Raw genomic sequence first — 41,909 nt, forward strand, 5'->3', positions numbered from 1 at the left:
TTGGCCCTAGTGCAAAGTAGTGGCGACCCTGGCTAGCCCGCGATTTTCTCAATCCAGGGGGGATCGGTCTACCACTACTCTTAAGATACAAGGGGGGATCGGATTGTCTAGGCAATCAGGCCATCTTGTTTCGCCATGTGCAGAATTAAATCCACCACGCGATTGGAATAGCCCCACTCGTTGTCATACCAGGCCACGACTTTAAAGAAATGGTCGTTCAATTGCATCCCCGCCCCCGCATCAAAAATGCTGGAATGGGAATCCCCTTGGAAATCGGTGGAAACCACTTCCTCATCGGTGTAGCCGAGAATTCCAGTCAAACCGTTTTGAGAAGCGGCTTCCATGGCATCACAAATTTCCCCATAGGTCGTTGCCTTTTCCGTTTTAAACGTGAGATCAACCACCGATACATCGGGTGTGGGTACCCGGAAGGCCATTCCGGTTAACTTACCCTTCAACTCCGGCAACACCAAGGCTACAGCTTTAGCCGCTCCGGTGGAAGCGGGAATGATATTTTGGGCGGCTCCCCGGCCTCCGCGCCAGTCTTTTTTACTGGGGCCATCGACTGTGGGTTGGGTGGCGGTCATGGCGTGCACGGTGGTCATCAAGCCTTCCGCAATGCCAAACTTATCGTTCAGAACCTTCGCGATCGGGGCTAGGCAATTGGTGGTGCAACTGGCATTGGAGACGATCGTGTCTGCCTTGGGATCGAAACTGTCGTGGTTGACGCCCATGAGCAGCGTTTTCACCCGTTCGGGATCCTTCGTCGGAGCAGAAATCACCACGCGCTTGGCTCCGGCTTGTAGGTGTTTAGACGCGCCCTCGTGGTCAGTAAACAGTCCCGTGCATTCCACGACGTAATCCACGCCTAGCTTGTCCCAGGGCAGTTCTGCGGGATTGCGAATGGCGGTACAAGTCACTAATTGACCATTGACGACAATTCCTTCCGGCGTTGATTCGATCGACTGGTGCAGCGTACCGTGGGTGGAATCGTATTTCAATAAATAAGCCAAATTATCGGGGGGGACGAGGTCGTTAATCCCGACAAATTCAATGTCTGGATGGCCAAAGCCTGCCCGCAAAACCAAACGTCCGATGCGTCCAAATCCATTGATACCAACTTTAACAGCCATGGGATCTCTCCTGAATGTCAGAACGTGCGAGTGACAAAATTTTCAAAAGCTGGGCGGTGAAAGCCACAGCGACCAAAACAGACCTACATAGAATTCATTCGTCGATTGCGAAGGGGCTGATCCCCCCTAGCCCCCCTTCATAAGGGGGGAACCAGAAATGAGGGTTTGTTCAAAGTCCCCCTTATTAAGGGGGATTTAGGGGGATCGAAACCGCTGCGATCGACGGAGACTATAGATTGATGGGAAATGTTGAACAAATAGTTAAACCAATAACGATCGAAATCACCGAGAAATTTTGCAAAACAACGATCGAGGCTACGAACGGGACAAAAGGTGGGTTGGGACTCATCCAGCATTCACGATACCGCTTCTCCGGTAAGGGATCGGAATTCATAATCTTTTTGTTAATTTGTTGCCGGATGCCGGGTCATGGGAGAAAAAGGGTAAGGGTACGGGATCACGGCTTATTATGGTTTGGGTAATCGCTTTAGATCGAACCGAATCCTATGGCAACGAAACCCTATCAACCCCTTCTGCTCCGTTTGCTGCATGGCGTCAATAGTCTTCTAGTAATCCTGGCGCTGATCAGTGGCTATTGGGTCTACAACCAATTTGATGGGCGTTGGGGCAAACTGGCGATCCCCCGCATCAACGCAATGATTGACATTCACGGCACGATCGGACTGACCTTTTTTCTCTTCCTGCCGCTGTTTGCTATCTACAGCCTGACCGCAGGCCAACGGCGCTTGGCGGGATACAAGGCTTTGGGCAAGCTCAATCAGGTCAATAAACCCATTTGGTGGGTCACGCTGCATCGGTTGACGAATACGGCGATCCTGTTGGCGGCAGTGCTGGCCTGGGTTTCGGGCAAGCTGATGGACGAAACCTGGCTACCCACGGGACAACTGGATCATGCTGCATACTTCGCCCATCTTGCAGGCTGGTTAGTGCTGGTCATCTGTTTAGCCCTACACCTGTTGATGGGGATCAAAGTGGGGGGAACTCCGCTGTTGCTGTCCATGGCATCGGTTAAATATCGTCCAGAGGATAGTCCCAGTCGCTGGCCTACCCAAGCCAAGCAGTGGCTGGCCGATCGCGGCTGGTTGAAATAAGCAGCGTTCACGATCGCGCTACATAATGCATCCGTTGATCTGATGGGAACTCCATAGAACCCCGATCGGGGATCATGGGATCGCCTTCTCCTACGGGTTTAGTAGTCTGGGGCAAAAGGATATGTCAAAGTAAAGATGTAGTTTTTGTAAGGTTGCGGACGAAGGCTTTGCTCAGCAAACCTCGATCGTAATAATGGGAAAAAACTTTCCTAGCGTTTTTTCTAACCCTTTCAATCACTCTTGCAAACCGCAGTCGCGTGGAACTTGCCCTATGAACAGCCGATTTCTTGAGCGTCTTCACAGCCCCGAGCGTCCCGTCCTTGTCTTTGATGGCGCAATGGGAACCAATATCCAGTCGCAAAATCTCACCGCAGAGGATTTTGGCGGGGCGGAGTATGAGGGCTGTAATGAATATCTGGTGGAGACGAAACCCGAAGCGATCGCCAAGGTTCACCGGGATTTCCTCGCGGCGGGCGCAGATGTGATCGAAACCGATAGCTTTGGGTCCAGTCCGCTAGTGCTGGCGGAGTATGATCTGGCCGATCGAGCCTACGAGTTGAGCAAAAAATCCGCAGAACTGGCTCGCCGTTGTGCCGATGAGTTTTCTACCCCCGAAAAACCCCGCTTTGTCGCGGGATCGATCGGTCCCGGCACCAAACTCCCCACCCTCGGCCACATCACCTACGACGAACTCAAAGCCAGCTTCACGATTCAGGCGGAGGGTTTGTACGACGGGGGGGTGGATCTGTTCATCGTCGAAACCTGCCAGGACGTCTTGCAGATTAAGGCGGCACTGAACGCGATCGAAGCGGTCTTTGCCAAGAAGGGATCGCGGCTGCCATTGATGGTGTCCGTGACGATGGAAGTCCAGGGCACGATGCTGGTGGGGACAGATATTTCCGGCGTGTTGACGATTTTGGAACCCTACCCGATCGATGTTTTGGGTCTGAACTGTGCCACCGGCCCCGATCGCATGGCGGATCATATTAAATATCTGACGGAAAATGCGCCGTTTGTCGTCTCCTGTATCCCCAACGCGGGACTGCCGGAAAATATCGGGGGCCACGCCCACTACAAACTGACGCCGTTGGAAATGCGGATGGCGTTGCATAAATTTATTGAAGACTGGGGCGTGCAGGTGATCGGGGGCTGCTGTGGAACCCGACCCAGCCACATCCAAGCCCTAGCGGAACTGGCTGCGGAAATGACCCCCAAGCCCCGATCGGTGCGCATTTCAGAAACAACAAAAACGCGGGAGCCCTTGAAATACACGCCCTCAGCGGCTTCGATCTATTCCGCCCAACCCTACGAGCAGGATAACTCGTTCCTCATCGTGGGCGAACGCTTGAATGCCAGCGGTTCTAAGAAGGTGCGGGAACTGCTCAATGAAGACGATTGGGATGGTTTGTTGGCGATCGCGAAATCGCAAGTCAAAGAAGGCGCACACGTTTTGGATGTCAACGTAGACTACGTTGGGCGCAACGGCGAGCGAGACATGCAGGAATTGGTTTCGCGATTGGTGACGAATACGACGTTGCCCTTGATGCTCGACTCTACGGAATGGACAAAGATGGAAGCGGGCCTCAAGGTTGCGGGCGGGAAATGCATCCTGAACTCGACCAACTACGAAGACGGCGATGAGCGCTTCTTCAAGGTGCTGGAACTGGCCAAGGAATATGGGGCCGGGGTCGTCATCGGTTGCATTGACGAGGAGGGCATGGCGCGAACCGCCGAGAAGAAATTCCAAATCGCGCAACGGGCCTACCGGGATGCGGTGGAGTTTGGGATTCCGCCCCATGAGATTTTCTACGACACGTTGGCCTTGCCCATTTCCACGGGGATTGAGGAAGACCGAGAAAATGCGAAAGCGACGATCGAATCCATTCGCATGATTCGGGAAAACCTGCCCGGTGTGCATTTCATGCTTGGGGTTTCTAACGTGTCCTTCGGGTTAAGCCCAGCGGCACGGATTACGTTGAATTCCATGTTCCTCCACGAAGCGATGCAGGTGGGCATGGATGGCGCGATCGTTTCCGCTGCCAAGATTTTGCCCCTGTCGAAAATCAGCGAGGAGCACCAGAAAGTTTGTCGGGATTTGATCTATGACAATCGCGAATTTGAGGGCGATATCTGCACCTACGATCCGTTAACGAAGCTGACGGAAGTGTTTGCAGGGGTCAGTACCAAGGATGCTCGAGCCAGCAGTTCCCTGGCCGATTTACCGATCGACCAACGCCTGAAGCAACACATTATCGACGGTGAGCGGATTGGTCTAGATGACGCTTTGAAGATTGCTTTGGAAGAAGGTCACAAAGCACTAGATATTATCAACACCTTTTTGCTGGATGGCATGAAAGTGGTGGGGGAATTGTTTGGCTCGGGTCAAATGCAACTGCCCTTTGTGTTGCAGTCTGCGGAAACTATGAAGTCGGCGGTGGCGTTCCTAGAACCGTTCATGGAGAAGCTGGAAGGGGAAGCGGACGATCGGGGTAAGGGTAAATTCCTGATTGCCACCGTTAAAGGGGATGTCCACGACATTGGTAAAAACCTGGTGGATATTATCTTGACGAACAACGGTTACAAAGTGGTTAACTTGGGGATTAAACAAACCGTTGATGCGATCGTGGATGCCTACGAACAACACAAACCCGATTGCATTGCCATGAGTGGCTTGCTCGTGAAGTCCACAGCATTTATGAAAGAAAATTTGGAGGTCTTCAATGAGCGGGGCATCACGGTTCCAGTGATTTTAGGGGGGGCAGCACTGACTCCTAAGTTCGTCTATGGTGATTGCCAAGAGGCTTACAACGGCCAAGTAATTTACGGGAAGGATGCCTTTGCCGATTTGACCTTTATGGATCGGCTCATGCCTGCGAAACAGCAACAGGCTTGGACGGATACGGAAGGATTCACCGGGGAATTTGCCCAGTTTAACCAGAAGGGTAAAAAGGCGATCGAACAGGCGGAACGGGAACTGAACGGGGAGGTTGCACCGAAGTCCGACGAGCCGGAGGTGATTGATACGGCGCGATCGGAGGCGGTGGAGATTGAAATTCCGCGACCCTTGCCGCCGTTCTGGGGCACGAAGATCCTCAAGTCGGATGCGTTGGATTTGGAAGAACTTTTCTGGCATATGGATTTGCAAGCGTTGATTGCAGGGCAATGGCAGTTCCGCAAACCGAAGGATCAGTCCCGTGAGGAATACGATGCGTTCCTGGCGGAGAAGGTGTATCCGGTGTTGGAGGAATGGAAGAATAAGTTACGCCATGAGAAATGGTTGGAACCGACGTTGGTCTACGGCTATTTCCCCTGTGCGGCGGAAGGTAATTCGCTGCATGTTTACGATCCGGCGGTGATTGAGCAGGGATTAACGCCGCAAACTGCCACTCCGTTTGTGACTTGGCAATTCCCGCGTCAGAAGTCGTTGCGTCGTCTTTGCATTGCTGATTTCATTCGTCCGGTTGAACAAAACACGTTTGATGTGTTGCCGATGCAGGCGGTGACGATGGGTGAAATTGCCACGGAAAAGGCGCAGGAACTTTACAAGGGCAATAGCTACACCGATTATCTCTATTTCCATGGGATGGCGGTGCAGTTAGCAGAAGCGCTGGCGGAGTGGAGTCACGCGCGGATTCGGCGGGAGTTGGGTTACGGCGATTTGGAACCGGATAATATTCGCGATATGCTGGCGCAACGCTATCAGGGGTCGCGCTATAGCTTTGGCTATCCGGCTTGTCCGAATGTGATGGATCAAGTGCCGCAGTTGCAGTTGTTGGGCTGCGATCGGATTGGCATGCACATTGATGAGAGTGAGCAGTTGTATCCGGAGCAATCAACAACGGCGTTTGTGATTTATCATCCCGTCGCGAAGTATTTTAGTGCGTAGGAACTAGTTCCCGTGATGGATTTCCCTGGGGTTGAGCAGGAATGCTGCGCTCCAGGGATAATTTTTTGTGCCAGAATGAGATTGACTGAAATTGCCAAGATGAACATGAAACGTCAATTAACGAGTAGTGTGTGGCAGGAAGGTGAGTGGTTTGTCGCTCAATGCCTTGAGGTGGATGTGGCCAGTCAAGGGAAAACACCTGAAGAAGCATTATCGAATCTCAAAGAGGCGCTGGAGCTACATTTCGAGCCACCTTGTGCAACAGTTTTTCCTGTGGTTCAAACTGTAGAAGTGGAAGTTGCAGCATGAAGCCTCTACCCTATCGTGAGGTCAAGCGAAAGCTTGAGCAGGCAGGGTTTGTGGAAATCAGCCAAAAGGGAAGCCATGTTAAGTTTGCTAAAGAATTGGCAGATGAAACCTGGACAGTAATTGTTCCTTATCATCGAGAGGTTAGCCCTGGAACATTGCGCAGTATTCTTCGCCAAGCAGGTTTATCTGTCGATGAGTTTGAGGAGCTTTAGCTATGGATAAACTAGAGCACTATTGTCAATGCCTTCGGAAATTCCTGGCAAATTATATCGATTATGGTGCGCAGCGTGAGGGTTTAGAAACACAAGTAATTATTGATACTACCAATGACCACTATCTTTTATTGAGAATAGGTTGGGATAAGAATAAACGCATTCACACTTGCATTTTTCATTTTGATATTAAAGATGGCAAGATTTGGGTTCAGGAAAATAATACGGATATTGAAATCGATCGCGATTTAGAGGAAATGGGAATTTCCAAGCAAGAGTTGGTGATAGGGTTCCATCATCCTTCGATGCGGGAATTTTCAGATTACGCGATCGCGTGATGATGCTAATAGAAGCCCGTGCGATCGGATTGGCATGCACATTGATGAGAGTGAGCAGTTGTATCCGGAGCAATCAACAATGGTTGTGTGATCTATCACCCCGTCGCAAAGTACTTTAGTGCGTAGGAACTAGTTCCTGTGATTTATCTCCCTGAAGCTGAACAAAAATGCTACGCTCCAGGGATAATTATTTTCAGAAACTTTAGGTTGAAAGCATTGATGTGATGGCAAAGGATTTATTTCATGAAGCAGTCATGGCAGCTTTGCTGAAGGAGCAGTGGCAGATTACGGCTGATCCGTTGCGGATTAAAATTGATGGGGTTAAGTTGGAGATCGATTTAGCGGCGGATAAGGTGGTGGCTGCAGAAAAAGCAGGACGAAAAATTGCGATCGAGATCAAGAGTTTTCTGAACAACTCTACCATTACTGATTTCCATGCAGCTTTAGGCCAGTTTTTGAACTATCGACTGGGGTTAGAAATGACTGAACCAGATCGGATTCTCTATCTGGCTGTACCGCAGGATACCTATGAATCATTTTTCTAGGAGCGGTTTGTGCAAGCAGCGATCGAGGTACATCAACTCCGACTTTTGATCTATGATCCTGCTAAGGAGGCGATCGTGTCATGGAAAGAGTAGATTTTTACCAACAGTGCATTCGGCAATTACTGAAAAACCATGCAGACGAGAATAGCGCTGATAGCAGTATTGAGAGTCAGTTAGTGATTGATACGGAAAATCATCACTATCAAATCCTCGATGTTGGTTGGGACGGAATGAAGCGGGTTTATCACTGCTTTGTGCATTTGGATATCAAAGATGGCAAGATTTGGATTCAGCGGAATATGACCGAGGCGGATTTGGCACAGGAACTGGTCGAGATGGGTGTGCCAAAAGAAGATATTGTGCTAGGTTTGCATCCGCCTTATAAGCGACCTCATACAGGGTATGGTGTGGCTTAGAACGATGACGCATTGGCCTGCCCCTTAATGGGACTGAGTATCCATATCCGGAGCCATCCACGACGGTTATCGATCTAGCACCCCCTCGCGAAGTATTTTAGGAGAGTAATTTTAGCGCGTCGGTAGCTTTAGTGGGTAGGATGGTTGACGGACACTTGTATGGTTGAATGCTATGGCTGACAACTCTTTAGCTGACAACTCTTTGGACGCAATCAGGACAGAAGCCCTCGAATACATCGCCACTGGAGACTACGATCGCGCCATCACCCTCCTGTCAGAGACGATCGCCACACAGCCCCCCCATAGCCCCCTTTACCTCACCCGTGGCTCTGCCTACTGCGATCTAGGCCGCTACGACGACGCGATCGCTGACTTCACCCAAGTGCTGCAAATAGGGGACGAAATTGCCTTTGCCCAGCGAGGTCTGGGCATCGCCTACTACAAGTTAGGTCGTTTCCAAGACGCGATCGCGGCCCAAACCCAAGCCCTACAGCACAAACCCGACTACGCCGACGCCTATAGCGATCGGGGACTGGTTCATACCGATTTGGGTGAATTCGATACCGCGATCGTTGACCTCAGCCAAGCAATTACCTGCGATCCCAACTTCGATATTGCCTATGTTAATAGAGGTCGAGCTTACGCCAGCTTAGGAGACTTACAACGGGCGTTACTAGACTTTAATCAAGCTATTCTCCTTAACGGTCAATTTGCTGTTGCTTATTACAATCGCGGTCGTGTTTACCGAGATATGGGGGAATTCAGCAAAGCCCTGTCCGACTTTGACCAAGCCCTTACCCTACAGAATAACCTTGCTCCAGCTTATTTGGAACGAGGTAAACTCTATGAACAGCGCCGGGATACTGCCAAAGCCTTCCAAAACTACACTGCCGCTGTGCAACTCAGTCCGAACTTTGCTGAAGCCTATCTCTTTCGGGGGAATCTTTACGCCAAAGCGGGAGATCTGAGTACCGCGATCGCTGACTACACCCAAGGACTCATCCATCAACCGCAATCGGCAGCGCTGTATTTTAATCGAGGCTTGGCTTACCATTGTCTCCAGAAATGGTCTGAAGCTATTCAAGATTATAATCAAGCGATTACCATTGACGCCGATAATGCAACGTTATATTTAAACCTAGGAATTACCCAAGGGGCTCAAGGCGATCACACGGCTGCGATTGCTTCGTTTAATCAAGCCATTCAACTCGATCCCAAACTCCCCGAAGCCTATTACTGCCGAGGACTGGCCCACGGCCAACTCCAGAACCTGCAAGCAGAAATCGACGACTATACGCAAACGTTGCAACTTGAACCCACCTATGTTCCCGCTTGGATGAATCGTGGGAACGCCTATTTTAAACAAGCGCGCTACGAAGTGGCGTTAAGCGATTATCAACAAGCCAGCCGCCTTGCGCCGAACGATGCCCTTACCTATGCCAATCAAGGTCGTGCACTACAGCAATTGGGCGATCGATCGATGGCTAAAGATCAATTTCAGTTGGCAGCACAGTTAGCCTTTAAACAGAATAATCTTTTACTCCATCGTCAAATTCTTCAGGAACTTCAAAAGCTATCCTAGACCGTATGCCGTTGAGGTTGTACGCTCCGTTTGGGGTTTTATTGCTAAGAAGGGAGAGGCGATCGTGAAAGCTGGAAAATTCAGGCTAAAGCTGTGGCAGCGGCGAGAAATTTGGTGCCCGACGTGGCGAGGCTGGATTGTATTAGGCGCGCTGATTGTGGGGTTGGGTTGGGCAATGGTGCCGCAGATTCATCCCTTTTTTGCGGTTACTGCGCCGATTCCAGCGGAAGCGTTAGTTGTGGAGGGCTGGATGGATGATGTAGCGGTGGTGCAGGCGATCGCGGAATTCAAATTCCGTCCCTACAAAATGCTGATTACGACGGGTTCTCCGCTGCCGAAGGGCTTTTATCTAGCGGAATATCAGGACTTTGCGACGCTATCGCGGGCGACGTTAATTCAACGGGGGTTTCCTGCCGATCGAATTGTTGCGGTACCTGCGCCGTTTGTGATTAAAAATCGAACCTATACAGCAGCTTTGTCCGTCAGGCGCTGGTTAGAAGAGACCCATTCTTCAATGCGTGCAATGAATATTTTTACAACAGGTGCCCATGCGCGTCGCAGTTGGATTCTCTACCGTAGGGCGTTGGAGCCTCAGTTTCAGGTGGGAGTGATTGCAACGCCGCCGCAAACCTATGAGGTCGATCGCTGGTGGGCCAGCAGTGAAGGGGTGAAGATGGTGGTTTTTGAGGCGTTGGGTTGGTTCTATGTGCAAGTGTTTAATTTGTTAGATTAGTACCCAATCAATTTGTAATTGCACCATCAGTTTGTGATTGCAATACGTGATGATCCGCCTAAATCCCCCTTAAAAAGGGGGGGTTGAGTAAAAATAATTTAGAAGTACAGATTTCACACTCTTTCCTCCCATTTTTTCGTATTTTCTCTTGTCTCCCCCTTTTTAAGGGGGGCTCGGGGGGATCGAATCTATAGCGTTGATCAATCAATTTGGTCTCTTGTTGCGAAGTTTCACAGAATTGCAAACTATCGCAATACGGTTGACATCGCCCTAGTTTACCTCTAGGCTTGTTTCTCATAGCTGAATACAACCGTGTTTTGAAGTCGTTTTGAAGTCCCGATTGGATCAGCTTGTCTCCCGAAAATTAAGGCGCTACCCAGCGTTGATTGGACCCAACAAAGGGTAGCTAAACCCCGAAGCTGACTGCGGCAGCTAGGCGGTCTGACACGGATTGTAACATTCGATCGGGCCACCCTACTTGTCCTGTGCAAAAGGGTGGTCTTAATTTTTGGGGTTTCTTCCCAATCTCTTCGTTAGGAGAAATCCCATGTTTATTAGTTTTGGTGATTCCGATCGTGTAACCGATACGGAGCGTAGACCGTTTCGATTTTATTTATTTGGCACTCGCGAAGAAGTGCAATCAGCAATTAACCAATTGCATGTCTTGCGATTTTCCGACAGAGTGCGTTGGAGTCCACCGATGCCTGTGCCGGGTTCAGATTGGCAATACGTCAGCCTAATGGAACGCGATCGGGCTTTGGAGTAGGTGCTTTAAAAACCGGGATTTTCTGAAAATCCCGGTTTGTGGGTAGGTCGGCCCTAAAATTTAGGCTAACAGGGGATCGAGTTGACCTTGCCGATCGAGGGCATGGATATCATCGCAGCCACCCACATGTTGGTCATTAATGAACACCTGAGGCACCGATCGACGGCCATTGGCTCGTTCTGCCATCTTGGCCCGCCCCGGCTCATCCCCATCCAGACAATATTCCGTATACTGCACCCCTTTACTGTCTAACAACCGCTTCGCCCGAATGCAAAACGGGCAAGTGCTCCAGGTATAAATTTCAACATTGGCAGCCATAATTGCGCGTGGTTCCCTTTCGTTCAGAGTGTCTCGTCCTATTCTAGACGCTCGATCGAACTTCTCACTGTGCTTTTCTCACGGTGCGTTCTTAGGAGTTGGCTAAGAAATACCATCCACCTACCCACCTACCCACCTACCTGTGATTTGACTTGCACGCCGTTCCATCACTGCACCATCGCATACCGTACCAACTGACAGAGCCGCTGCCGCAACGTCTCCAACCCCAACCGCTCCTGGGCAGAAATAAACAACGCCTGGGGATATTCCTCCTTCGCTTCCATTAAGCGATCGCCATCCACCTGATCCACTTTGTTAAACACAATCACCGCTGGCCCCGGCGCGATCGGCATCTGCGACAAAATCGCCATCACATCCCGCACCTGGCTCAACCAAGCCGGATGGGATAAATCCACCAAATGCAGCAATGCATCCGCCTCCGTCACTTCCTCCAACGTCGCTCGGAATGAATCAAACAACGGTGGTGGCAATTCATGGATAAATCCTACGGTATCCGTTAACAAAATCCCTAACGACTCCTCCGTTTCCGCATCCTGAATCACTAACCGCCGCGTCGTGGGATCGAGGGTAGCGAACAATTGATCCGCCGCGTAGATTTCCGAATGGGTCAACACGTTCAATAGTGTCGATTTCCCCGCATTGGTATAACCGACGATCGCGATCGTCGGCACCTCCTCATGCTGACGTTTTTGCCGCATCCGAGCGCGATGGGCTTGCAACTGATTCACTTCCTGTTGCAAACGGCTAATCCGTTTCTGAATGGCTCGCCGCTCCGTTTCCAATTTCGTTTCCCCGGGGCCTCGGGTGCCAATCCCCCCGCCCAACCGCGACATCGCCTGCCCCCGGCCCACTAAGCGCGGCAGCATATATTCCAACTGGGCCAACTCCACTTGTAGCTTCCCCGCCCCCGACTGCGCCCGCTGGGCAAAAATATCTAGAATCACCTGGGTCCGATCGACCACCCGAAGTCCCAACTGCGCTTCTAAATTGCGTCCCTGCACGGGCGATAAATCCCGATCGAAGACCACCAGATTCGCACCGATCGACTGGGCTACTAAGGCAATTTCCTGCACCTTCCCTTCGCCGACGACCGTTTGGGGATGGGGTCTGGGTCGCTTTTGCCGCAGGGTTTCCAGGACTTCTCCCCCTGCCGTTTCCACCAACCGACCCAACTCATCCAACGTATCTTGGAAGCGTTGCTTAGACAGATTATTGGTTTGCAGACCGACGATGAGCACCCGATCGTGATCGCGATCGACCTCCTGGGCCACAAACTGCCGCTGGAAATCCGCCTCCAACTCCTCCACAAAATCAATGAAGTGCTGCTCCAGCAAATCATCTACAGACATGGGATGGGAAATCTGCCAAGCCGTTTCCGGATGGGGCAACAGATGGCAGAGATAGGCTTCTTTGATGTATCCCGTGGCTCCCCCGCCCCGCCGCTGAAAACCACTCCCGGTCAAGGTCAGCATCACCAATGCATCCAACCGTTGCATCGCCATAGCCGTCAGTGCCACTTCTCCGGGCGGGTCTTGCTTCAGTTGCGTCGCCAAACAGCGAATCCCACTCAGCCGTTCTGCCCCGTAGCGCGGCAGTTCCAAGGGCGGAATTTGGGTTTGGCGGGGCGTGCCGACCCCCACCCGGATCACCTGTCCCCGGCGGTTGACGTAGGCACAGACCGGCTGCCCGATTTCGGTACTCACCGCCGCCAGCCGCTGGGCAAACTCTGGGGTGGTGATGCTATCGATCGGCAGGCGCTGGTGATATAACCGCTGAAGTTGCTTGAGTTGATTGGTTTTGAGTCCTTGCAGGTGACCGTGAATCGTTTCGATAGGGGAACTGAGCCAAACGCGACAAGTTCTATTGTGCTAAACAATCCCACCCCGGATCAACTCTATTCCCTATTTTCCGGCGGTTGTCTAGCGGATAAGCCAGTCACCCCAAGGCATTAACGCAATTTGGTTGAAAATCTAAAGAAACCAAAAGTGCCTGCGGGGAGTTGGTTGTTCGGGGCTGCAAGATTATCGTTCACCACGTTGGTCACCACTGCCCCATCGACACCCGTGATGGGTTGGCCTTGGTCGTCCACCGTTGGACAAAGCAAGCGATGCCCCGTCCCCACAGGAAACTGGCTCGGCAGCATGGCCCCCGCTGGGAAAAATTCACCCCGATCCTTCAAGTCAGGACGGGCTGGATCGATCGAATAGTCAGGAATATCCGTTAATGCGCTAGTTGTATTGCCGATCGTTAGGCTCATGGAATTCGGCACATAGGTTGTATTGTTCGGAATCCAATCGCAGAGATTCACATTGGTCGCAGGCAATCCTCCGGTTGAGAGGAAATAAATGGTGTATTGAAGCGTTGAACCACTCTTTGTTATCCCTGCATCGATCGCGCCCTTGAGATAGTTACTAGGCCAACTGGAATGGTTATCGTCCGTAGTATTAGCATCATCTTGTACTGCCGTCAGATCGACGATCGTGCCATTGGCTAACCGACTGGTGGTGCTGTTATCAATTGTAGTAATGCGTTTAACTAACAGCAGCTTCGATTGGCTTCCTAAGGGATTGAGATCAAAGCCAAAATTCTGTCCAGTAATATCGCTCGTAGACAGCGTGACTGCCAAATTATTCGGTGTTCCCAAAACCAATCCCGCTGGAATATCGGAATCGCTCGTATCTACTTGGATTTTGTAATTTCCGTTGACTACCCCTGCAAAGGTATAAATTCCGTTGGTGTCTGTGGTAGTGGTTTGCAGAACGTTATTATTTGTATCTAATAATTTAACTGTAATGTTTGCAGGTAGTTTAGGCTCTGAGCCACCAAGCTGATCATTGCCATCACTATCTCGGTATAACGTTCCTGTAATCTTAGCAGTGATATTTAGCGTTGTCAGTTCTGTGGAGCTGGGAAAGAAAGTCCAAGTGTCTAGCCCCTTTGTATCGCCAAAGGAACCATTACACTTGACGTTGGCATTTCCCCCATTAGCGGCCCCAAATTTTCGGAATAATAGTGCACTACTATCGGTACCCACAATGGGATCGCTAAAGGCTGGATTGGGCGCACCGCCACCACAGAGAACCGATCCAATGGTACCCACGGTCGTACCATTGGCAGTGACATAGCCCCGATCGTCGAAGTAGGCGATCGTATTTGATCCTAAAGGATGCACCCCATTCAGTAATTCAAACGTGGGTCCCCCGTAGAAGTTATTTTCCGCATCCAATAATGGAAAGTGATATTCCCCCGAGTGCACCTTGGCACGGACAGGGTAGTTCGCACCGATCGGGAACGGCGTGCCACTGTTGTCTTTGCCGTTCCAAGTCACCGCTTGTGCCCCTGCGGAAAACATCACTCCCCGTAATACCCGGTTCTGCGGATGGGTGGGGTCAAAGTTGACGCCATCTCGACTGATGACAATTTCGTAATTGCCCGCGATCGAACTATTGAAGGTAAACGTTCCCCCAGTATTGACTTGGCTGGTATTCCCCGACAGACTGCCCGTGAACTGCAGGCTATCCATACTGGGTGGAATGGGTATGGTGGGAATGCCCGTTCCCACAACCAATCCATTGGGATCATACCGATCGATATAACTCAAGGATTGAGCATCCAACGGACTGACAAACAACGGATACTGAGGTGGTGCTAACTTAGTACCACCATCGGGATTGGTAATGTTGCCATCACTGCCAACCATATCGTGGTACAGCGGCGTCGTGCCATCACTATCCCAAAAGCCTACTTGGTTTCCGTAGAGTAGAAATCCGAGGGGATCTAACCCCCGCAACGTAATACGGTATTGATACCCATCCGTAGTGACGGGGTAAATTGGAAAATTCAACGGACGGCCATTGCCTCCAGTAAAGAGCGCAAAGTAATAGGTAAAGGCTCGGCCATTTAGATCAAAAATCGAAGTGGTATCACTGCTGCGAACGGTGATATCCCAAGCGGCTACGCTGCCGTTCTGTTGTGCGGAAAAATTATTGGCATTGGCTAAGGCAATATCACCGGGGGCAGATGCATCTCGGGCACTGTTGACGCCATCCGGGCCATAGAACGCAACACTATAAACTCCGGTTTGGGGGGCTTTGTAGTAGCAGGGGACATAACCTGTTGCATTGCCGCCCCCCGTGATCGCTTGTGGCCCTGCAAGTTCCTGGGTGCGGTTGGTGATTTGCCCCATTGTGGTAGAACTCAGGGCCGATCGCTGGGCCAAACAGGAAAAGCTAGGGCTAGCGGGCAACGTTTCATTGCCCACATTGCCGGTCACCAGCCCAGGGTCATACAGCACAATGTCCCCGGCTCCCACCCCCACCGCTGTGGAACCCAGCAGAATGTATTCATCCTTTTGGGCAAAGACCTTCATCAAGCTGCGCCGTCTAATCAACCCACCCACAAATTCCGTGCGCCATTCCAAATTGGCCCGTCGAGCTGCGGCTGGAGCGGTTGCGGGATAGAGTGTACGGCTACCCTCTGCTACAACGGGTGCAGCAGCAAGCCCACTGAGTAATAGTAAACTACCCACGATCGCGCTGGCTTGACCCCACCCGGTTTTACCCAGTCTTGCTTTACCCAACTTCGAGATCTTGAAATGACGCATCACGGAATTGAATCCTACTCGATCGAACTAAAGAGTGTTTTAGAAAGTCTTAAGTGCTGCAAACAAGTACTGCAAACAAGTACTGCAACTGTCTAGGAGGCGGTTATTTCACCCGGACTTGATAGGCTACATTGATTTCCCCCTGGGGCGCGATCGGATTTTGCCATTTCCAACGCACGTGGGTGTAGGACTCTAGGGGGGCAGGGCGCACTTCAACCTTGCCACTGAGGGTTTTCACCTCCACCATAGGCGCAGCCGAGTAGTTTTTGCCCCCATCAATGCTGAACAAAATTTCCACCCCCGCTTGCTTGGTGGCTGAATCCTTGGCATAAATTGTATTTTTGGGAATGGGCTGGGTTAGGACTAGGTTTTTCGCGCTGCCTTTGCCTTCATTTTTGCCCTTGAGGGAGTAACGAAGTACGTCGCCGGGTTGGGCGGTCACCTGCTGGCCCACTTTGTCCCAGGTAATGCGCTCTTTGCCCTGGGCATCTTTGCTGACAATGCGCTTTTCACCCGTTAGCGTTAGATTAATTTTCGGTTTTTCCGCTGTTTGAGCGATCGCGGGTCGGGTGTCCCAGCCAGCTACGATCGTCACTGCCGGAGCCACAACCATTAGCCCGATCGTGCTCAATCCTGCAATCCAAAAACGTTTCATCATCATTTACCTAATGATTTACTCAAGAGTTGACTCAATTCCAAACTAGCAATCTCTAGACAGTCCAAGTCGAGGTCTTATGCGTTGATTCCTTATTTGGCTGCATCTCTTTAATCTATCCTTGGGAGCCATCTTGGGTTGCTGTTCTGCGATCGATTGAAGGTCGATCGGCTCATCTCTTTAGTTGATTTTGCGGCGGAAGGTGAACTGACCACGGGCTTGGGGCTGAATCACGACGCCGGGTTGGTGCACATAGCGGCTGACATCTGTGGCCTTTGTTGTGCCTGTCTGTTCCCCACTGGGCCAGTAGGCGGTGGTGCCGTAGGTGCTGGTCACCGAGGCCAAAACGTGACTGGTTTGAATTAGGCCATTGGCTTCCTTGGCCCAGGTGTTGTTTCCGTTGTCGCCATCCTCTGTCAGGGTGATATTGTTAGCGTTGAGCGTGACGTTGCCCACCCCCACAGGCGAGATCGAAATATTTTCATAGGCTACGGCATACTCCAGTAATTGTCCGCGTTTGGCGTTGGTTTGATCCGCTGCAACGGTTCCATTGGCCTCCAAGAGCGTGACGGTTTTAGCGAGTTTGAGGAACCCGGTGTACACCCGATCGATCGTGCGATTTTGCATGGGCTCTACGGCGATCGGATCGGGGCGGGAGTCGCCATCTTGATCCACAAAGGCATAGAGCGGAACGGCAAAACCTTTCCCGGTATCGGTAGACAGAGGCGTCCCTGCCGGGAGATCTACTGCAACGCTGTAGTTCACCTGTTGCCCCGGTGCCAAACTGGGAATCTGGATGGGAGCACCCGACTGAAAAATGAAGTTCCCCGCTGTGGCATCAAAGACGTAGACCGCTGTTTGGCCCCCATAGGTCAGGGTCACTTGAGTCTGGTTGGGCGGCAGTTGTTCCCCGGTTGTGGGCGTGAAATTGGCGGCATCGGGTACCAGCAATAATCCCGTCAAGCTGGCTATAGGACTGGGATTGCTCACAGTGTTCTGGAACGTGACAGCAGCCGGGTCGATCGTGCTCCCCGGCAGGGCATTGGCGGGCAGAGCCGCGCTCCGGTTGGTGAAATCGTCGTTGTTATCCACCTGCCCCACGGCTCCCGGCATTCCGATCGGCCCGTTCAACACCGTCCCCGGCAGCGCGATCGTGTAGACGTTATCTTCTCCCCCAGGGCCTTGGCCGGAGTTGTTGTTGGCGCTATCTACGCCGTGGCTCGTGGGGTTGGCTTGGCCGTCGGGAATGGTGGCGGAACTGGGCGTCAGGCTGGCGGTGGCTCCTGGGGTGCCATTGTCGTTGAAGTTGGAGGGCTGGGCGTCACCGGATTCGTCGTAAACCAGTGGTGCGGTGTTGCCCGTCAGTCCTTCGGTTTGGCCGAACACCTGCGCAAGGTTGACAATGTTGCTGGAACTGCCGGATGCGCCCGTGGTGCGTACCTTAAAGGTTAACCCCGTGATCCGATAGCCCATGGGAAGGGCATTGGTGGCCGCATTGTAGACAAAGCCCACTCGGGTGATGGGTTGTCCAGAGGGGGGCGCGGCAGTGTACCAGGTGGCAGATGGGGCCGGAGTCGAGAGGGGCGTATCGGTAAAAACGGGCGTCCAGTTGGGATCCGGTGAGATTGCCGAACCTGCCAGATAGTCGGTACCAGCGGGTACAGCATCGGAAATGAGCACCCGGTTTGGCCCGATGCCCAGGACGTTCATCCCGACTAGATTACCGGGGGTGATACCGGGACTGGAGATCGGGGCGGTGCCTTCCACCCGCAGCCCCAACTCATAGGTCAATTCATCGTCCGTTAGGACTGCGACATTTTTGGGGTCATAGCTTTTCATTGTCTTGAGTACCGTGGCTAGGGCTTGGGCCTGCGCTCCCACCTTGAGGGACTGTACGGCGCTGGCTTCCCGTTCTTCCGTGGCGGGGAGGACGGCAGCGGTGGCTCCGGTTTCGCCGCTGTAGTCTAAGGTGCGGACTTCTGTGGCTAAGGCGGTATCGGGGGAGTCGGGCTGGTTTTGGCTACCCAGGGAATTGTCGTTGGCTCCCGTATCCCCCAGACGGACCGTGATATCAGCCCCTGAAGCGGCTTGGGGTTGAATCGTCACCGGAATTGTCACGACGTAGGCATAGCCCGCTGGTAATACCCCCGCTGGCGTTGCCCCGATCGCCGGGAGGCCGGGAATCGTGCTAGTGCGGGCATTGGCTGGGTTGGGATAGGTGACTAGGACTGGGCTCGCAAAATTGACCCGATTGCCTTGGGTGTCGAGATAGCCCGCAATGAAGACCTGGGTTCCTGTGCCGGGGCCAGCAACGATCGGAGCTCGGGGAATAAAGAGTTCGGTGGTGTCGTTGCCGACGTTGGTGACCTTGAACTCAAAATCCACGCCATCGTTGGGTAAAATGCTGCCGCCATTGCGATCGATCGTCGCGAGGGGCACCACTAAAACCCCTGCAACTTCCGCCACCGCCACTTGAACAGTATTAGATTTTGCGTCGTATTGCGCCCCATTGGGATCCTCATAGGCTGCCGTCGCCGTATTGCGAATGGCGGTTCCCGCAGGAACAACCTCAGCAACGGCAGGGTTAACACCAGCCAAAATACTTCCGGGCAAAATACTTCCGGCAATCAACAGGGACGCTAATAGCCGAGAAGACGCAAAAGAGCGCTTCTTCATTGTGGGTGTGTCGAAAGATCAGAAGGACAAAAACAAAAGGACGAAAAAAGCAAACTCGAAATGTTCCAGCAGGACTGATCGGTTTCAGTCAGGGTTTCCCCTACTTTTCCCCGATTTGTTTATCTATCGATCGCAGCAAATTTTGATGAAGGAAAATCCAGCGAAATCACTGAAGTTGATAGGCCACGTAGCCTGTATAGGCCATTGATTTACTAGGTTTCACAGAGGTCATACCAGCCGTTGCCGACGGTGTCACAGTGTCATAATGAAAAGCGATCGATCGCTGTGTGAATGGCGGTTATGTTGATCACTGTGGTGATAGCGGTGTGGATCGCAGATCCCTTGTCAACGGAGTCAGGAATTTTAAGAGGTAACCTGTGCAAAATTTAGGGTCAGTTTTTGTGCCAGGATTTCCGAACGATCGCAACGGAAAAGGGCACCGATCGGGCTGGACGATCGCCGCTCGAACTCTGGGGGTGCTGGTGCTGGTGGGTGGGTCGATTGGTTTCGCCCCATCGGCCCGCGCGATTCCTGGCGAACCGCTCCTCGATCGGGCCTCCAACGGCATGGTCACTTCAGCCCACCCCCTAGCTAGCCAAATTGGCCGGGATGTCTTAAAAAAGGGCGGCAATGCGGTGGATGCGGCGGTGGCGACGACCCTCGCGATTTCCGTGGTGGAACCTTTTTCGGCGGGGCTGGGGGGTGGGGGATTTCTGCTGTTCCACGATGGCAAAACTGGCAAGACTGTGGCTTTGGATTTCCGGGAGCGGGCACCCCTGCAAGCCACCCGTAATCTCTATCTGGATGCCCAGGGCAAAGTCCGTCCTAAGGCCAGCACAGAAGGTGCTTTGGCGGTGGCGGTTCCGGGGACGATCGCGGGACTGGCAGAAGTACACCAACGCTACGGCAAGTTGCCCTGGAAAACCCTGGTGGAACCCGCGATCGAACTGGCGGATCAAGGCTTTTCCGTCAGTTGGCAATACACCCGCGCCAGCCAATGGTCGCAATCGGTGCTCAAACAGCCGGAGGCCCAGCGGATCTTCACGCGCCAAGGCCAGCCCCTGCAACCCGGCGATCGCTTGATTCAAACGGATTTAGCCAGAACCTTGCGATCGATCGCGATTTCTCCCCAGAACTTCTATCGGGGCACCGTGGCCCAGGCGATCGTCCAGGATGTGCAAACCCAGGGCGGAATTTTGTCGATCGAAGACTTGCAAACCTATCACCCCATCTGGCGGCAGCCCCTCTGTGGCCCCTTTCGGCAGTACCAGGTGTGCTCCATGCCGCCGCCGTCCTCCGGGGGGGTGCACCTGCTACAAATGCTGAATCTGCTGGATACACCCACGCTGTATTCCGGCGGTTGGCACCATCCCGATACGGTGCAGCGAATGGCCGAAGCGATGCGGATAGCCTACCGCGATCGGGCGCAGTATCTGGGCGATCCGGATTTTGTGGCGATTCCCATGCAGGGGCTGATCAGTCCGGCCTATGCCCAACGGCGACGCGGAGAAATTAACCTCAACCGAGCGACCCCCTCCGGTCAGGTGCCGCTGGTCGATCCCTGGCCCTTTCAAGCGGAGAAACCCAAGGTTCCTGGAGCGAATCCCGCCGGGTCGAAGCAGTTGAAACCGTTCCAGCCCCAGGAATCCGACGATACGAGCCATCTCACTGTTGTCGATCGCGATCGCAATGCCGTTAGCCTCACCTTTACAATTAACCTCGGCTTTGGGTCGGGAGTCGTGCCGAAGGGGACGGGAGTGCTGTTGAATAACGAAATGGATGACTTTGCCGTAGCGCCCAATACGCCCAACGCCTTCGGTCTGGTGGGGGACAATGCCAACGCGATCGCCCCCCGCAAAACGCCTCTGTCCAGCATGACGCCCACGATCGTGACGGAAAAGGGCAAGTTTCGTATGGCCGTTGGCTCCCCTGGCGGCAGTACGATTATTACGACCGTGCTGCAAAGCTTGCTGAACCATCTGATCTATGGCATGGATATCCGCCGATCGCTCGCCGCGCCACGCATCCATCACCAGTGGCTCCCGGATGAACTGCGGGTGGAGCAATGGGGCTTGGATCCCTTAACGCGGCAAGCGCTGGAACATCGGGGCCAGCAACTGCGCGATCGGGACAGTTGGGGCAATGCAAACGGCATTGTGGCACTTCCCGACGGTAGCTTGGAAGGGGCAGCGGATCCCCGTGGGGAAGGGACAGCGGCGGGATGGTAAGGGGGCTGAGGGCATTGCCGATCGCCTAACACCTGAATTAGAAGGATGTCGCAATTGATGCCTCAGTGCTATTCCTGATCGGGGGGTTTTGCGGCAAACTGTTGATTTACCCATGATGCTGTCCATACTGAGGGGGGATATCGGTCGGTTGATGGATTTTCCAGGAATCCCAGGGGCCGAATGCAGGTCACCCAATCGATCGCACGCAGTTTAGATGGCACCACCATGGCACCTAAAGTTTCCATCATCGTCAACTGTTTTAACCAAAGCCAGTACCTTGCCCGATCGGTGCAAAGTGTCTTGGCACAAACTTGGACGGATCTGGAATGTCTGATTGTGGACGATGGTTCTACGGATGCCACGCCTCAGGTGGCAGCGGAATTGGTGCAGTCCGATCCCCGTGTGCAATATTTCCGTAAAGAGAATGGTGGGTTGCCTGCGGCCCGTAATTTTGGTGTGGCCCAAGCCCAGGGCGACTGGATTCAGTGTTTGGATGCCGATGATTGGATTCATGCTGATAAAATTCGGGCACAACTGGCGCAGGTGGAAAATCGGGTTCCCCAGGGCTTGGTGATTTACTGCGATTATGAACGGGTGTTATTAGATGCCGCTGATCAAATTGTCGATCGACAGCCCCATGCCATTGGTCAACTTTCTTCGGAAGCGTTGATTCAGCGGCTGTTGCTGCCAGATTTCCTGGTGAATACGCCCCACCCGGCCTTGCAGCAATGTATGTTGATGCATCGCAGTGTTTTGGTATTGGCGAAATTTCCGGAGCAGTTCAAGGCGCTGGGCGATCGGTATTTTGCGATCGAAATTTTGCAGCAGGGCGCAGAGTTTGTCCATACCCCCATGGTCGGTGCGTTTTACACGAAACATCAAACCAATCGCACCAATAATTGGGCTTACATGTGCAGTTACTACATTCTGTTTTATGAAACCTTGGCGCAGCAGTATCCTCAACGGTTATCCCAATGCCAAGCCGCGATCGATTTATTAATCAATGAAGCGATTCAGGAGAAACAAACGGAAAATTTTCAACGCATTGTCAAGATGTTAACGATTCCAGTGCATTTAAAGCTGTGGAATCAAGTGTTTACGGTGCGCCAACGCTGGCTGCTACGAGTGCTGTATCAATTGCGCTGCCAAACGCCTAACTTTATTCTGTACGAAAAATACCGAGGGCCGCGTTCCCAGCGCGTTTTAAAATCCCTACGGTTGCTGAAAGCCAATTCATAGATTGGCTGTTCTGCTGTTCGATCGCTCAACTTTATATTGCTCGATCTCCTCTTGCCCGATCTCCTCTTGCCCGATCGTTTGCCCAGGCTCCCATGACTTCACCTAATCCCCTTCTAATCAAATATATTCGACGGTATCCTGGATGGATTGGTCTGACAATTCTTCTAGGATTTTCCAGCGCATTATTTAACGGGGTGAGTACAGCCCTGATTGCTCCGATTCTCCTGAATTTCCTAGGCCAAGCTGAGAGTCTGCAAGGGTTACCCCCCGTGATTGAAAAAACACTGCGGCTGATCGGATTAGATCACAATCCCTCGGCGATCGTGTTGTTTGGGGTAATTCTGGTGGCGATCGTGCTAAAAAATGCAGCGAGTTATGCCAGCACCTTGAGTTCCAGCCACCTGATTCGGCTACTCACCAATGGGATGCGGCGGGATGCATTGAAATTGTTATTGCAAGTTGACCTAGACTTCTTTACCAAGAGTAAGGTGGGGGATCTCGTCAATCGTATTGGTTCTGAAGTGGGGCAGTCTGCCAATGCGTTAAAGGCGACGATCGGAATTTGTATTAACGTGATTACGATTTTCGTCTTTCTGACGCTGTTACTGATTATTTCTTGGAAACTGACGATTATTTCTACGGCGTTATTGTCGATCGTCGCGATCGCGAATCAATACTTTGTTCGTCGGGCAAAACGCTTTGGTTATGAGCTATCGAATAACTCTCGCCTCTATTCGGTGAAGCTGCTAGAAATCCTGAATGGAATTCGATTGATTAAGGCTACGAGTAACGAAACAGCGGAATATGACAAAATCGAGCGACTAATTTCCGATCGCGAAAAAGCTGACTTTCAATCCCAAGCCAATTTTGCGATCGTCGGCCCGGTCAATGAAGTGGCGGGCATTATGACCATTTTGCTGATTGTAATCTTAGGTCGATCGCTGTTTGCGGATCAAATTGCGGCAACTTCGGCATTGTTGTTAAGTTATTTATTACTGCTCTTTCGGATGTTGCCCGTCATTGGTCAACTCAACAGTGCGCGGAATACCTTGGCCAATGCGACGCCCAGTTTAGCGATCGTGGAAGATCTGCTGCGGTTCGACAATAAGCCCCTCATGCCCCAGCGCAATCTCTATGGCTACCAAGGGCTACAGACCGCAATTCGCTTTGATCAGGTCAGTTTTGCCTATCCCGGCCAAGAAAATCCTGTTTTGCGCCAGATTTCTTTGACAATTCCCAAGGGAAAAACCGTGGCCTTAGTCGGTGCATCGGGGGCAGGAAAATCCACGATCGCCGATTTGCTGACCCGCTTTTACGATCCCACCGAGGGCTGTATTACCTTGGATGGTCAGGACTTGCGGGATTTCGACCTACGATCGTTGCGGCGGGCCATGGGCGTGGTCAGTCAGGATACGTTCCTGTTTAACGATACGATTCGCAATAACATTGCCTACGCCTGTCCCGAAGTAACGGAAGCTGAAATTATTGCGGCTGCCCAGCGGGCCAATGCCTATGAATTTATTCAAAAATTGCCCCAAGGGTTAGACACGCTGATTGGCGATCGGGGGGTGTTACTTTCCGGTGGCCAGCGGCAACGGCTCGCGATCGCCCGTGCCCTCCTGCGCGATCCGGAAATTTTGATTTTGGACGAAGCGACGAGTGCGCTGGACACGGTGTCTGAGCGCTTGGTGCAACAGGCGATCGATGATTTGAGCCGCGATCGCACAACCCTGGTGATTGCCCACCGCCTTTCGACCATTCAAAAAGCCCACCAAGTGGTTGCCCTCGATCGGGGGCGAGTGATGGAACAGGGGACTCATACAGAACTGCTCCAACAGGGCGGTTACTACGCTAAACTTTGTGCCATGCAGTTTGGTGATTCTCAAAGTGATTCTCACAGTGAATCCAACAGTGATGTTGGGGATGATGCAAATCAGGATACCCACGGCGATTATGTCGTTAATTTGACGGGAAATTCTGCCAGTTCCCAGGAGGTGGTGCGATGAGTTCAACCGTGATTGGGATGATGAGCAGTTATGTGGGGCTGAATCCCTGCTCGATCGATTGGCTCTGGAATCAAGCGAAGCAACCCTTTGGTCAATGGGATCGCATTCAAATGTTAGCCAATGCGGATCAGCCGGATTTCATGCTGATGTATAACTTCCATGACTTTCCTCAACTACCGCAAAAGCATTGGAATCCCATCAAAAATCAACGCCGCCAAAAGCAGTATTTAGATTTACAAGCGGCCCTAGAGACCAAATGCCGAGGGGTACCACCGGAGCGCACAATTTTTCTCTGGCGTGAGCCGCCGTTGACCGAAATTGCCCATAAAAATATTGCCACCTATAACCAGGCAAAGCCTTACTGTTACTACATTTCCGGGCCGGATGACCACGCTCCCCAGCCAGACTACATGCCCGCGATTTGGTACGTCAATAATACCTTTACTGAACTGGAGCAAATGCCGCCGCCCCCCAAGGTTAAGCCCTGTAGTTGGATTACCTCGGGCATCGATCGCACAGCTAATCACCGGACTCGCCTAGCGTTTCTGCAACTGATTTACCAGAGTAATCTGGACTGTGACTTTTATGGTCGGGGTTTGCCAGCTTGGGCTAAGGCCAGTGCGATTAATAACAAGTGGTACGGCATGGCTCCCTATCACTACAATTTAGCGATCGAAAACTATGCCGATAATGACTGGTATGTGAGTGAAAAACTGTGGGATTCGCTGCTGTGCTGGTGTTTGCCGATCTACTACGGTGGCTCTGCGGCGGATAAACTCCTGCCACCGGGGAGCTTCCTGAGATTGCCGAGTCTGGATGAAAAAGGCTTGCAGTACATTCGGGAAGTGACGGCCACGCCGGATGCTTGGTATGCAGCGAAGGACGCGATCGCCGAAGCCCGTCAAATCATCTTGCACAAGTTGAATTTGATGAACTGGCTCGCGGAGTATGTGGCCAAGTTTTAAATGTTGTTGGACTGTTAGTTACTGGACTGTTAGTTACTGGACTGTTATTGGAAGCGTCGTTGAGGAGAGAACGGGTTAAATCATGGATGGTATTTGTACCCTGGCCAACGATCGGGTTTTGGATCAGACGATCGCCCTTCTCAACAGCATTGAAGCAACGATGGGGCCGGAGTTTCCCGTTTGCATTTTTCCCTACGACGATCGCTACGATCGACTAGCGGAGGCGATTCAATCGCGACCTCAGGTACAAGTCTTTTGCGATCTCGCTGTATTGGACTATTGGGATGGTTGGGCGCGGGCCATGTGGGATGCCTGCCCCTCCGCAAAGCAGCGCTGGCAGGAAATTACCCCCGATCCCTACTATCGATTTGGCACCCATCGGCGCTTGGCTGCGTTTTCTGGGCCGTTCGATCGATTTCTCTATATGGATGCGGATACGTTGTTGCTCCAGGATGTGCGTCCGCTATTGCAGCGATTGGATGCCCATGGCTGGATCGTCTACGACTTTCAACATCGTGATCTTTCCCATGTGTATAATCATCGATCGCCAAAACTCTCACAGGTATTTTCGAGCGATCGCTTAGAGCAAGAAATTTTCTGTTCAGGTTTCTATGGGGCGAAGCGAGACACTTTTTCAGCAGAACAGTTGCAACAATTACTGACCCATTTACAAGCGGGAGAGTCGGAGATTCTCTACTGCATGGCTCCTGACCAAACGTTGTTGAATTATTGGGTGATGCGATCGAATTTGTTGGTCTATAACCTAGCGCTGGAACTGCCGCAGGACGCTCGCACGGGCTGCTGTGTGACCTCGGATCACTTTGTCTATCGCGATCGGCAGCTTTACGATAATGGGGTACCGCTGACCTATTTACATTACATTGGCTTATCATCCAGTTTGTTTCAACGGCTCTGTGCGGGGGAAAATCTAGCCTTGCCCTACCGAGATATTTTTCTGCAATACCGCTACTGGCATGATCCCAGCCAGAAGCCCCACTTTACGGGTAAACCTCGTGCGGGCGATCGCTCACCCTTGGCCGATCGCATTTTGAAAAAACTATGCCGTACCCCGATCGGGCACTAACAGATATCTTGCTAGTCAGCAAAGCGATCGGGCTGTTATCTTGGGCGGGAATCCACTACCATGGTAAGCACCCTGATCGCGGGAGGTTATCCATGACCTACACGCCCCAAAAAACGCTAACCTTCGATGAATTCATTGCCCAGTATGGGGATGAGCCGCGCTATGAACTGATTGACGGAGAATTGCGGGATATGGACCCAACAGGTCCCCATGAAGCGGTGGCTGGCAAGGTAGGAGGATGGTTGTTTGCGGAGATTCTGCGGGCGCGTTTGAATTGGTTTATTCCCAAAGGTTGTCTAATCAAGCCTCCCGCCACGGAGGCCACGGCTTTACGCCCTGATGTCATTGTCCTGGACGAAGAACTGATTCAACAGGAACCCCTTTGGCAGCGGGAACCCATCATTACCCGTGGCAGCACGATTAAATTAGTGGTTGAAGTGGTCAGCACCAACTGGCAGGATGATTATGCGCGGAAGGTAGAAGAGTACGCGCTACTAGGCATTCCAGAATACTGGATTGTGGACTATCGGGGACTCGGCGGCCTTGCGTTTATTGGTAAACCGAAGCGACCCACATTGACGGTTTACTATCTGGACGGTGACGACTATCGGGCAACGCAATATCATTTGGGAGAACCGATCGCCTCTCCGCTGTTCCCCAATCTGCAACTGCGGTTAGACGATCTTTTGCCGCGATAATCACAAGTTGTGATCATCACAAGCTGCCGAGGTAACGGGTTTTCCAGCCATCGAAGCGCGATCGATCTCGCTAGAAATTTGCGTAGGAATGGGCGGAAGGGATTTATTTTTACCTACGAATCGGGCACTCTAAGGCAGTATCCTGCGTTGAACGCACCTTTGAAGGAGTTCGCCATGAGTCGTGGCATTTACATCACAGCGAATGATAAAGTGACCGATCATGCGATCGCGCTCCTAAATAGCATTCGTTTATATGACACCGAAACCCCGATCGTCTTAATCCCCTACGACGATAACTACCACAACATTGCTGCACTGCTCAATCAACGTTTTGGTGTTACGGTCTACGAAGATTTGGAATTGATCGATCGGCTGTCTCGGCAATTACACGAAACCTTTGGCGGCAACTTCTTTGCTCGGCCTAACCAGTTTCGTAAACAAGCCTGTTGGTTTGGCCCCTTCGATGAATTTCTCTACATCGACACCGATATCGTTGTCTTTGAAAAAATTGTTGATAACCTCAATTACCTTCAGGACTACGATTTCCTCTGCTGCGACTATCAACATCGCGGGGGCATCAAAAACGTTTTTTCCGAAACCGTGTTAACCGAAGGCATTTTCACTGAGCAGGATCTGCAAGATCTGTTTAATGGTGGCTGGTGGGCCTCCAAAAAAGGGGTGATTCAGGAAAAAGACTTACTGGAAACCTTTGCTGAATGCGCTAAGCATCCGGAATTCTTTGACTTTTCCCAAAAGACCTCCGACCAGCCCATCATCAACTACATGATTCTCAAGCGGGTGGCCAAACGCTTCAATGTTGTGCGACGGGAAGGCGGTGCCCCCGGTAGCTGGGCGGGGAGCCCCCAGTTTATGGTGAAAAACGATCGACCCTTCGATCCCACCTGTAACCAGCCCTTGCAGTATCTCCACTGGGCGGGCATTCGGATTCAGCCCGGTTGTCCCTACTGGGATCTGTGGGCCAAGCATCGCTATCTCGGCGAAACCATGCCGACCTTTGAAACCCGGATCCCCCCAGCCCAATCTCCAAAAGCCAGCTTTTTAAAGCGATTAGTGAATAAAGTCAGAGGCTAAGATCGAGGATTTCTGGGGTGCCACCCGCCGATCCGCAGGACTAGGATTGAACCCAGAGAGCACTCAGCAAATTTCTGTTGGGGGATGAAATCGCGGATGGCGAAGGACAAGCTTTCAATTTACAGTATTATCCTGACCCAATAGGATGCCGTATGGGAATAAATGTTGTAACAGGTGTGGCTGGATTCATCGGTTCTCATGTCGCCGAAACCTTGTTGAAGCAAGGCGATCGAGTGATTGGGATCGATCACTTTAACGATTACTATGATCCGAAATTGAAGCGACGCAACCTGCAAAGCTTTGCCGATCATCCAAATTTTCAACTGATTGAGGGCGATATTCAATTCCTAGACTGGAATTTATTGCTTCAGGATGTGGAGGTTGTCTATCACCAGGCCGCGCAGGCAGGGGTGCGAGCTAGCTGGGGGACGAGTTTCCGGGCTTATACTGAGCGGAATATTAACGCGACCCAGGTGATACTAGAAGCGGCTAAGGACGCAAAACAACTGCAGCGGTTTATCTACGCTTCCACCTCGTCTATCTACGGTAATGCGGAAACCCTGCCCACCTATGAAACCATTCCGCCCCAACCTGTTTCGCCCTACGGCATTACCAAATTGGCCGCAGAACGGTTGTGTGGGTTGTATTACGACAACTTTGGTGTCCCGTTTGTGTCCCTGCGCTACTTTACGGTTTATGGGCCTCGCCAACGGCCAGACATGGGCTTCCACAAGTTCTTTAAGGCGGCCATGGCCGATCGCCCGATCGATATTTTTGGCGATGGGCAACAAACCCGCGATTTTACGTTTATCAGTGATGCTGTGGCTGCCAACTTAGCCGCAGCAAAGGCTCCCGGTGCAGTGGGGGAAATTTTCAACATTGGTGGTGGGAGTCGAGTCGTGCTGGCGGATGTGCTGAACCTGATGGAAGAGATTATCGGTAAACCCATCCAGCGTAATCACATTGAAAAGGCGCGGGGCGATGCAAGGCACACGGCGGCAGATGTGACCAAGGCGCGGGAAATCCTAGGCTACAATCCGCAGGTCACCCTACGGCAAGGTCTGGAACAGGAATGGGTTTGGATTCAAGCGTTATATGCTGAAGCGGCTTCGGCTGGTTCGTCTATGGGCTAAGCTGACGTCGGCTCAGCTTACGCGGGCTCAGCTTTCTATAGGCTAAGTGATAGTCCTGAATTCAAACTGTAACCGTAAGTGATTTCTCAAATTTGGTATCCCTAGGAGTCTGTGACAGATTGAACCTGTTACAGACTTTTTTATCGGTTCTCGCGGAATACCCCGCTCGTCTACCCGGCGGGGATGGATAGCGAGGGTGCGGTAGCACCAATCTCTCAGCATCGTAGCAGAAAGACTTTTAACACATCTTATGATGAATGTACTATCACAAGATTATCGTGGGGGGTAGTCCTATTTCTTAAAGGATGAAGAATAATCAGACTTCGTCGAAAGCTTTGTAGCAAAGACCTTTCAGCTTAAGGTTATTTTCTCTATCCTTTACGTCAGGGCACTACCCTAGCTCGTTTAAGATTTCTGTTTTTCAAGATTACGGCTGACTTGGGACATGCTGAAACAGACTACCCAGTAAACTAAACCAATAAATAGATACACCTCCGTTTGCCGATCGCTGAAGTCTGGTTGGGAAAGAATCGTACGAGAAATGCCCGTCAGTTCAAACATAGAAAACAATCCCAACAGTGATGTATCTTTAAACATAGAAATAAATTGGCCTACAATTGCAGGAGTTGAAATACGCAATGCCTGTGGCAATACAATTAATGCCATGGTTTGTAGCGTATTTAACCCCAAAGCTTTAGCCGCTTCGGATTGTCCCTTGGGAATGGCTTGCAACCCCGATCGCACATTTTCCGCCAGATATGCCGCATTAAACAGCATTAGCCCCGCGATTGCCCGTATGACCCGATCGAGTCGAATTTCATCGGGCAGCAGTAATGGCAACATCACCTGCGCCATAAATAAAATCCCGATTAACGGTAAGCCCCGCACCAGTTCAATGTAGCCCGTGCAGACCCACCGGACGATCGGCAAGGCCGATTGTCGGCCTAGGGCCAGCAAAATACTGAACGGAAACGCCAGCAAAATACTGACTGCGGCAGTGAATAGCGTCAGAAATAACCCACCCCATAGGCTCGTTCGGACAAACTTCAACCCCAAACCGCCATTGGCAAAGTAGGCGATCGCGCAAAAGGAGATCGGGAGCAAGGCATAGAATCCCAATTGGAGACGCTTGTTTAACCGCTGGCTCTTTAAGATGAACTGTCCCGCCCAGAGTGCGGTCATCCCGACCACCACACCCAAGACAGCCCACATCCGCCACACCTGATTCACCGGATAGCGACCCACCAGGAACAGACGCAGATTCGTCGTAATGACAGCCCACTGCGCTTGCGCCAGCCACCCCCAAAGCCCATAGCCTACCCACCCCAAAAAAGCGAGGCAGAGCAGCGTTAATAAACTATTTAACTTCGTGTTGAAAAGATTTCGCTGTAACCATTGGTAGATCTGTATTTTTTGGGAATGGGGGGGGTGGGAATTCTGCATCATCGTGACCCTAATCAATAATTACAAGCGATCGATTGAAGGAAGGCGTTCCATCGGTGATTCTGCTCAGTTACCGTTCCACAAGCTGCACACGACGATTGAATTGATTTAAAACCCAGGCGATCGCTAAACTCAGCGACAGGTAGGTTAGGGAAATCAGAATCATCACTTCCACAGCACGTCCCGTTTGGTTAAATGTAGTCGATGAAACGGCATACAAATCGGGATAACCCACGGCGATCGCCAAACTGGAGTTTTTTGCCAAGTTCAAATATTGATTGGCCAAGGACGGAATCATCGATCGCAGTGCCTGGGGCAGAATGATCAGCCGTAGGGTTTGCCCAGGGAAGAAACCGAGCGATCGGGCCGCTTCCCATTGGCCCTTGGGAACGGATTGAATGCCCCCCCGCACAATTTCAGCGATAAACGTTCCCGTGTACAGCGTCAATCCTGTCAACAGTGCCGAAAATTCCGGCGAAAGCTGCAACCCCAACAGAGTAATGCCCCCCTTGCTGAACTGGAGCAGTCCCCAGGAAATGCCCTGATCCGACTTAGTCACACTGGTGAAGACAAAGTACCAAAACAGCAATTGCAGCAGCAGTGGCATGTTGCGCAGGGTTTCCACATAGACCTTGGCAATTTGTCGCAGGAGCCAGTTATTGGACAACCGAGCCACCCCCGCCACAAACCCCACTAAGGACGCGATCGCAATTCCACTCAGAATCACGCGCAGGGAATTGAGAAAGCCGACAAACATCGCCATGGCATAGCGATCGCTGGGTTGGTAAGCGATCGGTGTTTCACCAATACTGAACCCCGCCTGGGATTCCAAAAACTTAAAGCCCAACCGAATTCCCAAGCGTTTGAGATTGTGATCCAGGTTGTAGCCCAGGTAGCTCAAGGCCGCGACCACTAGCACCACCACGATCGCCTGCCACAGGAATTGCCAGAACTTCGCCTGTCGCCACCAGCGAATTTTTGGTCGTGAGGCTGGCCCTAGGGATGGGTCATTCTGTTGTTGCTCCGGATTGTGCCCAGTGAAACCCATAGCCCTCCTGTAATTCGCCACCAGTCTATTATCCAGCAGAGAATCCTATACTGGAAAGCATGCCAAAAAGATCTACCCTCTTTGGGTTGTAAGGTGGGTAATGCTCCCAGCATCCTCCCTCGCCTTTGTTTCTTAGACATTGCCCTATCGTTGCATGCCCCCGTATGACCCCCTCGATCCCCCTCAGCCTTTGCATGATTGTTAAAAACGAGGCAGTGAATCTACCCCGTTGCCTAGATAGCGTCAAAGATGTGGTCGATGAAATGATCGTGCTGGATACAGGGTCAACGGATCAGACGATCGCGATCGCCCAGTCCTACGGTGCGAAGGTCTACGAATTTACCTGGTGTGATGATTTTTCTGCTGCTCGCAATGCCGCACTGCAATACGTCACCGGGGATTGGGTCTTGGTGCTAGATGCCGACGAAGTTCTACTCCCCGCGATCGTGCCGGCCTTAAAAACCACCATCCAACAGCCCAAGGCTCTAGTCATCAACCTCGTGCGACAAGAAGTGGGAGCCACCCAAGCCCCCTATTCCCTCGTGTCTCGCCTCTTTCGCAAACATCCTGCCCTTCACTTTCAGCGCCCCTACCACGCCATGATTGACGACAGTGTTGAAGCGCTGTTGCAGCAGGAACCCCACTGGGACATTCTCAACCTACCGGATATTGCCATTTGGCATGATGGCTATCAGCCGGAAATGATTGCCGCCAGGGATAAATGGAACAAAGCCCGCACCACAATGGAAGGCTTCTTAGCTAGGCATCCCAACGATCCCTACGTCTGTAGCAAATTAGGAGCGCTGTATGTTCAGTTAGGAGAAACAACGCAGGGAATCGAACTTTTACAACGGGGTTTGCAAGCAACTACGATCGATGCAGCAACGCGATATGAATTACATTACCACCTCGGTTCTGCTTGCCAAGAATTGCAAGAACCTTTACAAGCCGATGAGCAGTATCAGCAAGCCATGCAGCAACCGATCTTACCAATGCTGAAGCTCGGGGCATTGCATAATTGGGCAGCTTTGCGACAAACCCATGGGGATTTGGAAACTGCAAAGTTGCTCTACGAACAGGCATTAGCGATCGACCCCCATCTCACCACCGCCCATTACAACCTCGGCATGACGCTGAAGGCATTAGGCGACTTTGCTGGGGCGATCGGGCATTATCAAACGGCCATTCAACTGCAACCAGACTACGCCGACGCCTATCAAAACCTAGGAGTTGTCTTACTCAAAGTTGGAGATATGGCTGGGAGTCGTGCCGCCTTCCACCGGGCGATCGAACTTCATCAGCAACAAGGTTCTCCAGAAGCTCAACGGCTTCAGCAAGCTTTAATGGATATGGGAATGATGGGAGTTACCTAGGTCAAAGCTCCGTAAATATATGGGCAAATCGACTCCTGACTCCGTAAATACACTTATTGCAGATTAATTTTAGGTAAAGATAGCTTTTGCAACATAGTTAAATATTCGGGAATTTTCAGATCAATGGTGGAATGTTAGTGCACGAAGGGAATTCTGGAACCATACATAGATGTCTTTTAGCATCGTTCCCGTGCTCCCTTTATCTAGGCTAAGGTGTTATGGTAGTTCCCGTTGATTTGAGTGCACAAGTCTCTTCAGCAGCCACTTTTAATCACCCCCTTGTTTCTGATGGATCGACTCCTGATGCGCCCCTCTCTCTACAAGAAGTTCAGTTTTTACAACAATTGTGGGATGCAATAGACTATGGCATTTTTGTTTTAGAGGTCATTGAGAACGGTCAGGATTTTCGGTACGTCAAATTTAACGCTACGATGGCGCGTACCAGTCCAATTCCCGTCGATTACTTATTAGGGAAAACAGTTCGGGAAGCTCTCCCTCCGATGATTTCAGATATCTGCATGCGGCGTTACCAGGCTTGTTTATCCTCTAAACAACCTGTTTCTTTTGAGGAACATTTTGAACATGATGGGCGAAGAACTTGGTGGTTGTTGACAGTAGCACCCTTGGTTCAAGGACCATCTGGCATTCAACAACTGATTGCAACCACCGTTGATATTACTGTTCAAAAAGAAATTGAGGCGGAAATTGGAATTCGCGAAGCTAAATTTCGGCGCTTTGTGGAAAATGCAGATGATTTGATCTACGAAGTGGCTGCCGATGGCACCTTCACCTATCTTTCGCCTCAGTTCAAAACAATGTATGGCTATGAGGTCAAAGAATTTTTGCATCAATCCTTTGGATCGATCGTTCATCCTAGCGATTTACCCCGAGTGATTGCCAGTAACCAGCATTTACTAACCACTGGAGAACGACAATTAGGGTTAGAGTTTCGGACTCGTCGAAAGGATGGAAGTTGGCTTTGGCTTGTCTGTAATAACTCCCCTATTAAAAATAAATTAGGGCAGGTGATTGGGTTTCACGGCATTGCACGGGATGTTAGCGATCGTAAAGCAGCAGAGACCAAGCTCCAAGAACAGACCCGCTATAAAACCCTGTTAAGCCAAATTGCCAATCAAATTTGCAACGCACTCAGCTTCAACACTGTGATTGAAACGACGATTCATGCCATTCGGGATCTGTTAGAGCTGGATTGTTGTGGGTTTAGTTGGCTGTGCCCTGATGACGCTGAACCAACGTGGGAAGTGATCATGGATACCCAATCGGAGGGCATTCCGAGCTTCGTCGGCCAGTATCCTGCTTCTATTTTGGGATCTGCTCCAGAAGTAATCATCCAACAACAGATGATTATTATTAACGATCCCCAGGAGATTGAAGATCCCATCTTCCGTAGCCTGGTGGAATCCTTAGGTATTAAGTCCGATATTCTCCTACCCATCAAAACAGGAACCCAACGGATTGGGCTGTTGTTTGGGAGCTACATTCATAAACAGCACTACTGGACTGATAGTGAAATTGAGTTATTGCAAGCGGTAGGAGATCAACTCTCGATCGCTATTGACCAAGCAGATCTCTACGCCCAAACTCGGGCAAAAAGCCAGGAACTGGAACTTACGCTTCAGGAATTACAGCGAACCCAGGCTCAAATGGTTCACCACGAAAAAATGTCGAGTTTGGGCCAACTAGTGGCAGGAATTGCCCATGAAATTAATAATCCTGTCAACTTTATTCATGGGAATATTTCCTATGCAGCAGAATATACCCAAGATCTCCTGGGTTTAATTGAACTCTATCAGAAGGACTATCCTAATCCGACGCCAGCGATCGCAGAACACATTGAGGAAATTGATCTAGAGTTTCTCTGCCAAGATTTACTAAAACTATTGGGTTCCATGCGGGTTGGAACAGAGCGCATTCGTGAAATTGTTAAATCCCTACGGTTATTCTCCCGCTTGGATGAATCGGATATTAAATCGGTGGATGTTCACGAGGGAATTGATAGCACGTTGATGATTTTGCAAAATCGCCTCAAAGGCAAACCCAATTGTCCTGGAATTCAAGTCATCAAACAGTATGGAACCCTACCTCAGGTCGAATGCTATGCAGGACAGCTCAATCAAGTCTTCATGAACGTCCTAACGAACGCGATCGATGCACTCGAAGAAAGGGATAGCCATCGCACCATCCCGGAAATGGAGGCGCAGCCCAGTCAAATTACGATTACGACTTCTTTGGTGGATAGTCAGTGGGTGGAAATTGCGATCGCGGACAATGGGCCAGGAATTCCTGAAGAGATTCAAAGTCGCATTTTCGATCCATTTTTTACAACCAAACCCGTGGGCCAAGGAACCGGAATGGGACTCTCGACCAGCTATCAAATCATTGCCGACCGGCACCAAGGAAGTCTAACCTGTACCTCAATGCTGAAGCAAGGCACAACGTTTGTGATTCGTATTCCCAAACAGTAGACCAAATTGATAGATCGCTGCCATAGAGCCTATCTCCTCTAGCTCCCCTTATTTGGGGGGCATTCAGTCAAATGATTCCAAAATCTCCCTAATTAAGGGGCTTTAGGGATTTGCCAAAAAATAATATCCCCTCTTCATCCCCCCACCCTCCTACCCTTTTACTCTCCTACCCTTTTACTCTCCTACCCCCTATCCAATTGGGATTTTATTTATACGCTGTTCCCTTAGGGGCGCGGCTGGTTGACAAGCAAAACTATGATTGTCTTCACGATCGTACCTACCGCTATACCTTTCTAACCACTACTTTTCTAGCAGCACCACCGCATAGGCAACGATCGCGTCCTCCCGTCCTACAGCATCCTGTTTCTCATTAGTCGTCGCTTTGATGCCGACTAAATCGGGATCGATGTTGAGCACTTCCGCCAAGCGATCGCGCATGGCAGGAATGTGGGGCTTGAGCTTAGGCCGTTCTGCGATCACCACTGAATCCAGGTTCCCAATGCGCCAACCCCGATCGAGAATGAGTTGATTCACCTGTTCCAAAAGCTTGAGGCTGTCTGCACCTTTCCATTGTGGGTCAGTCGGCGGAAAGTAGTGGCCAATATCCCCCAAGCTCAAGGCCCCTAGCATCGCATCCATAATGGCGTGGGTCAGGACATCCGCATCACTGTGTCCCAGTAATCCCTTAGAATGATCGATTTTAATTCCGCCTAGAATCAAATCCCGTCCTTCTACAAGGCAGTGTAGATCGTAGCCGTTGCCGATTCGAATTGCCATGGGTGTACTGATCTCGAAAACATTGACACTTTAACAGCTTACGGCATCTTTCAGCGCTTACGGTATGGCTGAAGGATACGGTTTTTAGGGACGATCGGGCTACGATTATGCGCATGAGATTGTCCATCCTGTCGATCACAGAACCCAGCGATCGCTCCCGCCCAACGATTTACTCGCCACCGTCCAGAAATTGTTAACCGAATCTGGGTTCTCCTGATTAGCATAGAGAAGACAAGTACATTGCAAAATCAGCGATCAGGCTGGCGATCGGGGGTGGACAAATCTTGGCCTAACGGAAAAGTCCGCCCTGGCACCGATGCCCTCGCGTTTGCCCTCTCGTTGTGGCTCCTCTCGTCGTCCTACTTCTGCGGTTTTCATTCTATGCGCGACTTCCTTAAGACCACCCTGGCGACCCTGTTGGGGCTGTTGATTTTCTCCGGCGTTAGTATCGGGGGGCTCCTTTTTCTGATCATCGGTCTGGCCAGTTCTCGCGGCCCTGGCCCTGAGGTCAAGGATAAAACGGTTCTGGTGATGGACTTAGCGCAACCGATCACGGACTCCCAGCCGGAACGCAGTCCCCGTGAGGTGGTGAATGAAACCGTAGCGGGAAGTTTGCAGAACAGCGTTACGCTCCGTACAGTTTTAACCACGATCGATCAAGCGGCTAAGGACGATCGCATTCTGGCGCTATACCTCACCGCTCGCAACTCCTCCAGCCGCAATGTCTCCGGCTACGCCACCTTAAAGGAAGTCCGGGAAGCCCTCCAACGGTTCAAAGCATCTGGCAAAAAAATCTACGCCTACGATGTGGAATGGGGCGAAAAGGAATATTACTTGGCGTCGGTGGCGGATACTATTGCCATCAATCCCATGGGTTTAGTGGAAATGAACGGACTGAGTGCCCAAACGATGTTCTTTTCCCAAGCGCTCCAGAAGTTTGGTGTGGGGGTTCAGGCCATTTGGCGGGGGAAATATAAATCCGCCGTGGAACCCTTTGTCCGCCAACGCAGCAGCAATCCCAGCAAAGAACAAACCACCAAACTGTTAAATGACATTTGGGATGAGTTCCTGACAACGACGGGCAAGGCACGGAATTTAGACCCCAAGGCGTTACAAAAACTCTCGGATACCAAGGGTGTGCTAACGGCGGCAGATGCGAAGGAGGCGAAACTAGTCGATCGTGTGGCCTATGCCGATGAAGTGTTGGATGAGTTAAAAAAACTGACGGGTGAGGAGCAAGAAACCAAATCTTTCCGAGGCATTTCCCTGCGGAACTATGCTGAAGCTGTCAGCGATCGAGTTGAAAAAGTGTCGGAAAATCAAATTGCTGTGGTCTATGCGGAAGGTGAAATTGTCAACGGTTCCGGGGACGTTGGGCAGATTGGTGGAGATAGTCTTGCGAGAACACTAAGGAAATTGCGTCAGGATAAAGAGGTGAAAGCCGTTGTTCTACGCATTAATAGTCCCGGTGGCAGCGCTACGGCCTCCGATATTATTCAACGGGAAGTGATTGTCACTCGCAAGGCTAAACCTGTGATTGTCTCCATGGGCAGTGTGGCGGCATCCGGGGGCTATTGGATTGCCACCTACGGCGATCGTATTTTTGCAGAACCTACCACAATTACCGGATCGATCGGGGTGTTTGGCCTGTTGCCCAATATTCAAAAATTGGCCAATGACAATGGCATTACCTGGGATGTGGTCAAGACGGGGAAATTTGCCGATGGGGAAACGATTTCCCGCCCGAAAACCCAAGAGGAAATTACGATCGTGCAACGCATTATTGGCCAAATTTACGATCAGTTTCTAACCAAGGTGGCGGAATCGCGCAAGCTGGACAAAGCCAAGGTGGCGGAAATTGCCCAAGGCCGGGTGTGGTCTGGGGCTGAGGCGAAAAAAATTGGCCTAGTGGATGAGCTAGGTGGCTTGGAAGCGGCGATTAAAGAAGCGGCCAATCGGGCGAAATTGGGAGATAACTGGCAGGTGGAGGAATACCCGGAACCCACTAGCTTTGAAGAACGGGTGCTGCGGAGTTTGTTTGGGGCACAAGTTGAGGCTAAGCCCCAGGGGCACGATCCGTTTACAACAGAGTTCAAAAAATTACAGACGGATTTTAATACCCTGCGATCGCTCAATGATCCCCGTGGGATTTATCTACGCATGCCAGAGAATTTCCGAATTGAATAAGGGAGGCTCATTGCCTTCGGGGATTGCAACGAAGATTGGGCCATGGAAAGGAAATCATCCCAACTGGCAATCCATTTCTCTGGGCTGGCAAAGTCCAGTTTCTGGAAAACCCCCCGTCGGATGCGTAGACTTAGGTAAACCGCGATCGCCCCATTCTGATACTCCCTCGATCGCTCAGCCTCACCCGGTTCCCAAGGATTTTTCTATGAAAGTTGGTTTAGAAATTGCCCTCAGCGACGGACAACTAGACGCGACCCAAGCCAACAGCCAGCGCCAAGCGGCTATTTCCGTCTTCGCGCTGCCGGAACCTAGCAGCCGAGAGGTTCCCCTCAACCTTTGCCTCATCCTGGATCACAGTGGTTCCATGCGGGGTAAGTCCCTGGATACCGTCAAACAAGCCGCCAAAGGACTGATTGAAAAACTCACCCCCGGCGATCGGATTGCCATCATTGCCTTCAACCACGAAGCCCACGTCCTCGTGGCCAACCAAACCGTTAACCAACCGGCTGACATTCAATCCCAACTGGATGCCCTCACTGCGACCGGCGGTACCAACATCGACGAAGGCTTAAAAATCGGCATTGAAGAATGCGCCAAGGGGAAGCAAGGCACCGTTTCACAAATTTTTCTGCTGACCGATGGCGAAAATGAACATGGCAACAACGATCGCTGCCTCAAACTGGCCCACGTGGCTACGGGCTATGGCCTGACGATTAATGCCCTGGGGTTTGGCGATAACTGGAACCAGGATATTCTCGAACAAATTGCCGATGCGGGCATTGGTGCCCTGGCCTACATCGCTGCACCGGAGTTGGCGGTGACGGAATTCGATCGTCTGCTGAATCGGGCACAATCCGTCGGCCTCACCAATGCTCACCTGATGCTGAAACTGGCTCCCAACACCCGTCTGGCTGAGATGAAACCCCTCGCCCAGGTGTCCCCTGAGACGATTGAACTGCCCGTGACGATGGAAGGGGATATCGCGATCGCGCGGTTGGGTGATCTGCTGGTGGATGCGCCCCGCGTCGTGTTGGTCAACCTCTACTTCGATCAACTTTCAGAAGGCAGCCACACCGTTGCCCAAGTCCAAGTTCGCTACGATAACCCCCTGACAGGGACCACCACCGCTTCCGATATCTCCCCCATTACCCTGCAAGCCGTTCCTACCTACGCGCCCCATCCCAACCCCGCAGTCCAAACCCACATCTTGGCGCTGGCCAAATATCGCCAAACCCAAATTGCTGAAAATAAACTGCAACAGGGGGACAAAACCGGAGCCGCGACCATGCTGCAAACCGCCGCCAATACCGCCTTACAAATGGGCGATCGGGCGGGAGCTACCGTCCTCCAGGAAACCGCCACCCGCTTACAATCCGGCGAAGCCCTCTCCGAACGCGATCGCAAACAAACCCGCATCGCCTCCAAAACAGTGCTCCAAGGATGATTGGCTAGACTCCTGAGATCGGAGAAGGATCGGGGAATAATAGCAAAGCTTGTCTGGGAGGAATGGATGTGGATACGCCCACACAGTTAATCTTTGCGCTGGGGCTAATTGTCCTAACCCTCATTCTCGTTGCTTGGCAACGGTTGGATCTGCTTGGCAGTGTTGTGGTTGCCGCTGGTCGATCGATCCTGCAAATGATTGTGTTCAGTTACATTCTGGCGACGATTTTTATCGTGCGTGATCCAGTGTTAACCCTCATTGCGGTCTTGGCGCTTCTGCTTGTGGCAGCGATCGTCACCCAAAAACAACTCAGCCAACGGATCCCCTACCTCTTGCCCATTACCCTGGGTTCGCTCTTTCTGGGCAGTAGCGTCACCCTGGGCTATGTCTTCACCTTGGTCGTGCAGTCCACCCCCTGGTACGAGCCGCGCGTTTTGCTGCCGCTGGCGGGGCTGGTCTTTGCCCACGCCATGAACGGAGCCGTGATCGCCGGAGAGCAGTTTATCCACAGCCTCAGCAACAATACCCAGGAAATTGAAACCCACCTTAGCCTCGGAGCCACCCCCGCGATCGCCATTGCCCCCTATCGCCAAGCCGCTATCCGGGCTGGACTGTTGCCCACGCTGAATGCCATGACGATCGCCGGACTGGGGATTCTTCCCAGTTTTATGGGCGGAAGTTTGCTCGCTGGATTTGATCCCCTCCAGGCCGGAGCTTACCAATTGCTCCTGCTCTTCATGACCCTCCTGGCTACCCTTATCACCTTAATCTTGCTGCTGACAGGGATCACCCAACAATTTTTCACCCCAGCCGCGCAGTTACGTCGTTGGTGATCCACAATGTTGATAACTCCCGGTTGTTTCTTTGCGATCGAGAATTCTGGAACCCTATCCGTTCCCCTAACTCTTAATGGAACATCGCTCTGTTCCCACAACTTTCAAGGGCATTGCTCTTTTTACTCCAGGCGGAGACTTAGTTTATTGTATTGACGCCAATAAGCAATCCCGTTGGCACTTGCACCTCTGTGCCGCTTTACAGGATTGGTTGAGCCTCCCAGAACCGCCTCATTTTCTGTTGCCTTGCTATACTGCAACGGTCGATCGTTGGCAAGATACGACGACTGGCGAAGTTAGGACGTTGGCCACCGCAGCACTCCAAGTTCTCCGCTATCGAGCTTTGCTGGAAGGACTCTTTGGTTTAGAGCCCCAACGCTGGCAACTAGTGCAGATGACTCCGGAACTCTGCACCCCGCGCCTGCTCTCCACCTACCGCCAACAATTTCCCATTCTGTGGGAATCCCATGACTGGATAATCCGCCTCAATGAGTTTGATTACGCTTCCTCGATCTCCCAATCTCCAATTTCCCAATCCCCGATCTCCCACTCCCCCACTCCCCCACTC

32 protein-coding genes and 1 pseudogene are annotated in these 41,909 nt (G+C 51.6%); 24 read left to right on the plus strand and 9 right to left on the minus strand.

Annotation, left to right across the window (positions count from 1 at the left end; translation table 11 throughout):
- Positions 1-107 precede the first annotated feature (107 nt).
- The gene (gap, locus tag ACN4EG_RS16460) at positions 108-1,133 is read right to left on the minus strand and encodes a type I glyceraldehyde-3-phosphate dehydrogenase (protein ID WP_431631027.1); all 1,026 of its coding nucleotides are present in this window, start codon (positions 1,131-1,133) and stop codon (positions 108-110) included.
- 506 nt (positions 1,134-1,639) lie between these two features.
- On the opposite strand from gap, the gene ACN4EG_RS16465 reads away from it, so the two are divergent.
- The 10 genes from ACN4EG_RS16465 to ACN4EG_RS16510 all read left to right on the plus strand — a co-directional run bounded on the left by ACN4EG_RS16465 (position 1,640) and on the right by ACN4EG_RS16510 (position 11,032).
- Entirely contained in the window at positions 1,640-2,245 is a 606-nt protein-coding gene (locus tag ACN4EG_RS16465) for a cytochrome b/b6 domain-containing protein (protein WP_431631029.1), read from the plus strand.
- Positions 2,246-2,516: 271 nt separating this feature from the next.
- On the plus strand, positions 2,517-6,131 hold the full coding sequence (gene metH / locus ACN4EG_RS16470; RefSeq protein WP_431631030.1) for a methionine synthase: 3,615 nt from the start codon (positions 2,517-2,519) through the stop codon (positions 6,129-6,131).
- A 15-nt stretch (positions 6,132-6,146) separates the two neighbouring features.
- Positions 6,147-6,440, plus strand: a complete 294-nt coding sequence (locus ACN4EG_RS16475; RefSeq protein WP_431631074.1) for a type II toxin-antitoxin system HicB family antitoxin — start codon at positions 6,147-6,149, stop codon at positions 6,438-6,440.
- Positions 6,437-6,652 (plus strand): type II toxin-antitoxin system HicA family toxin, encoded by a 216-nt coding sequence (locus tag ACN4EG_RS16480; RefSeq protein ID WP_431631032.1) that lies wholly within the window; start codon positions 6,437-6,439, stop codon positions 6,650-6,652. The genes ACN4EG_RS16475 and ACN4EG_RS16480 overlap by 4 nt, the downstream gene beginning before the upstream one ends.
- Before the next feature lie 2 nt (positions 6,653-6,654).
- Positions 6,655-6,990, plus strand: a complete 336-nt coding sequence (locus ACN4EG_RS16485) for a XisI protein (RefSeq protein WP_431631033.1) — start codon at positions 6,655-6,657, stop codon at positions 6,988-6,990.
- Positions 6,991-7,214: 224 nt separating this feature from the next.
- Positions 7,215-7,535, plus strand: a complete 321-nt coding sequence (locus tag ACN4EG_RS16490; RefSeq protein WP_431631036.1) for a XisH family protein — start codon at positions 7,215-7,217, stop codon at positions 7,533-7,535.
- Between the two features lie 80 nt (positions 7,536-7,615).
- Positions 7,616-7,951: a XisI protein gene (locus ACN4EG_RS16495; RefSeq protein WP_431631037.1), complete on the plus strand. Its 336-nt coding sequence runs from the start codon at positions 7,616-7,618 to the stop codon at positions 7,949-7,951.
- Positions 7,952-8,123: 172 nt separating this feature from the next.
- A complete protein-coding gene (locus tag ACN4EG_RS16500; protein ID WP_431631038.1) occupies positions 8,124-9,533 on the plus strand; it encodes a tetratricopeptide repeat protein in 1,410 nt (469 codons plus the stop codon).
- A 64-nt stretch (positions 9,534-9,597) separates the two neighbouring features.
- Entirely contained in the window at positions 9,598-10,266 is a 669-nt protein-coding gene (locus ACN4EG_RS16505; RefSeq protein ID WP_431631039.1) for a hypothetical protein, read from the plus strand.
- Positions 10,267-10,813: 547 nt separating this feature from the next.
- A complete protein-coding gene (locus ACN4EG_RS16510) occupies positions 10,814-11,032 on the plus strand; it encodes a hypothetical protein (RefSeq protein WP_431631040.1) in 219 nt (72 codons plus the stop codon).
- Between the two features lie 60 nt (positions 11,033-11,092).
- On the opposite strand, the gene grxC is transcribed toward ACN4EG_RS16510, so the two are convergent.
- The 5 genes from grxC to ACN4EG_RS16535 form a co-directional block, all read right to left on the minus strand.
- On the minus strand, positions 11,093-11,350 hold the full coding sequence (gene grxC, locus ACN4EG_RS16515; RefSeq protein ID WP_431631041.1) for a glutaredoxin 3: 258 nt from the start codon (positions 11,348-11,350) through the stop codon (positions 11,093-11,095).
- Between the two features lie 167 nt (positions 11,351-11,517).
- Positions 11,518-13,074: a GTPase HflX gene (gene hflX / locus ACN4EG_RS16520; protein WP_431631042.1), complete on the minus strand. Its 1,557-nt coding sequence runs from the start codon at positions 13,072-13,074 to the stop codon at positions 11,518-11,520.
- A 245-nt stretch (positions 13,075-13,319) separates the two neighbouring features.
- Positions 13,320-15,974 (minus strand): SdrD B-like domain-containing protein, encoded by a 2,655-nt coding sequence (locus tag ACN4EG_RS16525; RefSeq protein WP_431631043.1) that lies wholly within the window; start codon positions 15,972-15,974, stop codon positions 13,320-13,322.
- A gap of 103 nt (positions 15,975-16,077) precedes the next feature.
- A complete protein-coding gene (locus ACN4EG_RS16530; RefSeq protein ID WP_431631044.1) occupies positions 16,078-16,629 on the minus strand; it encodes a hypothetical protein in 552 nt (183 codons plus the stop codon).
- A 180-nt stretch (positions 16,630-16,809) separates the two neighbouring features.
- Positions 16,810-19,305 (minus strand): DUF7925 domain-containing protein, encoded by a 2,496-nt coding sequence (locus tag ACN4EG_RS16535; protein WP_431631047.1) that lies wholly within the window; start codon positions 19,303-19,305, stop codon positions 16,810-16,812.
- Positions 19,306-19,682: 377 nt separating this feature from the next.
- Between ACN4EG_RS16535 and ggt the strand changes: the two genes are divergently transcribed.
- From ggt to ACN4EG_RS16575, 8 genes are all read left to right on the plus strand, one after another.
- The gene (gene ggt / locus ACN4EG_RS16540; RefSeq protein WP_431631049.1) at positions 19,683-21,533 is read left to right on the plus strand and encodes a gamma-glutamyltransferase; all 1,851 of its coding nucleotides are present in this window, start codon (positions 19,683-19,685) and stop codon (positions 21,531-21,533) included.
- Between the two features lie 180 nt (positions 21,534-21,713).
- A complete protein-coding gene (locus tag ACN4EG_RS16545; protein WP_431631051.1) occupies positions 21,714-22,772 on the plus strand; it encodes a glycosyltransferase family 2 protein in 1,059 nt (352 codons plus the stop codon).
- 92 nt (positions 22,773-22,864) lie between these two features.
- Entirely contained in the window at positions 22,865-24,778 is a 1,914-nt protein-coding gene (locus ACN4EG_RS16550) for an ABC transporter ATP-binding protein (protein WP_431631052.1), read from the plus strand.
- Positions 24,775-25,743 carry a glycosyltransferase family 10 domain-containing protein gene (locus ACN4EG_RS16555; protein ID WP_431631053.1) on the plus strand — a complete coding sequence of 323 codons (969 nt, stop codon included), beginning with the start codon at positions 24,775-24,777 and terminating at the stop codon, positions 25,741-25,743. The genes ACN4EG_RS16550 and ACN4EG_RS16555 overlap by 4 nt, the downstream gene beginning before the upstream one ends.
- 82 nt (positions 25,744-25,825) lie before the next feature.
- Complete coding sequence (locus tag ACN4EG_RS16560) at positions 25,826-26,827, plus strand: Npun_R2821/Npun_R2822 family protein (protein WP_431631054.1); 1,002 nt, start codon at positions 25,826-25,828, stop codon at positions 26,825-26,827.
- Positions 26,803-27,525 (plus strand): Uma2 family endonuclease, encoded by a 723-nt coding sequence (locus ACN4EG_RS16565; protein ID WP_431631055.1) that lies wholly within the window; start codon positions 26,803-26,805, stop codon positions 27,523-27,525. The genes ACN4EG_RS16560 and ACN4EG_RS16565 overlap by 25 nt, the downstream gene beginning before the upstream one ends.
- 174 nt (positions 27,526-27,699) lie before the next feature.
- Positions 27,700-28,617 (plus strand): Npun_R2821/Npun_R2822 family protein, encoded by a 918-nt coding sequence (locus tag ACN4EG_RS16570; RefSeq protein WP_431631056.1) that lies wholly within the window; start codon positions 27,700-27,702, stop codon positions 28,615-28,617.
- A gap of 152 nt (positions 28,618-28,769) precedes the next feature.
- The gene (locus ACN4EG_RS16575; RefSeq protein WP_431631057.1) at positions 28,770-29,750 is read left to right on the plus strand and encodes an NAD-dependent epimerase/dehydratase family protein; all 981 of its coding nucleotides are present in this window, start codon (positions 28,770-28,772) and stop codon (positions 29,748-29,750) included.
- A gap of 405 nt (positions 29,751-30,155) precedes the next feature.
- Here ACN4EG_RS16575 and ACN4EG_RS16580 read toward each other — a convergent pair whose 3' ends face one another.
- Both ACN4EG_RS16580 and ACN4EG_RS16585 read right to left on the minus strand, forming a co-directional pair.
- Positions 30,156-31,196, minus strand: coding sequence for an amino acid ABC transporter permease (locus ACN4EG_RS16580; protein WP_431631059.1), 1,041 nt, complete (start codon positions 31,194-31,196; stop codon positions 30,156-30,158).
- A gap of 67 nt (positions 31,197-31,263) precedes the next feature.
- Positions 31,264-32,241, minus strand: coding sequence for an amino acid ABC transporter permease (locus tag ACN4EG_RS16585; protein ID WP_431631061.1), 978 nt, complete (start codon positions 32,239-32,241; stop codon positions 31,264-31,266).
- Positions 32,242-32,405: 164 nt separating this feature from the next.
- On the opposite strand from ACN4EG_RS16585, the gene ACN4EG_RS16590 reads away from it, so the two are divergent.
- Both ACN4EG_RS16590 and ACN4EG_RS16595 read left to right on the plus strand, forming a co-directional pair.
- Entirely contained in the window at positions 32,406-33,614 is a 1,209-nt protein-coding gene (locus tag ACN4EG_RS16590) for a glycosyltransferase (protein ID WP_431631063.1), read from the plus strand.
- A 218-nt stretch (positions 33,615-33,832) separates the two neighbouring features.
- Positions 33,833-36,100 carry a PAS domain S-box protein gene (locus ACN4EG_RS16595; RefSeq protein ID WP_431631064.1) on the plus strand — a complete coding sequence of 756 codons (2,268 nt, stop codon included), beginning with the start codon at positions 33,833-33,835 and terminating at the stop codon, positions 36,098-36,100.
- Positions 36,101-36,400: 300 nt separating this feature from the next.
- Here the strand turns inward: ACN4EG_RS16595 and ispF are convergent, their stop codons facing one another.
- The gene (ispF, locus tag ACN4EG_RS16600) at positions 36,401-36,877 is read right to left on the minus strand and encodes a 2-C-methyl-D-erythritol 2,4-cyclodiphosphate synthase (protein ID WP_431631066.1); all 477 of its coding nucleotides are present in this window, start codon (positions 36,875-36,877) and stop codon (positions 36,401-36,403) included.
- 240 nt (positions 36,878-37,117) lie between these two features.
- Here ispF and sppA point away from each other — a divergent pair, with 240 nt between their 5' ends.
- The 4 genes and pseudogenes from sppA to ACN4EG_RS16620 form a co-directional block, all read left to right on the plus strand.
- On the plus strand, positions 37,118-39,064 hold the full coding sequence (sppA, locus tag ACN4EG_RS16605; RefSeq protein ID WP_431631069.1) for a signal peptide peptidase SppA: 1,947 nt from the start codon (positions 37,118-37,120) through the stop codon (positions 39,062-39,064).
- Between the two features lie 10 nt (positions 39,065-39,074).
- Entirely contained in the window at positions 39,075-40,508 is a 1,434-nt protein-coding gene (locus ACN4EG_RS16610; RefSeq protein WP_431631071.1) for a vWA domain-containing protein, read from the plus strand.
- A 68-nt stretch (positions 40,509-40,576) separates the two neighbouring features.
- A complete protein-coding gene (locus ACN4EG_RS16615) occupies positions 40,577-41,341 on the plus strand; it encodes an ABC transporter permease (RefSeq protein WP_431631072.1) in 765 nt (254 codons plus the stop codon).
- Between the two features lie 76 nt (positions 41,342-41,417).
- A pseudogene (locus ACN4EG_RS16620) lies at positions 41,418-41,909 on the plus strand (circadian clock KaiB family protein); the annotation flags it as partial.

Origin of the sequence: Alkalinema pantanalense CENA528, assembly GCF_050753345.1 — a bacterium.
GTDB classification, from domain to species: domain Bacteria; phylum Cyanobacteriota; class Cyanobacteriia; order Leptolyngbyales; family Leptolyngbyaceae; genus Alkalinema; species Alkalinema pantanalense.

Bases quoted from the DNA above. Each gene is read 5' to 3' on its own strand.
- gap (WP_431631027.1), bottom strand. From the start codon at position 1,133: ATGGCTGTTAAAGTTGGTATCAATGGATTTGGACGCATCGGACGTTTG.
- ACN4EG_RS16465 (WP_431631029.1), top strand. From the start codon at position 1,640: ATGGCAACGAAACCCTATCAACCCCTTCTGCTCCGTTTGCTGCATGGC.
- metH (WP_431631030.1), top strand. From the start codon at position 2,517: ATGAACAGCCGATTTCTTGAGCGTCTTCACAGCCCCGAGCGTCCCGTC.
- ACN4EG_RS16475 (WP_431631074.1), top strand. From the start codon at position 6,147: ATGGATTTCCCTGGGGTTGAGCAGGAATGCTGCGCTCCAGGGATAATT.
- ACN4EG_RS16480 (WP_431631032.1), top strand. From the start codon at position 6,437: ATGAAGCCTCTACCCTATCGTGAGGTCAAGCGAAAGCTTGAGCAGGCA.
- ACN4EG_RS16485 (WP_431631033.1), top strand. From the start codon at position 6,655: ATGGATAAACTAGAGCACTATTGTCAATGCCTTCGGAAATTCCTGGCA.
- ACN4EG_RS16490 (WP_431631036.1), top strand. From the start codon at position 7,215: ATGGCAAAGGATTTATTTCATGAAGCAGTCATGGCAGCTTTGCTGAAG.
- ACN4EG_RS16495 (WP_431631037.1), top strand. From the start codon at position 7,616: ATGGAAAGAGTAGATTTTTACCAACAGTGCATTCGGCAATTACTGAAA.
- ACN4EG_RS16500 (WP_431631038.1), top strand. From the start codon at position 8,124: ATGGCTGACAACTCTTTAGCTGACAACTCTTTGGACGCAATCAGGACA.
- ACN4EG_RS16510 (WP_431631040.1), top strand. From the start codon at position 10,814: ATGTTTATTAGTTTTGGTGATTCCGATCGTGTAACCGATACGGAGCGT.
- grxC (WP_431631041.1), bottom strand. From the start codon at position 11,350: ATGGCTGCCAATGTTGAAATTTATACCTGGAGCACTTGCCCGTTTTGC.
- ACN4EG_RS16525 (WP_431631043.1), bottom strand. From the start codon at position 15,974: ATGCGTCATTTCAAGATCTCGAAGTTGGGTAAAGCAAGACTGGGTAAA.
- ACN4EG_RS16530 (WP_431631044.1), bottom strand. From the start codon at position 16,629: ATGAAACGTTTTTGGATTGCAGGATTGAGCACGATCGGGCTAATGGTT.
- ACN4EG_RS16535 (WP_431631047.1), bottom strand. From the start codon at position 19,305: ATGAAGAAGCGCTCTTTTGCGTCTTCTCGGCTATTAGCGTCCCTGTTG.
- ACN4EG_RS16545 (WP_431631051.1), top strand. From the start codon at position 21,714: ATGCAGGTCACCCAATCGATCGCACGCAGTTTAGATGGCACCACCATG.
- ACN4EG_RS16550 (WP_431631052.1), top strand. From the start codon at position 22,865: ATGACTTCACCTAATCCCCTTCTAATCAAATATATTCGACGGTATCCT.
- ACN4EG_RS16555 (WP_431631053.1), top strand. From the start codon at position 24,775: ATGAGTTCAACCGTGATTGGGATGATGAGCAGTTATGTGGGGCTGAAT.
- ACN4EG_RS16560 (WP_431631054.1), top strand. From the start codon at position 25,826: ATGGATGGTATTTGTACCCTGGCCAACGATCGGGTTTTGGATCAGACG.
- ACN4EG_RS16565 (WP_431631055.1), top strand. From the start codon at position 26,803: ATGCCGTACCCCGATCGGGCACTAACAGATATCTTGCTAGTCAGCAAA.
- ACN4EG_RS16570 (WP_431631056.1), top strand. From the start codon at position 27,700: ATGAGTCGTGGCATTTACATCACAGCGAATGATAAAGTGACCGATCAT.
- ACN4EG_RS16575 (WP_431631057.1), top strand. From the start codon at position 28,770: ATGGGAATAAATGTTGTAACAGGTGTGGCTGGATTCATCGGTTCTCAT.
- ACN4EG_RS16580 (WP_431631059.1), bottom strand. From the start codon at position 31,196: ATGATGCAGAATTCCCACCCCCCCCATTCCCAAAAAATACAGATCTAC.
- ACN4EG_RS16585 (WP_431631061.1), bottom strand. From the start codon at position 32,241: ATGGGTTTCACTGGGCACAATCCGGAGCAACAACAGAATGACCCATCC.
- ACN4EG_RS16590 (WP_431631063.1), top strand. From the start codon at position 32,406: ATGACCCCCTCGATCCCCCTCAGCCTTTGCATGATTGTTAAAAACGAG.
- ACN4EG_RS16595 (WP_431631064.1), top strand. From the start codon at position 33,833: ATGGTAGTTCCCGTTGATTTGAGTGCACAAGTCTCTTCAGCAGCCACT.
- ispF (WP_431631066.1), bottom strand. From the start codon at position 36,877: ATGGCAATTCGAATCGGCAACGGCTACGATCTACACTGCCTTGTAGAA.